This window comes from Streptomyces sp. Q2 (genome assembly GCF_056820935.1).
Map to the genome: position 1 here is coordinate 1 of NZ_JBXEJE010000014.1, position 57671 is coordinate 57671.

At 71.8% G+C, this 57671-nt stretch carries 46 protein-coding genes and 3 pseudogenes (1 of these 49 running past the window's edge); 28 read left to right on the forward strand and 21 right to left on the reverse strand.

What is annotated here, in order from left to right:
- The coding region (locus ACWBNA_RS16885; protein WP_482705158.1) for an SCO2400 family protein at positions 1-1007 on the reverse strand (1007 nt) is incomplete at its 3' end.
- A 347-nt stretch (positions 1008-1354) separates the two neighbouring features.
- Here ACWBNA_RS16885 and ACWBNA_RS16890 point away from each other — a divergent pair.
- The 8 genes from ACWBNA_RS16890 to ACWBNA_RS16925 all read left to right on the forward strand — a co-directional run bounded on the left by ACWBNA_RS16890 (position 1355) and on the right by ACWBNA_RS16925 (position 11632).
- A complete protein-coding gene (locus ACWBNA_RS16890; protein ID WP_482705159.1) occupies positions 1355-2512 on the forward strand; it encodes a mandelate racemase/muconate lactonizing enzyme family protein in 1158 nt (385 codons plus the stop codon).
- A complete protein-coding gene (locus ACWBNA_RS16895; protein ID WP_482705160.1) occupies positions 2509-3513 on the forward strand; it encodes a zinc-dependent alcohol dehydrogenase in 1005 nt (334 codons plus the stop codon). The genes ACWBNA_RS16890 and ACWBNA_RS16895 overlap by 4 nt, the downstream gene beginning before the upstream one ends.
- Positions 3514-3623: 110 nt before the next feature.
- Positions 3624-4595 (forward strand): hypothetical protein, encoded by a 972-nt coding sequence (locus tag ACWBNA_RS16900; protein WP_482705161.1) that lies wholly within the window; start codon positions 3624-3626, stop codon positions 4593-4595.
- A gap of 144 nt (positions 4596-4739) precedes the next feature.
- On the forward strand, positions 4740-5852 hold the full coding sequence (chvE, locus tag ACWBNA_RS16905) for a multiple monosaccharide ABC transporter substrate-binding protein (protein ID WP_482705162.1): 1113 nt from the start codon (positions 4740-4742) through the stop codon (positions 5850-5852).
- A 33-nt stretch (positions 5853-5885) separates the two neighbouring features.
- Entirely contained in the window at positions 5886-7436 is a 1551-nt protein-coding gene (gene mmsA, locus ACWBNA_RS16910; RefSeq protein WP_482705163.1) for a multiple monosaccharide ABC transporter ATP-binding protein, read from the forward strand.
- Positions 7433-8677, forward strand: a complete 1245-nt coding sequence (gene mmsB, locus ACWBNA_RS16915) for a multiple monosaccharide ABC transporter permease (RefSeq protein ID WP_482705164.1) — start codon at positions 7433-7435, stop codon at positions 8675-8677. The genes mmsA and mmsB overlap by 4 nt, the downstream gene beginning before the upstream one ends.
- Positions 8650-9798 carry an aldose epimerase family protein gene (locus ACWBNA_RS16920; protein ID WP_482705165.1) on the forward strand — a complete coding sequence of 383 codons (1149 nt, stop codon included), beginning with the start codon at positions 8650-8652 and terminating at the stop codon, positions 9796-9798. Before mmsB ends, ACWBNA_RS16920 begins: the two co-directional genes overlap by 28 nt.
- A gap of 163 nt (positions 9799-9961) precedes the next feature.
- On the forward strand, positions 9962-11632 hold the full coding sequence (locus ACWBNA_RS16925; RefSeq protein WP_482705166.1) for a pyridoxal phosphate-dependent aminotransferase: 1671 nt from the start codon (positions 9962-9964) through the stop codon (positions 11630-11632).
- Positions 11633-12030: 398 nt separating this feature from the next.
- On the opposite strand, the gene ACWBNA_RS16930 is transcribed toward ACWBNA_RS16925, so the two are convergent.
- The 3 genes from ACWBNA_RS16930 to ACWBNA_RS16940 all read right to left on the reverse strand — a co-directional run bounded on the left by ACWBNA_RS16930 (position 12031) and on the right by ACWBNA_RS16940 (position 14907).
- The gene (locus tag ACWBNA_RS16930; protein WP_482705167.1) at positions 12031-13467 is read right to left on the reverse strand and encodes a family 43 glycosylhydrolase; all 1437 of its coding nucleotides are present in this window, start codon (positions 13465-13467) and stop codon (positions 12031-12033) included.
- Positions 13449-14426, reverse strand: coding sequence for an arabinan endo-1,5-alpha-L-arabinosidase (locus ACWBNA_RS16935; RefSeq protein ID WP_482705168.1), 978 nt, complete (start codon positions 14424-14426; stop codon positions 13449-13451). The genes ACWBNA_RS16930 and ACWBNA_RS16935 overlap by 19 nt, the downstream gene beginning before the upstream one ends.
- Before the next feature lie 172 nt (positions 14427-14598).
- Entirely contained in the window at positions 14599-14907 is a 309-nt protein-coding gene (locus tag ACWBNA_RS16940; protein WP_482705169.1) for a hypothetical protein, read from the reverse strand.
- Between the two features lie 160 nt (positions 14908-15067).
- Here ACWBNA_RS16940 and ACWBNA_RS16945 point away from each other — a divergent pair, with 160 nt between their 5' ends.
- Entirely contained in the window at positions 15068-15859 is a 792-nt protein-coding gene (locus tag ACWBNA_RS16945) for an intradiol ring-cleavage dioxygenase (RefSeq protein WP_482705170.1), read from the forward strand.
- A gap of 49 nt (positions 15860-15908) precedes the next feature.
- On the opposite strand, the gene ACWBNA_RS16950 is transcribed toward ACWBNA_RS16945, so the two are convergent.
- The 3 genes from ACWBNA_RS16950 to ACWBNA_RS16960 form a co-directional block, all read right to left on the reverse strand.
- Positions 15909-16559 carry a DUF4360 domain-containing protein gene (locus tag ACWBNA_RS16950; protein WP_482705171.1) on the reverse strand — a complete coding sequence of 217 codons (651 nt, stop codon included), beginning with the start codon at positions 16557-16559 and terminating at the stop codon, positions 15909-15911.
- Between the two features lie 167 nt (positions 16560-16726).
- A complete protein-coding gene (locus ACWBNA_RS16955; protein WP_482705172.1) occupies positions 16727-17635 on the reverse strand; it encodes a sulfite exporter TauE/SafE family protein in 909 nt (302 codons plus the stop codon).
- A gap of 124 nt (positions 17636-17759) precedes the next feature.
- Complete coding sequence (locus ACWBNA_RS16960; RefSeq protein WP_482705173.1) at positions 17760-18218, reverse strand: RrF2 family transcriptional regulator; 459 nt, start codon at positions 18216-18218, stop codon at positions 17760-17762.
- Between the two features lie 84 nt (positions 18219-18302).
- Here ACWBNA_RS16960 and ACWBNA_RS16965 point away from each other — a divergent pair, with 84 nt between their 5' ends.
- Positions 18303-21311 (forward strand): glycoside hydrolase family 35 protein, encoded by a 3009-nt coding sequence (locus tag ACWBNA_RS16965; protein ID WP_482705174.1) that lies wholly within the window; start codon positions 18303-18305, stop codon positions 21309-21311.
- Positions 21312-21332: 21 nt separating this feature from the next.
- On the opposite strand, the gene arfA is transcribed toward ACWBNA_RS16965, so the two are convergent.
- The 5 genes from arfA to ACWBNA_RS16990 all read right to left on the reverse strand — a co-directional run bounded on the left by arfA (position 21333) and on the right by ACWBNA_RS16990 (position 27058).
- Positions 21333-22847 carry an arabinosylfuranosidase ArfA gene (arfA, locus tag ACWBNA_RS16970; protein ID WP_482705175.1) on the reverse strand — a complete coding sequence of 505 codons (1515 nt, stop codon included), beginning with the start codon at positions 22845-22847 and terminating at the stop codon, positions 21333-21335.
- A 67-nt stretch (positions 22848-22914) separates the two neighbouring features.
- Entirely contained in the window at positions 22915-23886 is a 972-nt protein-coding gene (locus ACWBNA_RS16975; protein ID WP_482705176.1) for an arabinan endo-1,5-alpha-L-arabinosidase, read from the reverse strand.
- 9 nt (positions 23887-23895) lie between these two features.
- Positions 23896-24753 (reverse strand): carbohydrate ABC transporter permease, encoded by an 858-nt coding sequence (locus ACWBNA_RS16980; RefSeq protein ID WP_482705177.1) that lies wholly within the window; start codon positions 24751-24753, stop codon positions 23896-23898.
- A complete protein-coding gene (locus ACWBNA_RS16985) occupies positions 24750-25697 on the reverse strand; it encodes a carbohydrate ABC transporter permease (RefSeq protein ID WP_482705178.1) in 948 nt (315 codons plus the stop codon). Before ACWBNA_RS16985 ends, ACWBNA_RS16980 begins: the two co-directional genes overlap by 4 nt.
- On the reverse strand, positions 25694-27058 hold the full coding sequence (locus tag ACWBNA_RS16990) for an extracellular solute-binding protein (protein ID WP_482705179.1): 1365 nt from the start codon (positions 27056-27058) through the stop codon (positions 25694-25696). The genes ACWBNA_RS16985 and ACWBNA_RS16990 overlap by 4 nt, the downstream gene beginning before the upstream one ends.
- Before the next feature lie 250 nt (positions 27059-27308).
- Between ACWBNA_RS16990 and ACWBNA_RS16995 the strand changes: the two genes are divergently transcribed.
- The 3 genes from ACWBNA_RS16995 to ACWBNA_RS17005 all read left to right on the forward strand — a co-directional run bounded on the left by ACWBNA_RS16995 (position 27309) and on the right by ACWBNA_RS17005 (position 30605).
- Positions 27309-27917 (forward strand): toxin-antitoxin system, toxin component family protein, encoded by a 609-nt coding sequence (locus ACWBNA_RS16995; protein WP_482705180.1) that lies wholly within the window; start codon positions 27309-27311, stop codon positions 27915-27917.
- A gap of 83 nt (positions 27918-28000) precedes the next feature.
- A complete protein-coding gene (locus tag ACWBNA_RS17000) occupies positions 28001-29203 on the forward strand; it encodes an MAB_1171c family putative transporter (protein WP_482705315.1) in 1203 nt (400 codons plus the stop codon).
- Positions 29196-30605: an NAD(P)/FAD-dependent oxidoreductase gene (locus tag ACWBNA_RS17005; RefSeq protein WP_482705181.1), complete on the forward strand. Its 1410-nt coding sequence runs from the start codon at positions 29196-29198 to the stop codon at positions 30603-30605. The genes ACWBNA_RS17000 and ACWBNA_RS17005 overlap by 8 nt, the downstream gene beginning before the upstream one ends.
- Positions 30606-31700: 1095 nt before the next feature.
- Here the strand turns inward: ACWBNA_RS17005 and ACWBNA_RS17010 are convergent.
- Both ACWBNA_RS17010 and ACWBNA_RS17015 read right to left on the reverse strand, forming a co-directional pair.
- The gene (locus tag ACWBNA_RS17010; protein WP_482705182.1) at positions 31701-32549 is read right to left on the reverse strand and encodes an SMP-30/gluconolactonase/LRE family protein; all 849 of its coding nucleotides are present in this window, start codon (positions 32547-32549) and stop codon (positions 31701-31703) included.
- Entirely contained in the window at positions 32546-33319 is a 774-nt protein-coding gene (locus ACWBNA_RS17015; RefSeq protein ID WP_482705183.1) for an IclR family transcriptional regulator, read from the reverse strand. Before ACWBNA_RS17015 ends, ACWBNA_RS17010 begins: the two co-directional genes overlap by 4 nt.
- A 210-nt stretch (positions 33320-33529) precedes the next feature.
- Here ACWBNA_RS17015 and ACWBNA_RS17020 point away from each other — a divergent pair, with 210 nt between their 5' ends.
- A complete protein-coding gene (locus ACWBNA_RS17020) occupies positions 33530-35416 on the forward strand; it encodes a glycine-rich protein (protein WP_482705184.1) in 1887 nt (628 codons plus the stop codon).
- Positions 35417-35497: 81 nt separating this feature from the next.
- On the opposite strand, the gene ACWBNA_RS17025 is transcribed toward ACWBNA_RS17020, so the two are convergent.
- The 3 genes from ACWBNA_RS17025 to ACWBNA_RS17035 form a co-directional block, all read right to left on the reverse strand.
- Positions 35498-35716: a dehydrogenase gene (locus ACWBNA_RS17025; RefSeq protein WP_482705185.1), complete on the reverse strand. Its 219-nt coding sequence runs from the start codon at positions 35714-35716 to the stop codon at positions 35498-35500.
- A gap of 64 nt (positions 35717-35780) precedes the next feature.
- Complete coding sequence (locus tag ACWBNA_RS17030; protein ID WP_482705186.1) at positions 35781-37028, reverse strand: PucR family transcriptional regulator; 1248 nt, start codon at positions 37026-37028, stop codon at positions 35781-35783.
- A 3-nt stretch (positions 37029-37031) separates the two neighbouring features.
- A complete protein-coding gene (locus ACWBNA_RS17035) occupies positions 37032-37184 on the reverse strand; it encodes a hypothetical protein (protein WP_482705187.1) in 153 nt (50 codons plus the stop codon).
- Positions 37185-37553: 369 nt separating this feature from the next.
- On the opposite strand from ACWBNA_RS17035, the gene pgfA reads away from it, so the two are divergent.
- The 10 genes from pgfA to ACWBNA_RS17085 all read left to right on the forward strand — a co-directional run bounded on the left by pgfA (position 37554) and on the right by ACWBNA_RS17085 (position 49750).
- A complete protein-coding gene (pgfA, locus tag ACWBNA_RS17040) occupies positions 37554-38540 on the forward strand; it encodes a cell envelope lipid trafficking protein PgfA (RefSeq protein WP_482705188.1) in 987 nt (328 codons plus the stop codon).
- Between the two features lie 197 nt (positions 38541-38737).
- Positions 38738-39889, forward strand: a complete 1152-nt coding sequence (locus ACWBNA_RS17045; RefSeq protein WP_482705189.1) for a glycosyltransferase family 4 protein — start codon at positions 38738-38740, stop codon at positions 39887-39889.
- An 80-nt stretch (positions 39890-39969) separates the two neighbouring features.
- Positions 39970-40695, forward strand: coding sequence for a class I SAM-dependent methyltransferase (locus ACWBNA_RS17050; RefSeq protein WP_482705190.1), 726 nt, complete (start codon positions 39970-39972; stop codon positions 40693-40695).
- Positions 40692-44897, forward strand: a complete 4206-nt coding sequence (locus ACWBNA_RS17055) for a DUF3367 domain-containing protein (RefSeq protein WP_482705316.1) — start codon at positions 40692-40694, stop codon at positions 44895-44897. The genes ACWBNA_RS17050 and ACWBNA_RS17055 overlap by 4 nt, the downstream gene beginning before the upstream one ends.
- The gene (locus ACWBNA_RS17060; protein ID WP_482705191.1) at positions 44894-46303 is read left to right on the forward strand and encodes a condensation protein; all 1410 of its coding nucleotides are present in this window, start codon (positions 44894-44896) and stop codon (positions 46301-46303) included. Before ACWBNA_RS17055 ends, ACWBNA_RS17060 begins: the two co-directional genes overlap by 4 nt.
- A complete protein-coding gene (locus tag ACWBNA_RS17065; RefSeq protein ID WP_482705192.1) occupies positions 46300-47031 on the forward strand; it encodes a class I SAM-dependent methyltransferase in 732 nt (243 codons plus the stop codon). Before ACWBNA_RS17060 ends, ACWBNA_RS17065 begins: the two co-directional genes overlap by 4 nt.
- 23 nt (positions 47032-47054) lie before the next feature.
- Positions 47055-47960: a hypothetical protein gene (locus ACWBNA_RS17070; RefSeq protein ID WP_482705318.1), complete on the forward strand. Its 906-nt coding sequence runs from the start codon at positions 47055-47057 to the stop codon at positions 47958-47960.
- On the forward strand, positions 47957-48181 hold the full coding sequence (locus ACWBNA_RS17075) for a Trm112 family protein (RefSeq protein WP_482705193.1): 225 nt from the start codon (positions 47957-47959) through the stop codon (positions 48179-48181). Before ACWBNA_RS17070 ends, ACWBNA_RS17075 begins: the two co-directional genes overlap by 4 nt.
- Positions 48178-49062, forward strand: a complete 885-nt coding sequence (locus ACWBNA_RS17080) for an FkbM family methyltransferase (protein ID WP_482705194.1) — start codon at positions 48178-48180, stop codon at positions 49060-49062. The genes ACWBNA_RS17075 and ACWBNA_RS17080 overlap by 4 nt, the downstream gene beginning before the upstream one ends.
- Positions 49063-49141: 79 nt before the next feature.
- On the forward strand, positions 49142-49750 hold the full coding sequence (locus tag ACWBNA_RS17085; RefSeq protein ID WP_482705195.1) for a hypothetical protein: 609 nt from the start codon (positions 49142-49144) through the stop codon (positions 49748-49750).
- Positions 49751-49819: 69 nt separating this feature from the next.
- Here the strand turns inward: ACWBNA_RS17085 and ACWBNA_RS17090 are convergent.
- The 3 pseudogenes from ACWBNA_RS17090 to ACWBNA_RS17100 form a co-directional block, all read right to left on the reverse strand.
- A pseudogene (locus ACWBNA_RS17090) lies at positions 49820-50368 on the reverse strand (ATP-grasp domain-containing protein); the annotation flags it as partial.
- Between the two features lie 80 nt (positions 50369-50448).
- Positions 50449-51309: pseudogene (locus ACWBNA_RS17095) on the reverse strand (hypothetical protein); the annotation flags it as partial.
- Positions 51290-51643: pseudogene (locus tag ACWBNA_RS17100) on the reverse strand (ATP-grasp domain-containing protein); the annotation flags it as partial. The pseudogenes ACWBNA_RS17100 and ACWBNA_RS17095, both read right to left, overlap by 20 nt.
- 132 nt (positions 51644-51775) lie before the next feature.
- On the opposite strand from ACWBNA_RS17100, the gene ACWBNA_RS17105 reads away from it, so the two are divergent.
- The gene (locus tag ACWBNA_RS17105) at positions 51776-52852 is read left to right on the forward strand and encodes a MerR family transcriptional regulator (protein WP_482705196.1); all 1077 of its coding nucleotides are present in this window, start codon (positions 51776-51778) and stop codon (positions 52850-52852) included.
- Between the two features lie 57 nt (positions 52853-52909).
- Here the strand turns inward: ACWBNA_RS17105 and ACWBNA_RS17110 are convergent, their stop codons facing one another.
- On the reverse strand, positions 52910-53617 hold the full coding sequence (locus tag ACWBNA_RS17110) for a FadR/GntR family transcriptional regulator (protein ID WP_482705319.1): 708 nt from the start codon (positions 53615-53617) through the stop codon (positions 52910-52912).
- Between the two features lie 262 nt (positions 53618-53879).
- On the opposite strand from ACWBNA_RS17110, the gene ACWBNA_RS17115 reads away from it, so the two are divergent.
- The 3 genes in view from ACWBNA_RS17115 to ACWBNA_RS17125 are tightly spaced (at most 52 nt apart) and all read left to right on the forward strand, a layout consistent with a single transcriptional unit that may run on beyond the window.
- Positions 53880-55256: an SLC13 family permease gene (locus tag ACWBNA_RS17115; protein ID WP_482705197.1), complete on the forward strand. Its 1377-nt coding sequence runs from the start codon at positions 53880-53882 to the stop codon at positions 55254-55256.
- A gap of 52 nt (positions 55257-55308) precedes the next feature.
- The gene (locus tag ACWBNA_RS17120) at positions 55309-56754 is read left to right on the forward strand and encodes an acyl-CoA synthetase (protein WP_482705198.1); all 1446 of its coding nucleotides are present in this window, start codon (positions 55309-55311) and stop codon (positions 56752-56754) included.
- On the forward strand, positions 56747-57671 hold the 5' portion of the coding sequence (locus ACWBNA_RS17125) for a carboxyl transferase domain-containing protein (RefSeq protein ID WP_482705199.1). Its footprint extends 425 nt past the window's final position; the window shows 925 of its 1350 coding nt (coding positions 1-925); it begins with the start codon at positions 56747-56749; its stop codon lies beyond the right edge, outside the window. The genes ACWBNA_RS17120 and ACWBNA_RS17125 overlap by 8 nt, the downstream gene beginning before the upstream one ends.

Consider the following 57671-nt stretch of genomic DNA (forward strand, 5'->3'; position numbering starts at 1 on the left):
GACGCCCCGCCCTCCGCCGACTCTCCGCCGGCCGTCGCGGGCCTGGGGCCGGAGCCCGGCGCGTCCAGGCCGAGTTCCGCGAGGCTCAGCCCGCCGGCCGCCAGCACGAAGCCCGCGGCGATCAGCAGGGTCCGGCGCCGGCGACGCCGGTGCGCGGCGGCTTTGCGGTCGCGGCGACTCGCCCCGCCCGTGGGACCGTCATCCGCCTCGTCGTCGTCTTCCGGGCCACCCTCGGGGCTGTCGAGGTCCTCGGCCTCGTCGGGAGCTTCGGCACCCCGGCCACGACCACGCCCCTGCGCGCGCCGACGCGCCGCCCGGCCACCGGACGGCTCCGCCGCGGTCTCGGCGCGACGTGCGGCCGACGTGGCCGCCGTCGCGCCGGTGTCACCGTCGCCGCCATCGGGGCCGTCGACGTCTGCGCCGCTCCCGCGCTCGTCGCGATAGGCGTAGCCGCCGCCGTGGTCGTCTCCGCGGAGGTCAGCCGGATGACCGCTTCCGTGCGACATGGCCTCGCGGCCGTCCTCGTAGGCCGTGCCCGCGTGGCCGCCCTCGTGCGACATGGCCTCGCGGCCGCTCCCGTACCGCGTGGTCTCAGGGCCGCCGTCTCCGTACGTCGCAGCCTCATGCCCGTCCCCGTACGACGTGGCCTCAGAACCGCCCGTGTACGCAGCGGCCCCAGGACCGCCCCCGTACGCCGGAGAGGCATGTCCGCCGCCGTACGCCGCCACGGAGGCCTCTCCGCCCCCGTACGCCGCCGCGGAGACCTGTCCCTCCCCGTACGCCGCGCCCGCGTGCCCGTCCCCGTACGCCGCGGACCCGTCCCCGTAGCCTCCGCCGTACGTTCCGCCCGTCGGGTGGCCCTGGTACGGCCCGCCTGGCGCCACACCGGCCTGGGCGGGCGCGGGCGACTGGGGCGCGTGCGGGGGGAAGGGCTCGGCCGGAGTGCCGCATCCGGGGCAGGCGAGGGCGCCGTTGAGGTGCCGTCGGCACGGGAGGCAGTAGTCCATGTCGCGGGAAGGTTAAGTTCCTCTCAGGTGACGTTCATAGTCACAGCTGTGAAAGTTGTGTAGGGAACCACACGTTCCGGTGTGAGAATTCACGCCAGGACCCACCTTTTCCAGCCAACCTGCGGCTTCCGGGCAACGCGGCGCCTTCCCTTCCCATAGCGCCGAAACCGCCGCCGAAAGCCCTGTCGAAAGCAGTGTCGAAACCGTTACCCGCTCGACCCATTGACACTGCCCTCGCACCATCCTTACTGTCACGCCAGCATTTCGAACGTGTGACGAAATTTCGAACACACGCCAAGTGAGCCGACGAAGCAGACAGACACAAAACGCAGCAAGGGGCAACTGCCGTGCGCATCACCGGAATCAGCACACACGTGGTCGGGACGCCGTGGCGCAACCTGACATACGTCCTGGTCCACACCGACGAGGGCATCACGGGAGTCGGCGAGACCCGGATGCTGGGGCACACCGACGCGCTGATCGGCTATCTGCGCGAAGCCGAGGCCAACCACATTCTGGGCTCCGACCCGTTCGCCACGGAAGACCTGGTCCGCCGCATGAAGTTCGGCGACTACGGTCGGGCCGGCGAGATCGTGATGTCCGGTATCGCCGTCATCGAGATGGCCTGCTGGGACATCAAGGGCAAGGCCCTCGGCGTGCCGGTGTGGCAGCTGCTGGGCGGCAAGGTGACCGACAAGGTCAAGGCGTACGCCAACGGCTGGTACACCACCGAGCGGACGCCGGAGGCCTACCACAAGGCCGCCAAGGGAGTCATGGAGCGCGGCTACAAGGCGCTCAAGATCGACCCCTTCGGCACCGGGCACTTCGAGCTCGACCACCAGCAGAGCCTGTACGCCGTCTCCCTCATCGAGGCCGTGCGCGACGCCATCGGGCCGGACGCCGAGCTGATGCTGGAGATGCACGGCCGCTTCTCCCCCGCAACGGCCATCCGACTGGCGAAGGACCTCGCGCCGTTCAAGCCCGCGTGGCTGGAAGAGCCCGTGCCGCCGGAGAACCTCAAGGCCCTGGAGAAGGTCGCCGCCAAGGTGGACATCCCGGTGGCCACGGGTGAGCGGATTCACGATCGCATCGAGTTCCGGGAGCTCTTCGAGAGCCAGGCCGTCGACATCATCCAGCCGGACGTCGGTCACATCGGCGGCATCTGGGAGACCAGGAAGCTGGCCGCGACCGCCGAGACCCACTACATGCTGGTCGCCCCGCACAACGTGGGCGGCCCGGTCCTGACCGCCGCCTCCCTCCAGGTCGGCTTCACGTCCCCGAACTTCAAGATCCTCGAGCACTTCAACGACTTCGCGGACGCGGAGATCAAGAAGGTCGTCAAGGGCGCGCCCGAGGTGATCGACGGTTACTTCCACCTCTCCGACGCTCCCGGTCTGGGTGTCGAGCTGGACGTCGACGCCGCCGCCGAGTTCCCGCAGCAGCAGGCTCGCTTCGACCTGTGGGCCGAGGGCTGGGAGCAGCGCAAGCCGAAGGGCGCCAAGTGAGCACGGCCGTCGTCGTCGAGGCACCCGGCGAGCACCGGCTCGCCGGGCACTCGCCCCGCGAGCCCGGCGCCGACGAGGCGCTGGTGCGGGTGCACGCCGTCGGCATCTGCGGCAGCGACCGCGAGGTGTACCAGGGCAACCGGCCCGAGGGGTACGTCCGCTACCCGCTGACCCCCGGCCACGAGTGGTCCGGGACGGTCGAGCAGGTGGGCGCGGGCGTGCCCGAGTCCCTCGTCGGCCGGAAGGTCGTGGGAGAGGGCTTCCGCAACTGCCAGGTCTGCGACCGCTGTCACGCGGGCGAGACCACGCTGTGCTCGGCGGGCTACGAGGAGACCGGGTTCACGCAGCCCGGGGCGATGGCCACCACCCTCACCCTGCCCGCCCGGCTGCTGCACGTGCTGCCGGACGATGCCGACCTGACGGCGGCGGCCCTGCTGGAGCCGGCCGCGTGCATCGCGGCCGCCGCGATCAAGGCGAACGCGCTGCCCGGGGAGCGGGTGGCCGTCGTCGGCACCGGTACCCTCGGCATGTTCGCCGTCCAGTTCCTGAAGGCGGGCTCCCCGGCGGAGCTGCTGGTCGTCGGCACGCGCAACGACCGCGAGGCGCTGTCCCGGCAGTTCGGGGCCACCGACTTCCGCACGAAGGGCCAGGAACTCCCCGACGACTTCGACGTCGTCATCGAGACGGCCGGGTCCGCGTCCGCCGCGGGCACCGCCGCCTCCCTGCTCAGGCGCGGCGGGCGACTGGTCCTGACGGGCATCCCGGCGCCGGGCGCCGAGGGCCTGGACCCGACCGACCTGGTCGTACGGCAGCTGGAGGTGCACACCGTCTTCGGGGCACCGCCGGACGCCTGGGCGCACACGGTGCGGGTGTTCGGGGCGGGACTGCTCGATCCGCTGCCGCTGGTCACGCACGAGCTGCCGCTCGACGGGTTCGCCGAGGCCATCGAGCTGGTGGGATCCGGCGACCCGAAGGTGGGCAAGGTGCTGCTCCGCCCATAGACGTACGCCGGTACGCGGGCAACCTGACGGCCTCCGTACCGGCGTACACCCAATCCCGCACGACTTGAGCCGCGAACCTTGTCCGCAATATCGAACACGAAGGACAGCTTGTGACGACCGACGCTTCCGCCACGGCAGCCCGCCGGCCCGGTGAGCAGGCGCTCACCGCACTCGGCCTGGCCGCGCCCGCCCTCGACCCCGCCGACGCATCGCCGCACACCTTCCCCGGCGGCGGCCGCTGGCGCACCGAGATCCCCTCGTGCGAGGGACCGGAAGCGCTGGCCGTCGTCCTGAAGGAGGCCTCGCGCCTCGACGTGCCGATCCACCGGATCAGCCAGGGCAGCGGCGTGTGGATGCTGACCGACGACGAGATCACCGAGATGGTCGACGCGACGGGCGACAACGACATCGAGCTCTGCCTGTTCACCGGCCCGCGCGGCACCTGGGACATCGGCGGCTCGACCCGGACCGACTCGCGCGGCGGCGGCCTGCGGGCCCGCGGCCACGACGCGGTCGCCGGCTGTGTCGAGGACGCCGTGCGGGCCACGGAGCTGGGTGTCAAGTGCCTCCTCGTCGCCGACGAGGGTGTGCTGTGGACGCTGCACCGGGCGCGCCGCGCCGGGATCATCCCGGCCGACACCACGCTCAAGGTGAGCGCCCTGATCGGGCCCGTCAACCCGGCCGCGTACGCCGTGTACGAGAACCTGGGCGGCGACTCGATCAACGTGCCCAGCGATCTGACGCTGGACCACCTCACCGAGATCCGGCGGATCTCCGCCGCCCCCATGGACATGTACATCGAGGCCCCCGACGATCTCGGCGGCTACGTGCGGATGTACGAGGTCGCCGAGCTGATCCGGCGCGGTGCGCCGCTGTACCTGAAGTTCGGTCTGTCCAAGGCCCCGGGGATCTACCCGTACGGGCACCACATGCGCGACCTGGCCCTGAACACCGCCCGGGAGAGAGTGCGCCGCGGCCGGCTCGCCCTGGACCTTCTGGCGCGGCACGGAGCGGGCGACGACATGGCGCCGCTCGGCTCCCGGCTGCCCGGCGATCTGCGTCGATTCGAGACGCCCTCATAACGTTCCGGACAACGCCCCTTCACAAAAGACGACGCAGCCGCACACAATCCCACACACCCTCTTCTCGGTCTCACCTCGCACTCGTGCCACGCAGCGGCCCGCAACGCCAGACCGAGCCCGCCTCACACATCAAGGATGATGATCATGCGTACTCGTCGAGCCGCACTCGCCGCCGTAGCCGGAGCCGCCTCCCTCGCCCTGACCCTGTCCGCCTGCGGCCAGAGCAGTGAGGGTGGCAGCGAGGAGAGCTCGGACAGCTCCAAGGGCGCCACCATCGGTATCGCCATGCCCACCAAGTCCTCCGAGCGCTGGATCGCCGACGGCAAGAACGTCGTCGCCGACCTGGAGTCGAAGGGCTACAAGACCAAGCTGGTCTACGGCGAGGACGACCCGGACCAGCAGGTCTCGCAGATCGAGAACCTGATCACGCAGGGCGTCAAGGCCCTGATCATCGCGGCCATCGACAACAAGTCGATGAACAACGTGCTCCAGCAGGCCAAGGACGCCGACATCCCGGTGATCTCCTACGACCGCCTGATCCTCGGCACCGAGAACGTCGACTACTACGCCTCCTTCGACAACGAGAAGGTCGGCGAGCTCCAGGGCAACTACATCGTCGAGAAGCTCGGCCTGAAGGACGGCAGCAAGAAGGGCCCGTTCAACATCGAGCTCTTCGCCGGCTCGAACGACGACAACAACACCCGCTACTTCTTCCAGGGCGCGATGAACGTCCTGCAGCCCTACATCGACAAGAAGCAGCTCGTCGTCCAGTCCAAGCAGACCAAGCTGACCCAGGTCACCACCCTGCGCTGGGACGGCGGCACCGCCCAGAAGCGCATGGACGACATCCTGACCTCGGCCTACAAGAGCGAGCGGGTCGACGCGGTCCTCTCGCCCTACGACGGCATCTCCATCGGCATCCTCTCCGCGCTGAAGTCGGACGACTACGGCTCCAAGAGCAAGCCGCTGCCGATCGTCACCGGCCAGGACGCCGAGGTCGCCTCGGTGAAGTCGATCATCGCGGGCCAGCAGTCGATGACCGTCTACAAGGACACCCGCGAGCTCGCCAAGGTGTCCTCGAACATGGTCGACGCGCTGCTCAACGACAAGAAGCCCGAGACGAACGACACCAAGACGTACGACAACGGCTCGAAGGTCGTCCCGGCGTACCTGCTGGAGCCGGTCGCCGTCGACAAGGCCAACTACCAGACGGTCGTCGTCGACTCCGGCTACATCAAGGAAAGCGACCTGAAGTAACCGCCACCCCCCTAGTGATTGGAAGGCACGACCATGGCGGGACCCGTCCTGGAAATGCGCTCGATCGTCAAGACCTTTCCCGGCGTAAAAGCGCTGTCGGACGTCACACTGACCGTCCAGCAGGGCGAGGTCCATGCCATCTGCGGGGAGAACGGCGCCGGCAAGTCGACCTTGATGAAGGTCCTCTCCGGCGTCCACCCGCACGGCACGTACGAGGGCGAGATCCTCTTCGAGGGTGACGTCTGCGAGTTCAAGGACATCAGGGCCAGTGAGCATCACGGCATCGTGATCATTCACCAGGAGCTGGCCCTGGTGCCCTACCTCTCCCTCGCGGAGAACATCTTCCTCGGCAACGAGCACGCCACGCGCGGGCTCATCAACTGGAACGACACCCTCAAGCACGCCAGCGAACTGCTGCGCCGGGTCGGTCTCGCCGACCACCCGGAGACCCGCGTCGCCGACATCGGCGTGGGCAAGCAGCAGCTCGTGGAGATCGCCAAGGCGCTGTCCAAGAAGGTGAAGCTGCTCATCCTCGACGAGCCGACCGCGGCTCTGAACGACGAGGACAGCAGCAAACTCCTGGATCTCATCCTGGAGTTGAAGACGCAGGGCATCACCTCGATCATCATCTCGCACAAGCTGAACGAGATCCGCAAGGTCGCCGACTCGGTGACGATCCTCCGCGACGGGCGCACCATCGAGACGCTCGACGTGAAGGCTGCGGAGACGACCGAGGACCGGATCATCAGCGGGATGGTCGGCCGCGACCTGGAGCACCGCTTCCCGGAGCGCTCCCCGCACGAGCCGGAGGAGGGCCAGGCGCCCGCCCTGGAGGTCCGCAACTGGACCGTGCACCACCCGATCGACCAGCAGCGCAAGGTGGTCGACGACGTCTCCCTGGCCGTGCGGCGGGGCGAGATCGTCGGTATCGCGGGCCTGATGGGCGCCGGCCGCACCGAACTCGCGATGAGCGTCTTCGGGCGGACGTACGGCCGGTACACGGGCGGCCAGGTCTTCAAGGACGGCACGGAGATCCGTACGAAGACCGTCCCCGAGGCGGTCAAGCACGGCATCGCGTACGTCACCGAGGACCGCAAGCACTACGGCCTCAACCTCATCGACACCATCAACCGCAACATCTCGCTCAGCGCGCTGGGCAAGGTCTCCAAGCGCGGTGTGGTCGACGAGCACGAGGAGCGGCAGGTCGCCGAGGGCTTCCGGAAGTCCATGAACATCAAGGCGCCGACCGTCTTCGAGCCGGTGGGCAAGCTGTCCGGCGGCAACCAGCAGAAGGTCGTCCTCAGCAAGTGGATCTTCGCGGGTCCCGACGTGCTGATCCTGGACGAGCCGACGCGCGGCATCGACGTCGGTGCCAAGTACGAGATCTACACGGTCATCGACCAGCTGGCCGCCCAGGGCAAGGCGGTCGTCTTCATCTCCTCGGAGCTGCCGGAGCTGCTGGGAATGTGTGACCGCATCTACACGATGGCCGCGGGGCGGCTGACCGGTGAGTTCTCGCGGGCCGAGGCCTCGCAGGAATCACTGATGCGTCAGATGACAAAGGACAAAGAGGTAACCCGATGAGCACGGACGTGACCGCCAAGACGCCGGCCCCCGCGCCGCCCGGCAAGGGCGGTTCGGCAACCGGTGACAGCCTCCTGCAGTTGATGCTGGACGGCATGCGCCGCAACATGCGGCAGTACGGCATGCTGTTCGCCCTCGGTCTGATCGTGGTGCTGTTCGCCGTGTGGACCAACGGTGACCTGCTGCTGCCGCGCAACGTCTCCAACCTGGTACTGCAGAACAGCTACATCCTGATCCTCGCGATCGGCATGATGCTCGTCATCATCGCGGGCCACATCGACCTGTCGGTCGGCTCGCTGACGGCGTTCGTGGGCGCGGTCGGAGCCGTGCTGATGGTCAACCACGACATCGCCTGGCCGCTGGCCCTGGTGCTGTGCCTGGCCATCGGCGGCGCCGCGGGCGCCGCGCAAGGGTTCCTCATCGCGTATCTGGGCATCCCGTCGTTCATCGTGACCCTGGCGGGCATGCTGACCTTCCGCGGCCTGACCGAGATCTTCCTGGAGGGCCAGACCATCGGCCCGTTCCCCGAGGGTCTGCAGAAGGTCGCCAACAGCTTCATGCCCGAGGTCGGCCCGAACACCAACTACCACAACCTCACCCTGCTGCTCGGCATCGCCGTGATCGTGTTCGTGGTGTTCCAGGAGTTCCGCGACCGCAAGCGGCAGCAGGAGTTCGCCCTCGACGTCCCGCCCACCAAGCTCTTCCTGCTCAAGCTGGTGGCGCTGGTCGCCGCGGTGCTCACCGTCACGATGCTGCTCGCCAGCTACAAGGGCGCGCCGATCGTGCTGCTCATCCTCGGTGTGCTGGTGGTCGGTTACGGCTACGTCATGCGCAACGCCGTCTTCGGCCGGCACATCTACGCGATCGGCGGCAACCTGCCGGCGGCCAAGCTGTCGGGCGTCAAGGACAAGAAGGTCACCTTCCTCGTCTTCCTCAACATGGGCATGCTCGCGGCCCTGGCGGGTCTGGTCTTCGCCGCCCGCTTCAACGCCGCCTCGCCCAAGGCCGGTCTCAACTTCGAGCTGGAGGCCATCGCGGCGTCCTTCATCGGCGGCGCGTCGATGAGCGGCGGTGTCGGTACCGTCCTCGGCGCGATCATCGGTGGCGTGGTGCTGGGCGTGCTGAACAACGGCATGAACCTGGTCGGCATCGGCACCGACTGGCAGCAGGTCATCAAGGGCCTGGTGCTGCTGGCGGCGGTCGGATTCGACGTGTGGAACAAGCGCAAGGTCGGTTCGTAGACGACCGGGCCACGGCCCGAGGGGCCCCGCCGACAGGCGGGGCCCTTTCCACTTCCACGGAAGGAAGGAAGCCGGTGAAGTCGCTCTTCGGCAAGCTCGCCGACGGCACGGAAGTCCACAGCTGGGCGCTGGAGAACGGCGGTACCCGCCTGAAGGTCCTGTCCTGGGGCGGTGTCGTCCAGTCCCTGGAGATCCCGGACCGCGAGGGCCGGTACGCGAACGTCTCCCTCGGCTTCGGCACCATCGAGGACTACGTCGCCAAGAGCCCGTACTTCGGCGCGCTGATCGGCCGCTTCGGCAACCGCATCGCCGAGGGCCGGTTCACTCTGGACGGCACGAGCCACCAGGTGGACGTCAACGACGGCGCCAACAGCCTGCACGGCGGCGCCCAGGGCTTCGACAAACAGGTGTGGGACGTCGAGCCGTTCGCCAAGGGCTCCGACGTCGGCCTGTACCTGTCCCGCACGAGCGTCGACGGCGAGATGGGCTATCCCGGCACGCTCGAGACGAAGGTGACGTACACCCTCACCGGGCAGGGCGACTGGCGCATCGACTACGAGGCCACCACCGACAGGGCCACCGTCGTCAACCTCACCAGCCACGTCTACTGGAACCTGGCCGGCGAGAACAGCGGCACGATCCACCACCACGAGCTGGAGATCGCGGCCTCCCGCTACACGCCCGTCGACTCCGGGCTGATCCCCACCGGCGAGCCGGCGGACGTCGCGGGCACGCCCTTCGACTTCCGCCGCCCCAAGCCGGTCGGCGAGGACCTCCGGGTCGCCCACGAGCAACTGCTGCACAGCAAGGGCATCGACCACAACTACGTCCTCGACAAGGGGATCACGGACGAGCCGGAGCACGTCGCGACGCTGAGGGACCCGTCCTCCGGGCGGACCATGAAGATCGCCACGACCGAGCCGGGCCTGCAGTTCTACTCGGGCAACTTCCTCGACGGCACCCTCGTCGGCACGGGCGGCGGCATCTACCGCCAGGGGGACGCGCTCTGCCTGGAGACACAGCACTTCCCGGACTCGCCGAACCAGCCGTCGTTCCCCTCGACACTGCTGCGACCTGGGCAGACGTACCGGACGACGACCGTGCACTCGTTCCACGCGTAACCGTCTTCACAGATGGCGCACAGGTTCTTACCCGTTTCTCAGCGGTTGAACAGCGCCACCCCAGCCTCCGTATGTAAGGGCGGCCCGTGCTCCCCCGCGCGGGCCACCCAAGACGACGGGCCCGGGTCGTCCCCACCGGTGCCCGCCCCATACGGAGGCTCCCTTGGCTGACAACGTCACCTCGCTGTTCCGCAGCACCGCGGCGCACAGCCCGTCGATGGCGGCGCTGACCCGTGAGGGCGGCGAAGGGGCCGGTCCGGTGGACTTCTGTATCCCCTGCAACCCGTACTTCCCCACGCCGGCCATGTTCGAGGAGATGGCCGGCCGGTTGCGGGACATCATCACGTACTACCCGAGCAGCGCCGACACCATCACGGCCGAGCTGTGCAGCCTGCTCCAACTCCCCCCGCAGTGCGTGGCGATGGGCAACGGCTCGACCGAGCTCATCACCTGGATCGACCACCTGCTGGTGCGGGAGTCCCTCGCCATCCCCGTCCCCACCTTCGGCCGCTGGACCGACCAGCCGATGGAGACCGGCAAGCGCGTCGACATGTTCCCGCTCCAGGAGTCCAGCGGCTTCGCCCTGGACCTCGCGCAGTACGCCGAGTTCATCCGGGCGCGCGGCACCCGCGTGGCCGTGATCTGCAACCCGAACAACCCCGACGGCGGCTTCCTGCACAAGCACGCCATCGTGCAGTTCATGGACGCGATGGCCGACCTGGATCTGGTCGTCATCGACGAGTCGTTCCTGGAGTTCGCGGACGCGGAGGTCGAGCCGAGCGTCGTCCAGGAGGCCATGCTGCGGCCGAACGTGATCGTGCTGCGCAGCCTCGGCAAGAACTTCGGCCTGCACGGCATACGGTTCGGCTACCTGGTCGCCAACCCGTCCCTGGCCGGCCGCATCCGCTCGATGCTGCCCAAGTGGAACCTCAACTCCTTCGCCGAGCACGTGGTGTTCATCCTCAAGCAGCACGGCGCCGAGTACGCCCAGAGCCTCCAGCAGGTCCGCCGCGACCGGCTGGACATGGCCGGCCAGCTCGCGTCCCTGCCCGGGCTGACGGTCTACCCGTCCCAGGGCAACTTCCTCTTCGTCCGCCTGCCCGTGGGCGCCGAAGGCACCGTGGTCCGGGACCGGATGCTCACCGAGCACCGGATCCTCGTCCGCGAGTGCGGCAACAAGATCGGCTCCTCAAGCCGCTTCCTGAGACTCGTGGTGCGCCCCCAGGTGGACGTGCGTCGCCTGGTGTCCGGCCTGGAACAGGTGCTCTACGGGACCAGGAGGGGAGCCGCCGTGCCCGAGCTGGCTACAGGGACCAGCTACAGCTCGGGTACGGCGGCAGTTGACCGGTTGGTCGGCGCCACCAACGGCTCCGGCATGCAGGGCCTTGCCGCTCAGGCCATGGCCGCCGCGCCGGGACCCCAGGCGGCCCCGTCCATCGGCGCCGGCATGCCGATGCCCGCCGCGGCGCAGACCGCACAGCCGGGTCAGCCGTTCGGGTCCGGGATGCCGATGCCGGCGGTGGCCCAGGCAGCGCCACAGCCGGTCGGCTACCCGGCCCCGACTCCGGTGCCGTCGCAGGCCCCGAACCCGATGCAGGCCCCGAACCCGATGCAGGCACCGGCCCCGGCCCCCATGGCCGCTCCGATGCCCGCCGCCGCCGCGATGACCGGCCAGACCCCGCCGGGCGTCCCCGCCCGCGGCGGCCTCACCGCGGCCCAGGTCCGCGGCATGACCGGCCCGGCCGGCGTGCAGGACCTGTCGACGGCTCCGGCGACCGGCTGGCCGGGCGCCCAGAGCTGGCCGAACGCGGCGGGCATGGGCCAGGCCGGCTGAGACGCCTGGACGCCGCAGGTTTGTGACTGGTCACGCCCCCGCCGCCCCTTCCCGTTCCCGTCCTTCTGGGGCTCCGCCCCAGACCCCGCTCCTCAAACGCCGGAGGGGCTGGATTTCAGCCCGTCCGGCGTTTGAGGACGAGGCCCTTCGGGCCGAAAGCGGGGGTCTGGGGGCGCAGCCCCCAGGGACGGGACGGGAAGGGGCGGCGGGGGCGAAACTCCCTGGAGGGGCAGGGATCACCCGTCCCCGAACCGCTGTCCCTTCTCCGCCTTCCGCACCAGCAGCGCGGGCGGCGCGAACCGCTCCCCGTAGCGTTCGGCCAGCTCACGCGCGCGTGCGACGAAGCCGGGCAGCCCGCCCTCGTAGCCGTTGATGTNGAAACCGCCCCTGGGGGTGCCTTAGACCGGGTTCAGCCTCCACTGCTGGCAGGCGTTGTTCAGCCACGTCCACTGCCGTACGTCGGCCGAGTCGGCGGTGGAGCAGTTCGCGACGTCGGCGACCTTGCCGGTGGCCTGGTTCACGATGCGGACGTAGCCGCTGTCGGTGGCCAGGAACCGGAACCGCTGGCAGGTGTTGTTCAGCCAGGACCACTGGCGCAGGTCGGCACCGTCGGCGGCCGAGCAGTCGGCGGTGTCGAGCACCTTGCCGGTGGCCACGTTGACGAGCCGGCTGGTGTCGTCGCCCTGGTCCTCGATCCGCCACTTCTGGTTGTTGCCGCCGCTGCACGTGTACTGCTGGACGTTGGCGCCGTCGGCCGTCGAACTCCCGGCGACGTCGAGGCACTTGCCGCTGTTGCGGTTGCTGATGGTGTACGTCGTCGAGGCGGCGGACGGCTCACCGGACGGGCCGGTCATGCTCGCCCCGAGCGCGACCGGCGTACCGAGGTTCGGCGTGCCGTCCGCGTTCCAGGTGAACTTCTGCGCGCGGGTCGTACGCCCGTTGTCGCAGCCGTCGGAGGCGGAGTCGTTGGCGTGGTAGACGATCCAGTTCTCGGTGCCGTCGGGCGAGGTGAAGAAGCCGTTGTGGCCCGGCCCGTAGACCCCGGCGGCGTCGTTGCGCTGGAACACGGGTGTCGACTTCTTCGTCCAGGAGGACGCGGAGAGCGGGTCGGAGCCGGTGAGGGTGAGCTGGCCGAGCTTGTAGTCGGGGGTCCAGCAGCCGCTCGCCGAGTAGATCAGGAACGTCTTCCCGCCGCGCTGGAGGATCTCCGGCCCTTCGTTGACCGTACCGCCGGACCTCTCCCAGGAGTTGGTCGGCGTGGAGATGGTGGAGAAGCCGGTGGCGAGGGTGTACGGGTTGGACATCCGCGCCGCGACGAGGTTCTGTGTGCCGCCTCCGTTCGCGCTGCCGAACAGGTACAGCTGCCCGTTGACGGTGGCGACCGTCGGGTCCAGCATCCAGGCGGAATTGAGCTGGTTCCTGTAGGTGTACGGGCCCATCGGATCCGAGCCCGCGCTTTCCAGGACGTGGGTGCGCTGGGTCGGGTTGTAGTCGGAGACGTTCTGTCCGGCGACGTAGTACAGGTACCAGCGGCCGTTGAGGAAGTGGATCTCAGGTGCCCAGGTGTTGTAGCCCGGGGAGGCGGCGTCGCCCTTCCACACCTGGACGCTGGGCGCGGTGGCCAGGCCGGCCAGGGTGGCGGACTTGCGCATGGTGATGACGTCGGTCCAACTGGTCGTCACCATGTAGTAGTTGCCGTTGTAGAACGAGATCCAGGGGTCGGCGCCCTTCTGCGTCTTGATCGCGTTGGTGAACGAGGCCGCGCTCGCGGACGACTGCCCGAGCGAAAGGGCCAGCAGCAGCGCTGCCAGCAGGGTCAGTATGCGACGGGCCATCCGGTGCTCCAGTTCAGTAGGTTGACGCCCAGCTTGGGCGTGCCGTTGTCGTTGCCGTCGTAGTAGTGGTAGACGATCAGGTCCCCGTCGGAGTCGTTCATGACCGACTGGCCGCCGGGGCCGATGACGCTGCCGTGGGACTCCAGCACGGCCGTCCCGCCGTTGTTCATCATCGAGACGCCGTTCTTGTCGTAGTACGGCCCGGTGACGCTGGTGGCCCGGCCGACCTTGACCTTGTACGTCGAGCTCGTGCCGGCGCAGCAGGTGTCGTACGAGGCGAAGAGGTAGTAGTAGCCGCCTCGCTTGACGATGGAGGGGGCCTCCACGGCCTTGGTCCCGGTGGGGCGGGAGGCGAGGGAGTACCGGGTGGTGTTGGAGGAGAGCTGCTTGCCGGTGGCGGGGTTGATCTGGATCATCTTGATCCCCGTCCACCAACTGCCGAAGGACAGCCACCACTTGCCGTCGCCGTCCACGAAGAGGTTCGGGTCGATGGCGTTGTAGTCGCTGGAGGTGGTGGAGGTGTAGACGGTGCCCTGGTCGGCCCAGGAGCCGGGCAGGCCGGTCGTCGAGGTCGCCAGCCCGATGGCGGACCTGTTCGAACCGAAGGTCGAGACGGCGTAGTACAGGAGGTACTTGCCGCCCTGGTAGGAGATGTCGGGGGCCCAGGCCTCGGTGGCGTACGAGGACCACCAACCCGGCTTGCTCGCGAAGGCGTCGGCGCCCGCGGTGAAGGCGGTCCGGTCGGTGGAGGTCCGGTACCCGAGGCCGCCGCCGGTGCCGTACAGCAGGTAGCGGCCCGAGGTGTTGCGGATCATCGTCGGGTCGTGGATGACGACGTCGCCGGTGACCCGGCCGGGGTTGGGGTAGGCGGACGCGCTGCTCGGTATGAGGGCGAGCAGGACGGCGGCGGGGACGGCGAGGAGCGCGGTCCTGCGGGACGTACGGGAGGTGCGGCTCACGCGGGGCCTCCTTGTGGGGGAATACGGTCCGTTCGTTCGGTATTTCGATCACCGATCAGAACCTCGGACGGACCGTAGAATCGAACCCCTTGCGCGTCAATGGTCCGCGCAGCCCCAGTAGTCGCTCGCCGGCTACAGCACCTCCTCGGTCATGTCCGCGGCGAGGCCGTCCTCACACTCCCGGCCCGAAGTCCGCCTCCAGCCGCTCCCGCCAGCCCGCGTCCGCCAGCCCCGCCCCCACGAGCACATCGCGCCAGTCCTCCTTGGCCAGCTGCAGGGCGTCGAGGAGGCGGTCCATGCGGCCGTGGCTGCACAGGAGGGTCGCGGCGGCGATGCGCTCCTTGTCCTCGCTGTCGCCGCGCTCGGCGAGGTGGTGGACGAGTTCGGCGAGGAGTTCCTCCACGACCCGGCCGTCGCGGCCGGGGAAGTCCTTGGCGATGCGTTGCTCGACGCGCCCGGTCAGCCTCATTCGTACTCCCATGCGAAACCCTTCGAAGCCTTTGACCCGCTATATCCCTTTAGGTCGCCACGCTACCTCGCCCCGCCCCTCCCGACGGGCTGTCTCGCAAGGGACTTGACGGATTGTCGCTTTACCCGACTGACAGCAGACCGACAGGATCCGCTTCTACGGTGCCGTGTCCATGACAGACACCTCTCCGAACAGCAGAGCAGAAGCAGCCCACCCCGTCCGGCGTCGCACCGTACTGATCGCCACCGGCGCGACCGCCGCGACCCTCGCCGTCGGCGCCGTGGGCGCCGCGACCCCCGAGGCCCCCGCCACCGACACGGCCGAGACGGCACCCGTGGCCGCCGCGGCGGTCTGCACCCTCACCAAGGAGATGACCGAAGGCCCCTACTACCTCGACGGACAGTACGTCCGCTCCGACATCAGCGAGGACAAGACCGGTTTCCCGCTCCGGCTGACCCTCACCGTCGTCGACGACGACACCTGCGTCCCGCTGAGCGACGCCCTCGTCGAGATCTGGCACTGCGACGCACTCGGCGAGTACTCCGGCTTCGTCGGCAACAACGGCCACGACGAGCCCGACAACGGCACCTTCCTGCGCGGCGGCGTGCTGACGGACTCCGGCGGCGTCGCGCGCATCACGACCGTCTACCCGGGCTGGTACCGCGGCCGCTGCGTGCACATCCACGTCAAGGTGCACACGGACGTCACCCTGACCTCGGACGGCTCGTTCACCGGCGGCCAGGAACTGCACACCGGGCAGCTCTTCTTCGACGAGACGGTCACGGCCCGGGTCGGCGCCCTCGCGCCGTACTCGGCCAACACGGTCCACCGCACCACCCTCGCCCAGGACTCCATCTACGACGAGGGAGGCGCCGCGTCCGGGCTCCTCACCCTCACCGCCCTGGGCGGCTCACCGTCCGCCGGCTACTCCGGCACGCTCACCCTGGGGGTCGAGCGGAACTGACGACCGACCGCGGTGGCCCCGCCGCTCGCGAGGCCACCGCGGCACCTCGTCACGACTCCGGGCACTCCTTCCACGCCAGGTGGTACACCGTGCTGATGTCGCCGTCCGTCGAGTCCATCGTCATGAAGCTGACCTTGCCCGGCGCCTGACTGCCGGCCGTCACGCGGAGCTCGGTGTTGATGTTGAAGTTGCGCTGGACTCCGCAGGGCGCCCAGACCAGTTGGGCCCAGTCCGTGGTGTCGGTGGCCTGCCAGTTGTCGTTGAGGGGGCCGGTGAAGGGGTGGTTCTTGTACACCGTGCTCGACGAGCCCTGGAAGTAGTACGAGGCCCTCTGGACGGCGCTCGCGCCGGACTGGAGTGCCGCGAAGCCGCGGTAGTCCGCGCTGGCGACGGCGTAGGTGAAGCCCTGCGGGACGTGGACGATCAGGTTGAGCTGGCAGTTCTTGCGGAAGGCCGTGGGGTCCGAGTTGCCGCCGGCCTGGGCGAGGTAGTCGCTGTAGGTCACGGTGAAGGCGGTGTTGTCCTCGGAGACGGCCACCGCGGCCGTGCCCTGCGGGCAGCCGGAGCCGTTCACCGTGGCGACCTTGATCACGATCTTGTCCGGGGGCGGGTCCTCGAACCCGGAGGTCGGGCTTTGCGCGGGCAGTGCGGCGGTGAGGAGCGCGGTGATCGCGCCACCCAGGAGCAGGCCAGTAGCCACTGTCTCTCCCTTTCGGTGGGATCGGTGGGGGGTGGATGCGCCCCGGCTCCGGACTCCAACTCCGTGAAGACTTTGTGCAGTTGCTGTGGAGACGCGGGGCGATCGCATCGTAGGGAGCCCCGACATGTCATGGACAGGTCGAACTCAGGCCATTCACCCCGACCCGTTCACACCACCACGGACTGCCGTTCCGCCGCCGCCTCCTGTGCCGCGCTCTCCCTGCGGTACGCCCGGATCGAGTACGCGAGCGCCGCCGCCCACACGGCGTACAGGAAGACGTACACGGGCGTGCTCAGCCGGCTCGACGCGCCGATCCAGTCGCTCCCCAGCAGCGTCCGCGCGTTCGTGACGAGGATGACTCCCCCCACCGCCGACCCGAGCACGCGCGGCGGCATCAGCCGGACCAGCCACGCGGCGAGCGGCGCGGCGACCAGGCCGCCGAGGAGGAACGCGGCCACCCAGAGGAAGTCGATGCCCTGGGAGCCGAGGGAGAACAGGAAGCCGAGGCTCGCGGCGACCGCGACCAGGAACTCGCTGGTGTCGACGGAACCGATCACCTTGCGCGGCTCCATGCGGCCGCCGGCCAGCAGCGCGGGCGTGCCGACCGGGCCCCAGCCGCCTCCGCCGGTCGCGTCCAGGAAGCCGGCGACCAGGCCGAGCGGGGTGAGGAAGCGGCGGCCCAGGGGCTTGCCGAGCTTGCCCTGGGGCAGGCCGCGGAAGGTGAAGCGGGACAGGACGTAGAGGCCGAGGCCGAACAGGATCAGGGACATCACCGGCGCGGCGACCGCGGTCGAGAGCTTCGACAGGACCGTCGCGCCGAGGAAGGCGCCCACCGCTCCCGGCACACCGATCCTCGCGACGACCTTCCAGTCGACGTTCCCGAACCGCCAGTGCGACGCGCCCGACATCAACGTGGTGCCGATCTCGGCGAGGTGGACCGTGGCCGAGGCGGCGGCCGGGTTGGTGCCCAGCGCCAGCAGCAGGGTGGTGGAGGTGACGCCGTAGGCCATGCCGAGGCTGCCGTCCACGAGCTGGGCGCCGAGGCCCGCGAGGGCGAGCAGTATCAGCGTGCGCATGGGTCGTCCCGTCGTCTCTGGGTTTCCTGGGTTTCCTACCGGATGAGTAGGGATGGACGGGACGTGATCCTAGGTCGTCATTCTGAGTGGAACCTGAGACGGGGTGCGGAGCACTGCCGGGGGCTCAGGGGTTCTCCCAGGCGGCCGGTTCCGCCGCCAACTGCTGTACCGGCTCGGGCAGGGCGCCCGCCGCGATGTCGGCGATGGTGACGCCCTCCAGGATCTTGCGGACGTTGGCGCGCAGCGCGATCCACAACGGCAGCAGGGGCTGGGCCGATCCGGTGTACGCGAGGCCGGTGGGCCTCTCGCCGCGCACCGACACGATGGGCCCGTCGACTGCGCGGATGACGTCGGCGACCGTGATCGCGGTGGCCTCGCGGGCCAGCCGGTAGCCGCCGCCCCCGCCGCGCCGGCTGTCGACGATGCCGCCGCGCCGCAGGTCGCCGAGGATGCCCTCCAGGAACTTGTGCGGAATGCCCTGGACGGCCGCGACGGTCTCCGCCTTCACCGGCCCGCCGTCCTGTCGTACGGCGAGCTCCAGCACCGCCCGTACCGCGTAGTCCGCCCGCGCAGAGATCCTCATACGACAATTGTGCGGCGTCCGACCGTACACAATGACCCAGCACCCTCGGTCGCGGACCGCACAGGCACAACAGGAGGCGCTCCCTTGGGGCTCAGCAGACGTACTTTCAACGCCCTCGCCGGCACCACGGCGCTCGGCCTCGCGCTGAGCGGCAGCGGCGGCTTCGCCTCGAACGCCCCCGTGTCCCGCAGCGTGCCCACGGGACCCGCGCCGGGCCCGCCCGCCGCCGACCGCCGCCGGCACTCGGTCGGCTTCGACCGGTACTCACTGCTCGTCGACGGCAGGCGGCTGGTGTTGTGGTCGGGCGAGATGCACCCGTTCCGGCTGCCGAGCCCGTCGCTGTGGCGGGACGTCCTGCAGAAGATGCGCGCGCACGGCCACAACGCCGTCAGCGCGTACGTCGCCTGGAACTACCACTCCCCCGCGCCCGGCGAGTACGACTTCACGGGCGTCCGCGACCTCGACCTGTTCCTGCGCACGGCCGCGGAGAGCGGCCTGTACGTCGTCCTGCGCCCGGGCCCGTACATCAACGCGGAAATCGACGGCGGCGGCTTCCCCGGCTGGCTCACGGCGACCGAGGGCCGGGCCCGCACCTTCGACCCGGCCTACCTGAAGTACGCCGACGAGTGGCTGACCGAGGTCAACGCGATCGTCGCCCGGCACCAGTTCACCCGGGGCACGGGCACGGTCCTGCTCTACCAGATCGAGAACGAGTACGACGGCTTCGCCGGCGACCCGATGGGGCGGGACTACATGTCCCACCTGTACAAGAAGGTGCGGGCCGACGGGATCGACGTACCCCTGTTCCACAACGACAGGGGACGTGGCGGTCGTTGGCTGCCCGGGTCGTTCGACACCGGAGGTGAGAGAGGGCGCTGGCTGTACGGCTTCGACGAGCATCCCGATCCTGCCCAGGTGCCGCCGGACCAGGGGCATTTCGCTGCCGGCGGCGGCAAGGGCGGGGCCACGGCCGGCCCCGGGACGCCCGGCTTCCTTTCCGAGTCCGGCGGGGGTGGGTCCGACGCGTGGGGCGGTGCCACCTTCCAGGGCAAGGGGTACGCCGAGGCGCGCCGCACCCGGGACGCCGCCTACGAGCGGCGCTTCCACCTCACCAACCTCGCCAACGGCATCACGCTGAACAACGTCTACATGACCTTCGGCGGCACCTCCTGGGGCTGGCTGCCCGCGCCGGCCGTCTACACGTCGTACGACTACGGGGCGGCCATCGACGAGGGGCGCAGGGCCACCGCCAAGCTGGCCCCGATGCACCAGCTGGGGCATCTGCTGCAACGCGTGCCGGACTTCGCGAAGCTGGACCGGGCGGCGCAGGTGAGGGCGACGGACGACCGGCTGAAGGTGTACCACCTCACCAATCCCGACACCGGCTCCCACGTCTACGTGGTGCGCAACGACACCGACGAGGACATCTCCTCGACCATGCCGGACGCCGGGTTCGCGGTGCCGTTCACCGTCCCGGCCCGGGACGCGCTGCTGCTGACCGCCGACCTGGCCCTGGGGCGGCGGAAGTTGAAGTACGCCACCGTGCCGCCCATGTTCTGTCTCACCGCGGGGCGGCTGGACATCGCCGTCTTCGCGGGACGGTACGGCGACATGGCGCAGATCGCGCTGGAGAGCCCACAGGACGTGGAGGCGACCCGGCTGGACCCCGAGGGCGCGTGGATCTACGACCGCGGTCTGCTGCGCGTGACCGTGCCGCTCGGCGTCGGTGGGCTGACCCGGGTCAGGGTCGAGGCCGCCGGGTCCGAGCGGCCGATGCTGCTGCTCTTCGCCGACGACGCGAACGCCCGGCGGCTGTGGCCGTTCGACACCCCGTCGGGCACGGTGCTGGTGTACGGCCCGCCGCTGGTGCGCGAGGTGACCGTGCGCGGCGACACGGTGCACCTGACCGGCGACACGCACGGCGCGACCGGTCTCGAGGTGTGGGCCCCGCGGGGTGTCGGTCACGTCACCTGGAACCAGCGGTCGCTGCGTACCAGGATCAGCGCCACCGGCAGTCTGCTGGCCGAGCCGCTGCTGCCCGGCGTGGGCCCCGTGACGCTGCCCGCGCTGGACTCGGGCTGGCGACGGCGGACGGAGGACCCGGAATCCGAGCCGGACTTCGACGACTCCGCGTGGACCGTCGCCGACAAGAAGACGTCGTTCAGCATCACGCCCGTGCCCGAGGGGCAGCCCGTTCTCTTCGCGGACGACTACGGCTTCCACTACGGCGACGTCTGGTACCGGGGGCGCTTCACCGAGGCGGCGGACGCTGAATCGGTCTCCCTCTCCTACAGCACGGGCACCCAGGGCCTGCTGATGGCCTGGCTCGACGGGACGCCGCTGGGCACGCACCGCATGCCGGTGCCGGACGAGGACACGGTGGGGAAGGGCAGTTGGGCGGAGACGGCGACCTTCGCCCTGCCCGGGAGACTCCGCGAGAAGCTCCGCTACGGGGGCGGTGAGGGGAGCGGTGGCACCCACGTCCTGTCCGTCCTCGTCCGCCGCATGCAGCACGACCAGGACGGCGCGGCGGACGACGCGCACAAGGTGGCACGCGGTCTCACCGCGGTCACCTTCAAGGGGGTCTCGCCGCCACCGAAGGTGAGCTGGCGGCTGCAGGGCACGGCCGAAGCCGACCCCGTGCGCGGGCCGATGAACACCGGCGGGCTGTTCGGGGAGCGGGAGGGCTGGCACCTGCCCGGGTTCGCGGACGGCGAGTGGCGGACCGTGGACCTCCCGCACGCCGACCACGGCCAGGGCGTCACCTGGTACCGGAAGACCTTCCGGCTGGCCGTCGACGCCGGGACCGACGCCTCGGTCGGGCTCACCCTCGACGACGACCCGAAGCGCGCCTACCGCGTCCAGATCTTCCTGAACGGCTGGAACATGGGCCAGTACATCAACGACGTGGGTCCGCAGCACACCTTCGCCCTGCCGAACGGGATCCTGCGCACACGTGGCACCAACACACTGGCGCTGGCGGTCCTGTCCGACGGGACCACACCGTCGGGCCTGCGGGACGTGCGGCTGACCCTGATGGGTGTGGCGGCCGGAGGAGTGCCGGTGGCACCGGTGGACTCCCCCGGCCGCTGATCCCTGACTGCTGCGCCGCTGCTACGCCAGCCGGATCACGTTCCAGGACAGCGGCTCCAGTACGGCGGTCAGGGTGCCGTCCGTCAGGGCCGTGCCCTCGACCGGGTGCGGGGCGACCCGCTCGGGGTCGTCGAGGGTGTTGCGGGCGTCCGGGTCGGCGTCCGCGAGGGCGCTGTGCTCGACGACCGAGGTCAGGTCGAGGCCGCTGAGGGCGACTTCGAGCGGCAGCGCGTCGGACTGGCTGCGGTTGACCGCGAAGACGGTGACCGTGCCGTCCTCGGCGCGTACCGCGGTGGCGTGCAGCAGGTCGGCCTCGCCGTACTTCTTCGTCTCGTACGTCGGCGAGTCCACCCGCACGTCCAGGACCTGGCCCCGGCCGTACTTCGCGGCCTGCGCGAACGGGAAGAACGTCGTCTGGCGCCAGGCCGGGCCGCCCGGCTCGGTCATGATCGGGGCGATGACGTTGACGAGCTGCGCGAGGCAGGCGACGGTGACGCGGTCGGCGTGCCGGAGCAGGGCGATGAGCAGCGAGCCGAAGACGACCGCGTCCGTGACGCTGTAGTTGTCCTCCAGCAGGCGCGGGGCCTCGGGCCAGTCGTCCTGCTGGAACGTCTTCGCGTGCTCCTCCCACTCGGGCAGGTACCAGACGTTCCACTCGTCGAAGGAGAGGTTGATCTTCTTCTTCGACTTGAGCTTCGCGCCCACGTGGTCGGCGGTCGCGACCACGTTGTCGATGAAGGACTCCATGTCGACGGCGGAGGCGAGGAAGGAGCCGATGTCGCCGTTCTCCGGCCAGTAGTAGGCGTGCAGGGAGATGTAGTCGACGAGGTCGTACGCCTCCCCGAGGACCGTCGCCTCCCACTCGGCGAAGGTCGGCATGCTCTGGCTGGAGGAGCCGCAGGCGACCAGTTCCACGCCCGGGTCGATCTGGCGCATCGCGCGGGCCGTCTCGGCGGCGATCCGGCCGTACTCCTCGGCCGTCTTGTGGCCGGTCTGCCAGGGGCCGTCCATCTCGTTGCCCAGGCACCACAGCCTGATGCCGAAGGGGTCCTTGTCGCCGTGGGCGATGCGCTGCTCGGCGAGGGCGGTGCCGGAGGTGTGGTTGGCGTACTCCTGGAGTTCCAGGGCCTCGGCGACGCCACGGGTGCCGAGGTTGACGGCCATCATGGGTTCGGCCTGGGGGCCGAGCTTGCGGAGGAAGGCGATGTACTCGGACAGGCCGAAGCGGTTCGTCTCGGTGGAGTGCCAGGCCAGGTCCAGGCGGCGGGGGCGGTCCTCGGCTGGGCCGACGGAGTCCTCCCACTTGTAGCCGGAGACGAAGTTGCCGCCGGGGTAGCGGATGGCTGTCGCGCCGAGTTCGCGGACCAGGTCCAGGACGTCGGTGCGGATGCCGTCCTCGTCGGCGGCGGGGTGGCCCGGTTCGAAGATGCCGGTGTAGACGCAGCGGCCGAGGTGTTCGACGAAGGAGCCGAAGAGGCGGGGGTTTACTTCGCCGATGGTGAAGGCGGGGTCGAGGGTGAAGCGGGCGGTGCTCATGCATTCCTTTCGGGGTTCACTTTTGTCTGCGGGTCGGTGGGGGCTGGTCGCGCAGTTCCCCGCGCCCCTAAACGACGTGTGGCCAGCCGCTCTTTGTCCAGTTCAGCTTGTTGAGCCCTAGCTTCGGCGTGCCCTCGTCGTCCGCGTCGTAGTAGTGGTACGCCAGCCAGTCCTGGCCTCGGTCGTCGAACACCGACTGGCCTCCTGTGCCGATGAATCTGCCGTGGCCGGCGAGGAGCAGGTCGCCGCCGCCCTCCAGCATGGGCTTGCCCGTGCTGTCGGTATACGGGCCGGTGATCGTCGTAGATCTGCCGACCTTGATCTTGTACGTGGAGTTCACTCCGGCACAACAGGCGTCGTAGGAAGCGAACAGGTAGTAGTGGCGGCCGTGCTTCACGATGTACGGGCCTTCGACGGCGTACGGCGCGTCGGGGCGGGTCGCCAGGTGGTGGACCGTGGTGTCCGGTGCCGCCTTGCCCGTCCTCGGGTTCAGCTCGACCATCCGGATGCCGGTCCAGTACGAGCCGAACGACATCCACAGCCGGCCGTCCGCCCGGATGATCGCCGGGTCGATGGCGTTCCAGGTGTCGGTCGTCTCGGAGGTGAGGACCTTGCCGTGGTCCGTCCAGGTGCCGGGCAGGCCGGTCGGGGAGGTGGCGACGCCGATCGCGGAGTGGTTGGTGCCCCAGGAGGAGACCGCGTAGTAGAGCCAGTACCGGCCCGCCCGGTAGGAGATGTCGGGGGCCCACGGGTCGCCGGTGGCGTTGTACTCGTACCACCAGCTCGGCGGCTCGGCGAAGGCGTTGCCCGCGTCGGCCCAGTGGACCCGGTCCGCGGAGACGCGGGCGCCGATCACACCGCCGGTCGAATAGGCGACGTAGCCGCCGGACCCGAGGCGGATGACGGTCGGGTCGTGGATGATCCGCTGGCCGGTCACGGGCTGCGGGTCGGGGTACGTCACGTCGGCGCGGGCCGTGTTCGGCAACAGGGCGACCACGGCCGCGGCGAGCAGGGCCGCGAGTCGGAAGCGCTTGGGCACCGGGGCTCCTTACTGACCCGCCAGACCCGTGTGGGCCACGCCCCGCACGATCTGGCTCTGGAAGAAGACGAACACGGCGATCAGCGGCAAACCCGCGAGCAGGCCGCCGGCCATGAGCTGGGGCCAGACGATGCCGAAGGCGTTCTGCACGGTGGCGATGCCGTTCGGCATGGTCATCAGGTCGGGGTTGTTGGTCACCATGTAGGGCCAGATGAAGTTGTTCCAGGAGGCGATGAAGGTGAAGATCCCCACCGCCGAGAGGGACGGCTTCGACAGGGGCAGGACGATGGTGAAGAAGATCCGCCAGCGGCCGGCGCCGTCGATGAAGGCGGCCTCCTCCAGTTCGCGCGGCAGCGACTGGAAGAACTTGTAGAGGATGTAGACCATCGCGGCCGGCGCGCACTGCGGGAGGATCATGCCCCAGTAGGTGTCGACCATCCCGAGCGCCTGCACGGTGGTGAAGAGCGGTACGCCGAGGATCGCCGGGGAGAACATCAGGCCCGCCATCGTGACGGCCATCAACGCAGGCTTGCCGCGGAACTCGGTGCGCGCGAAGCCGTATGCCGCGAGCGAGGCGGTGAGCAGCACGACGAACGTGACACAGACGGAGACGACGACGGAGTTCACGAACCAGTTGGGGATGTTGCCCGCGTCGAGGACGCCCTTCCAGGCCTCGAAGGTGAGGTCGTCCGGGATCCAGTGCGGGGACGTCACCGACTCGGTGGGGGTCTTCAGCGACGTCGACAGGGCCCAGACGAGCGGGGCGACCCAGATCGCGGACAGGGCCAGGGCGACGATCGTCAGGGCGATCTGTGCCGGCGTCCAGGTGCTTCGGGGCTTGCGTACGACAGGAGTCGGCGTCGTCATCGGGAGGTTCCCTCCTCGCGGTCGCGCAGCAGCCACATCCGGCCGAGGGCGACCACGGCGATGATGAGGAACAGGATGAAGGAGATCGCGGAGGCGTAGCCCACGCGGTAGCTGGTGAAGCCCTGTTCGAGGGTGTACTGGACGAAGGTGCGGGTCGACTCCTCGGGGCCCGGGCCGAACTGGTACATCACGACGGCCTGGTCGAAGACCTGGAGCGAGGCGAGGATCTGCAGGGCGAGGACCAGGCCGGTGATGTTGCGCAGGTTGGGCACGGTGATGTGGGTCAGCCGCTGGAAGGCGCCCGCTCCGTCCAGTTCGGCGGCCTCGTAGAGGTGGTGGGGGATGGCCTGGAGGGCCGCCAGGTAGAGGAGGAACGAGAAGCCGACCGTCCACCACAGGGTCGCGACGACCACGGCGAGCATGGCGGTGGACTTCTGGGTGAGCCAGGGGGTTTCGAGGCCGAGGACGTGGTTGACCATGCCGTTGACCGGCTGGAACAGCCACCACCACAGGTTGCCGACGACGGCCGACGGCAGCAGGAACGGCGCGAAGAAGCAGAGCCGCCACAACCACCTGAAGTGGACGGTGTGGTGGGCGATCAACGCCATCAGCAGGGCCACGACGACGATCGCCGGGACCACGTACAGGGTGAACTGGACGCTGTGCCACAGCGACGACCAGACGAGGTCGTCCTGCAGTGCCTCGCGGTAGTTGTCGAGGCCGATGAAGCTGGTGTGGTCGCCGGAGATGTTGGCGTCGGTGAAGCTGAGGTAGAGGCCGCGGGCGACCGGCACGATGACGAAGAGGCCGTACAGGATCAGGAACGGGGCGACGAACCAGCCACCGTGCTGCAGGCGGCGGCCCCAGCGCACCCGGGCGGACTCGGCGGCGGTGGCCGTGCGCGGGCGGAGCGTGGACGCGAGGGTGGTCGTGGTGCTGCTCATGCGGCGCCTCCCGTGACCGTGAGCTCCTCGGCGGCGGTGCGGCCGTCCATCGGGTTCTTCATGGCGAGCAGGCGCTCCAGGGCCGACTTCATCCGGCGGGCCGCGGTGTCCGGTCTGGCGGAGCCGAGGTTGGAGGCGGCGATGATCGGGCCGACGCGCTGGGCGAGGATGCCGGTGGAGCCGGCGAACCAGACACGGGGCTCGGTGGCCGGGTGGTCCATGGCGGGCCTGGAGTACTCGTTCTGCGGGGCGAGTTCGAGGTACGCCCGGTCCTTGAAGGTGGGGAGGTAGGCGGGGACGTGCCCGCCCGCCGCCCAGGCGGTGGCGTGGGTGACCATGTAGGCGGCGAGCAGGTGCGCGGCCTCGTTGGCGGCGCCGCCGCGGTCGGACTGGTGGGGCAGTACGAAGGAGTGCGACTCGGCGTGGGTGGCCGGGGTGCCGAAGACCGGGGGCAGCGGCTGAGCGCCGTACTGAAGCTTCTCGCCGTTGAAGTACGGCACCGACCAGTTGCCCTCCCAGGTGAAGGGCGATCCCCCGATGAACGCCTCGCCGTCTGCCTCACCGGGGTTCACATAGCCGTCGGTGACGTGCTTGCGGAAGAACTCCAGGACCTCGGTGGCCTTGTCGGTGTCGAAGGTGACGGCGGTGCGGTCGTCGTCGAAGTAGGTTCCGGCGAGCTGCTGGTAGAAGGCGACGAAGAACCACCAGGCGAAGTTCTGGTCGTTGGCGTGCAGGCCGAGGGTCTGCTGACCGTTCCTCAGCCGTCCCTTGGCCGCCTTGAGGATCTCGAACCACTCGTCGGGGGAGCCGGCGGCGGGCAGCCGGCCGTCGGCGTCGAGGAGGCCGGCCTTCTCGCACACGTCCTTGCGGTAGAAGTTCAGCTGGACGTGGATGTCGAGGGGCAGGGCGTACAACTTGCCGTCGATGATGCCGCGTTGCCACAGCACCGGGTTGAAGTCGGACTCGCGGACGCCGTACTTGGCGAGCAGGTCCATGTCCCAGGGGTCCAGGAGGCGGCCGGGCGCGAAGCCGGGCACGCGGCCCTGGTGCATGACGGCGAGTTCCGGTGCCCGGTTGCCGGCGGCGGCCATGGCGAGCTTGGTGTAGTAGGGGCCGCCCCAGGTGAGCGTGGAGGCCTTGACGGCGATGTCCGGGTTCGCCGCGCGGAAGGCGTCGACCATGGTGACCTGGTTGGCGCCGTCGCCGCCGCTGAAGAGGTTCCAGTAGCGCACGCGGGTGCGGGCGCTGGAGGCGAGTGCGTCCGCGCCGGTGCCGAGGGCCGCGAAACCGAGGCTGCCCGCGACCGTCAGGCCGCCCGCCGCGGCCATGAGTTGCCTGCGATTCAGGCCAGGTTGTCCCATACCCTGCCTTCACTGTGTTCGGTATGCCGAATAGTGCCCGTAACTTCGAACGGGACCGTAGGTTCGAAGCGCTTGCGCGTCAATGGTTCGGGCAGAAAAGGGAGGGTCGAAAACCGTCCGAAAGGAGGCGGTAGGGCTTTCGGAAAGTGATCGTTCCTTGTTGAACAACGGTCGCGGGATCACATGACGCGGACAGTTCCAGGCGCGTAATCTCGGACGGGCCGCCGAACGGCGGTCAGAAGGGGGAACGATGGACATCGCGGGCGCGCGGAGGACTGCGTCCCGGATCGCCGCGGCGCTGCGGAGTTCGCGGCGCGGCGCCACGATGCGGGGCCTCGCGGCCGATCTCGCCACCGCCCTGCGCGCCAGACCCCGTCCCCCGTCCGACGTCCGCGAGTTGTGCGCCGCACTGTGCGAGGAGATGAGCGCCCGCCGCGGCGGACGCCCCCTCGAACTGCGCTTCGAGCGGTTCCCCGACGAGATCGAAGTGACCGGCCTGTGGGTGGAGTTCCAGGACTTCGACCTCGTCATCGTCGAGGAGCGGGCCGAGGCCATGCAGCAACTGGTCATCCTCGGGCACGAGTTGTGGCACATGAACGCCGCGCACACCCACCACCACGTGGCCGGTACGGCGGCGGCGCACGCCCTGGCCGAGCAGCCCGGCTGGAAGGACGCGGCGTTGACCGTGGCCGCCCGTGACGGCTCCCGGCAGCGGGACGAGTCCGAGGCCGACGACTTCGGCCACCGCCTGGCCGCCGCCTTCAGGCCCCTGCTCTCCTTCGACGGGGATCCGGGCGCGCCCCTCGACCCCGTGCAGCGGTCCATGGGCTACCGCGGACGCGGAGGTACGGCGCGGTGATCGCCGCCTTCGCACCGGTGTCCCCGCACGTGGTGGCCGCCCCGGCCTCCCTTGCCCTGGACCCGTCCCGGCTCCTCGGCGGGATGCACATCTCCTTCTGGCTCCCGACCGCGGTCCTGACCGCCGCCCTGGCGATCAAGCTGCCCAGCATCGTCAAGATGTGGCGGGACCCGCTGCTGCGCGCCGTCGGCGGCCTGCTGCTGTTCGCCTGCGCGGTGTTCGTGTTCGCCGCCCCCGGCACCATCGCCTGGACCAACCGGGTCACCGGCGTCCCGAACATCTCGTCGCCCTGGGTGTACTCCCTGCTCACCACGCTCTGCGCGTCCTGGCTGCTGCTGATCATCGCCTGGCGCAACGGTCTCGCCGACCGCGCGCACCGCACCCGCCGCGCCACCCGGTGGGTCGTCTCCGTCTACGCGGGAGTGATCGTCGCCCTGTGGGTGCTCTTCGCGCTCGCGGACACTCCCGTGGAGCGGCTGCGGGACCTGGACACCTACTACGCCAACACACCGTTCATGCGCGAGCAGATCGTGCTCTACCTGACCGCGCACACGGTCGCCTCCACGGTCACGGCCCGGCTCGTCTGGAACTGGATCCGCACCGACGGCCTCGACGCCTGGCTGCGCTGGGGGCTGCGACTGCTGGGTGTCGGCTTCACGACGAACCTGTTCTTCGCCGCGGCCAAGCTCACCGCCGTGATCGCCCGCTGGACCGGCCACGACCTGGACTGGCTGTCCACCAACGTGGCGCCGTCGGCCGCCTGCGTCGCCGCCACCCTGGTCGCGGTCGGCTTCATCGTCCCGCACGCCGGCCAGTACCTCCAAGAGCGCTGGCGCCTACGGGACCGTCACCGGCGCCTGCGGCCCCTCTACCTGCTGATGCGGACCACGACGGGCGGCCGCGAGCCCTTCACGTTGCGCGCCACCGCCGAACTGCGCCTGATCCGCCGCGAGACCTTCATCCGCGACGGGCTGCTCCACCTGGCCCGGCACCTCGACGAGGACCTGCGCGCCCGGTCCTACGACGCCGCCGTCGCCCTCGGCTTCGAGCGCGGCCGGGCACAGGCCCTCGCCGCCGCCGTGACGATCGTGGACGCCGCCACGGGTGAGCGGCCCCCGGAAGGGGCGTCGGAGGCCGCCTGCGAAGGGCAGCCCTCCGAACCGGACACCACCTATCTGCTGCGGGAGATCCAGGCCGTCTCCGATGCCCTCCGCAGCCCCGACGACCTCGTGGCGGTGCGCACCCGCGCCGCCACCCCGGCAGAGAGCGTGTCCACGCATGACTGAACCACCCACCCCCGCCAGAACCGCCGTCGTGCTGGGGGGCTCCCACACGGGCATGCTCGCGGCACGCGCACTGGCGGAGTTCGCCGACCGGGTCGTCGTCGTCGAACGCGACGTCCTGCCCGAAGGTCCCGAGCCCCGCAAGGGTCTGCCGCAGGCGCGGCACGCCCACCTGCTGTGGTCGGGCGGCGTGCGGGCGGTGGAGGAGCTGCTGCCGGGTGCCACCGAGGCGCTCCGGGCGGCCGGGGCGCGCCGGGCGCCGGTCACCACGGACATGGTCGTCCTCGGCTCACAGGGCTGGTTCCGGCGCTGGCCCGAGTCCCACCACGTGATCCTGGCCGGCCGGGACCTGCTGGACGCGACGATCCGCGCACGGGTCCTCGCGGACGAGCGGATCCAACTCGTCGACGGGACGGAGGTGTCGGGGCTCGAAGGCACGGCGGCCGCGGTCACCGGGGTGCGGGTGCGCGGGCGCGGGCGCGGCCAGAGTGAACGGGTCATCGAGGCCGGCCTGGTCGTCGACGCCACCGGCCGCGGCTCCGGGGCCTCCCGATGGCTCACGCGCCTCGGACTGCCCGAAGCCGAGCGGCGCGAGGTCGACTCCGGGCTGGTGTACGCCAGCCGCCTCTACCTCGCGCCGGAGCCGGCCCGGGACGGCTACCCGGTCGTCAACGTGCAGCCCGACCTCCGGGACGGGGTCCCCGGCCGGGCGGGCTTCCTGCTGCCCATCGAGAACGGCCGGTGGATCGTCACCCTGAACGGCACCCGCGGCGGCGAACCCTCCGCCACGGCCGACGACTTCGTGCGGTTCGCCCGCGAGGAGCTGCGGCACCCGGTGATCGGCGAACTGCTGGAGCAAGCCGAGCCGCTGACCGACGTGTCGGTCACCCGCACGACCCTCAACCGCCGCCACTTCTTCGAGCGGATGCCGGTCTGGCCCGAGAACTTCACCGTCCTCGGCGACGCCCTCGCCGCGTTCAACCCGCTCTACGGTCACGGCCTGGCGGTCGGCGCCCAGAGCGCGCTGATCCTGCGGAACGTGATACGGCGGCAGGGATGGGGCGCGCCGAAACTGTCCCGGCGGATCCAGAAGGCGGTGACCCGGCCCGTCGGCGCGGCCTGGGACCTCGCCATAGGCCAGGACGTGTTCTATCCGGGAGCCACGGAGAACGGCCCCACGCTCAGGGACCGGCTCCTGGCCGGCTACGTCGACCGCCTCATGTACACGGCCACGGGCAACGGCCGTATCGCCCGCCGGGTGACCGACGTGACGTCACTCGAGCGGGGGGCGGCGGTACTGCTGACTCCGTCGGTCCTGCTGGCCGCGGCGGTGGGCCCGCTCAAACCTGCACTGAACGACCCACCCCTGACAGAGGTGGAGCGAAAGGCAGCCGGCCTGGCATGACACCCGGCGAGCCACACCGCAGTCCGCTCGGCCGCCGGTGAGGCCCCAGCACCGGGTGGGGCCGGCGTGACGACCGTCGAGCCGCATGCCATCTGCCACTGCGGCGGCGGACGGTGCATGCCATCAAGCCGCGCGTGGTTGGCGACGGGCCGGCGCGGCGCCCGCCCAGCCGCAGGCCATCCACCACCGGCCTGGCGGACGGCCCATGCCGTCAAAACCGCGCACCGCTCAGCCGCCGGGGCGCCCCGCACCGCAGAGGCCACCCGCGGGCCAGCCTGGCGAGACGCCGGCCAAACCGCAGGCCGCTCGGCCGCCGGTGAGGCCCCAGCACCGGGTGGGGCCGGCGTGACGACCGTCGAGCCGCATGCCATCTGCCACTGCGGCGGCGGACGGTGCATGCCATCAAGCCGCGCGTGGTTGGCGACGGGCCGGCGCGGCGCCCGCCCAGCCGCAGGCCATCCACCACCGGCCTGGCGGACGGCCCATGCCGTCAAAACCGCGCACCGCTCAGCCGCCGGGGCGCCCCGCACCGCAGAGGCCACCCGCGGGCCAGCCTGGCGAGACGCCGGCCAAACCGCAGGCCGCTCGGCCGCCGGTGAGGCCCCAGCACCGGGTGGGGCCGGCGTGACGACCGTCGAGCCGCATGCCATCTGCCACTGCGGCGGCGGACGGTGCATGCCATCAAGCCGCGCGTGGTTGGCGACGGGCCGGCGCGGCGCCCGCCCAGCCGCAGGCCATCCACCACCGGCCTGGCGGACGGCCCATGCCGTCAAAACCGCGCACCGCTCAGCCGCCGGGGCGCCCCGCACCGCAGAGGCCACCCGCGGGCCAGCCTGGCGAGACGCCGGCCAAACCGCAGGCCGCTCGGCCGCCGGTGAGGCCCCAGCACCGGGTGGGGCCGGCGTGACGACCGTCGAGCCGCATGCCATCTGCCACTGCGGCGGCGGACGGCCCATGCCATCAAGCCGCGCGCGTGGCGGGCGGGACACCCGTCGAACCGCGTGCCGTTCAGGCGTGGGGGCGCCTGCCGCCCCAGCCGGGGTGGCACCCCTCAGCGCCGGGCTGTGTGGGTCGGCCGCCGGCGCGTGCGGGGTGTCAGCCCTCGAAGGCCGGTTGTGGCAGGCCCTTCCCCGCGCCGGGGACCACCAGCAGGGAGCCTGCCGTCGGGTGCGGTGTGGACAGGCCCACGCGGGCTGTCGTGATGTACAGGTCGGTCAGGTCGGCGCCGCCGAAGGCGCAGGCCGTCACGCGGGGCGTGGGCAGGTCGATGACGTGGTCCAGTTCGCCGCCCGGCGTGTAGCGGCGTACCGCCCCGCCGTCCCACAGCGCCACCCACACGCAGCCGTCGGCGTCGACCGTGAGGCCGTCGGGGAAGCCGGCGCCCTCCTCGATCTCCACCAGCGGGCGCCGGTTCAGGGGGCGTCCGTCGGCGAAGTCGAAGACGTCGACGCGGCGGGTCGGTGAGTCGATGTAGTACATCAGCCGGCCGTCGGGGCTCCAGCCCGTGCCGTTGCTCACCGCCACGTCGTCGAGGACGACGTCTGCCGTGCCGTCGCCGGTGATCCGGGACAGCGTGCCGCCGCCGGGCGCCTCGTCGTAGCGCATGGTGCCGGCCCACAGGGAGCCGTCGGACGCGACGGCGGCGTCGTTGGCGCGGCGGCCGGGGACGGGCTCGTGGCGCAGCCAGCGGAAGGTGTCGTCGGGGTCCAGGAGGCCGACGCCGTCCCGGAGGTTGAGGACGAACCCGCCGCCCGCGCGCGGCTTGGCCGCGCCCACGTGCTGTTCGGTGGTGCGGGAGGTACGGCGGCCGGAGACCGGGTCGTAGGTGTTGACCCGCGAGCCCAGTATGTCGATCCAGAGGAGCCGGCCGGCCGCGGCGTCCCACGTCGGGCCCTCGCCGAGGGTCGCCTCCGCCCGGACGGCCACCTCGTACGCGTAGGTCACGGCATCCTCCGGTGGCCGAGCCGCTCGGACAGTTCGGCGGCGCCCTTCGCGGCGAGCTGCTCCAGCTCGACACGGCGCTCGTCGCTCCAGCGGATCATCGGCACCGAGATGGACAGCGCGGCGACGACCCGGCCGGTGCGGTCCTGCACCGGCGCCGCCACACAGGAGACGTCCGGGTTGGACTCGCGGCGCTCCACGGCGATCCCGCGCTGCCGGATCTCGGCAAGGGCCTCGCGCAGGGCGTCCGGCCGGGTGATGCTGTTGGGCGTCATCGCGACCAGATCGGCGTCTTCCGGGACGCGCGCCGAGAGCTCGTGCTCGGGGAGGGAGGCCAGCAGCATCTTCCCGACGGAGGTGCAGTGGGCGGGCAGCCGCCGGCCCGCCGCGGAGACCATGCGCACGGCGTGCGTGGAGTCCACCTTGGCGATGTAGATGACGTCGGTGCCCTCCAGGATGGCCACGTGCACGGTCTCGTCGCAGGTCTCGGCGACCGTCCGGGCCACCTGCTGGCCCTCGGCGGCCAGGTCGAGCTGCTCGGCGTACCGGCTGCCCAGCTGGTACGGCCGTACGCCGAGCCGGTAGCGTCCCGGCTGTCCCGGCACCTGGACGATGTACGACCGGGCGGCGAGCGTGGTGACCAGCTCGTGGACGGTGGTGCGCGGCAGCTGCAGTCGGCGCACTATGTCGGGGGCGGAGAGTGTTCCGTCCCCGTCGAGAAAGAGCTCGAGAATGTCGAGAGCTCGGGTCACCGCAGGTACCAGGCGTCCCACGACCGGCCCCCTCCCTTGTTACTCAGGCGTCTGTGTTCGAGATTTCAACAGACGATCGGCATGACGAACACAGGCTAGTCATAGAGGTATGCCCGGGCAATGGGCGCGCCAGGTCACTTCCGCCTCATCCGTACAACCATTCCTCCACCGAACGGTCATACCTGTGGAACTCCCGTGGGGGGAGCCAGTTCCCGAGCTTTGGAGTGGTTGATGATTCGCGATTCCGCCGGCCCGCGCCGTGTCCGACTCAGACGCGGCGCCGCTGTCCTGGCCTTAGTCACACTGAGCGCGGGCGGCTGGGCCTCGGCGCCCACCGCGACCGCCGCCTCAGCGGTGGCCGGCTCGGCGTGCGTGCCGACGGCGGGCTTCACGGGCTGCCGACTGTACGACTTCACCGGCGACAAGGAGAGCTTCCAGGTCCCGTCCGGCGTGAACTCGCTGGACGTGCGGGCCTGGGGGCAGGGCGGCTGGGGCAGCAACATGGCGACCGGCGGCGCGGGCGGATACGCCGCGGGCTCGCTGAAGGTCACGCCCGGCGAGACGCTGTCCGTCGCGGTCGGCGGGTACTACGTCGGCAAGGCGTTCGGCGACGCGCGGGGCGGCGCCGGCGGGGGCGGCTGGGCCGAGCCCGGCGGCAACAGCAGCGCCATCCGCACCAGCGGCGGCGACGCGCTGGTGATCGCCGGCGGCGGAGGCGGCGCCGGCGGCATCTCGATGGGCTACGGTTCCGGCGGCGCCGCGGGCGGCGAGAAGGGCCAGGACGGCTCCGAGTCGTCCTTCGGCGGCAAGGGCGCCGACAAGAACACCGGTGGCGCGGCGACCGGCAACGGCGCCGCGGGGGCCGACGCCACCGCGGGAGGCCGCGGCGGTGCCGGCGGCAAGGGCAGCTCCGGCGGTGGCGGCGGCGGTGCCGGTTACGCGGGCGGCGGCGGTGGCGCGGGCACGGACGACCCGAGGGGCGACGGCAGCGGCAGCGGCGGAGGCGGCACCAGCTACGCGAACCCGGACCGGGTGACCGACGCGCGGGTGTTGGGCGGTGTTCGCAACGCGGCGCCCGCGAAGGACGACCCGTTCTGGTCGGGACCGTCGGAGCCGGAGACCGAGGGGGTCGCCGAGGGTGGCGCCAACCTCATCGGCGGCAACGGCCGCGTGGTGATCCAGTGGAAGGGTGCCGTCGCGCCCGCCGAGCTGAGCCCGGCCACCCCCGCGGAGCAGTCCGTCGAGCCGTATTACGAGGTCCCGCCGATGGCCGCGGTGGTCCGGGACAAGGACGGCAAGCCGGTCGAGGGCGTCTCGGTGAAGTTCGCGATCGACGACCCCCAGAAGCTGGGCCTGATCTTCGGCGTGCGTGACAACGCCACGTCCATCGTGCTGGCGAGCGACGCCCAGGGCCGCGTGGAGACGCCGACCATCTACGCCGGCGGCAAGAAGGGCGACTTCACCGTCCGGGCGACGGCGCCGGGCGGCCTCTCCACGACGTTCACCGTGCACATCAAGGACCTGGCCAACGAGGTGAAGGTCGCCGCCGGTGACAAGCAGCAGGCCGAGCCCGGCGAGCCCTTCGCCGAGGCGCTCCAGGTCCTGGTGACCGACGACGGCAAGCCGGCCGTCGGCGCGAAGGTGAACTACCTCGTCCAGGGCACCAGCTGGAACGGCCCCAAGTTCGAGGGCAAGGCCGACGGCGTCCAGGCGACGGCCGACGCCGAGGGCAAGGCCACGTCGCGCGAGCTGGTCGCCGGCACGGAACTCGGCACGTACACGGTCACCGCGACGGTCGGCAGCGGCGGCGCGTCCGCGACCTTCACCGTCGAGGTCGTCGAGAAGGCCGAGACCGACCCGTCGGCCTCGGCCTCGCCGTCGCCCAGCCCGTCCGGCTCCGCCGACGGCGTCACGGGCGGCACCGGTGACGACGACGGCTCGACCGCGGGTTCCGGCAACGACAACTCGACGCAGACCACCGGCGGCGGTGGTCTGGCCAGCACCGGTGCGGGCGGCATCGGCCTGATCGCGGGCGTCGCCGCTCTCCTCGCCGCCCTGGGCGTGGCGGCGGTGCGCTTCTCGCCGCGGCTGCGCACCCGGTTCCAGAACCGGGCGTGACCGGCCGACGAGGGTGATCCCCTGACCGGGGTGCGGGGCGTACGACACGCCCCGCGCCCCGGGCGTCGTTTCGGTAGGGCTTCAGAACAGCTGCGGATACGGGCAGCGCTCCAGCCCGGCGTCCGGTCGGTCTGTCCACTGCCACCAGGTGTGCCGCGCGGCACAGCGAAGGACCGTCCGGCAGACCCGGCGGCCGTCGTCCGCACGTCGAACCAGAACCAGGGCACCGGCGGCCAGTGCCCGACCGCAGTCGAGGCAGGCGGGTGTGGCGGCATCGGTGAGGCCGAGCTCGGCGACCATGCGGCGCAGCGTATCCGGGCCACCGCACCCGCCGCCGACCGCACGTCCCTCCGGCCCCGTCCCCTCACCCCCGCCGCCGCGCCTCCCCCAACGTCCCCCGCAACCGCTGGGCCCGCAGGACCAGTTCCAGTTCGAAGCGGCGGTCGGGGTCGTCGATCTCGGCGCCCCACAGCTCGCGGATCTGCCGGAGCCGGTACCGCACCGTCTGCGGATGGACCCCGAGCCGCGCCGCCACTTCCGGCGCCCCGCCCCTCGTCTCCAGCCACGCCAGTAACGTCTCGGCGAGTCGTCGGCCGTGGGTCGGCCCGCAGTGGGTCAGCGGGGCGAGGCAGCGCAGGGCGAGGTCGTCGATGAGTTCCTCGGGCTGGAGCAGGACGAGGGCCTCGGTGTGCTCGGTGCAGTACAGGACCTCGCCGACCGGCAGCAGACCGCGTTCCATCAGGCTCACCGCCGCCTCGGCCCAGCGCAGCGACTTCGCCGCGTCGGCGAGGGGGACCGGCGGGCCGATCGCGCCCGCCCATCCGGTCAGGGCCCGGTGCAGGAGTTCCGGGCGGCCGGCGGCGTCGGGCTCCGGGACGACCATGCGGGGCTGCTCGTACTCCATGTCGAGCAGCACGCCCTGACCGACCGCGGGCGCGACCGCCTCCCGCGCCGGGCGCAGCAGGACCCCCACGGCGACCTTCTCGGGCAGCGGCCAGCCGATGCGGGCGGCGCGTTCGGTGAGGGCGTCGGCGGGGTCGCCGCGGTGGTATTCGGCCAGGAGCAGTTCCATCAGCCGGCGCTGCAGGCGCAGCCGCTCGCCGGCCTGGCGGGCGGCCGCCTCCGCGTAGCCGCGTACGGACTGGTCGACGAGGCCGTCGAGGTACTGATAGCCCGCGTCCACCAACTCGTACATCGCCGGCGGCGGGATCTCCACCCGCTGGCCGATGTCGGCGAAACGGCGCCAGGCCAGCCGTACGCCCATGCGGTAGATCGCCTGGAGCGAGTCGAGGCTGCGCCCGCCGAGGCCCTCGCCGCGGCCGAACTCCTGGAAGACGCCGGGCGGTACGGTCGGGCGGCCCTCCTGGTCGGAGTGCTCCAGGTGCTGGACGAAGACCTCGATGGCGCGGCGGATGCCGATGAGGGCCATCGGTTCGCCGGACTCGTCGAGGACCTCGGGCAGGTGCGGGTACTCGCTGCGGATCTCGCGCAGGATCTCCTCGGCTAGTTCGGGCGCCTCCGCCATGGCGATGGCGGCGAACCGGCGGACCTGGAGGCGCGGCACGTCGTGCCAGGCCGAGCGGGTGGTGACGCTTGCCGGGCGAGGCGTCACGAGTCAACTCCCCTGACCCGCTTGCTCGTACGTGATCATGGGAGTGTTGGGCTGGTCGGGCGTCGCTTCGAGCAGTGCGACGACGCCGAGTGCCGCGCCCACGGCAAGGGCGGCGCCGAGCGCCACGGTGAGTGCGGCGGCAAGCAGTCTGGACATCGCAGGGTCAGCCTCTCTGTCCGGCTCGATCCGGAGGTCCCACCCCGGTGTCCCACCCTGTCTGTCAGGCCCCAGTGTCGACAAGACATTGACACTCCGTCAAGGGGCGCCTACGGTTCCCGGCCCAAGGGCCCTGTTGTCACGCTCCCGTCTGCCCCACGGCGCCTGGCACGCGCAGCTGCGGCGTTGTCGTCGGTCGCCGACGCTCCGCGCCGCCCGCCGCGGCAGCGGCTGACGTATCAGCCTCCTCCGCCTTGCAGCTGCACGCACCAGACCCCGCGGGGCCCGCCCTCCGGCGGACGACGGGAGCGTGACGACAGGGCCCAGAGCGGCCCGAACTCCGTCATCCCACGCCCCAGGAGTGCCCGGATGCGCCGTACAGCCTCACCCTTCTCTTTGATTCTGCTGGGAATTGGCACGTTTCTGCTGGTACTGGCGCCCTTGTTGGCCTGGTACGTGGAGCCGCGGGCCGCCGTCAATCCCATCGACATCGACACCACCGCCGTCTACCGCGGTACGGGCAGCGTCTTCGACACCGAGCGTGTCGAGACCGTCCCCGACCAGCGGATCACCGTGACCCAGCGGGTGCGCGCCAACGTCGCGGACAGCGAACGCAGCGGCAACGCCGTCTGGGACGTGACGACCACGGTCGACACGGACAAATCGCTGCCGGCCGCCGATCCGCACGACGCGCTGGAGTTCATCCCGCACCGCTGGGTGATGGACCGCAAGACCACGAAGCCGGTGCACTGCTGCCGGGAGACCCCGTACATCGAGGGCGAGGCCTATCTGAAGTTCCCGTTCGACGTGCAGAAGCGCTCTTATCGCTGGTGGGACAACTCCCTGGGCTCGACGGTCACGTTGCACTACCGGGGTACCGAGAAGGTCCAGGGGTACACGGGTTACCGGTTCACCGGCACGGTCCCGCCGTCCAAGGTCGGCTCCCGGCTGGTGCCGGGCGGCATCGTCGACCAGCCCCAGCGGCCGCAGGTGCTGGCCGAGGAGTGGTACTCCAACCACGGCGTCGAGCTGGTCGTCGACCAGGCCACCGGCCGGGTGATCTACGCGCGGACGGGCCCGAAGCGCACACTGCGGGCACCCGGCGCGGACAAGGACGCGGTGGTGCTGCTGGACAGCCGGAACATCGCGTTCACCACCGCGACGCAGAAGGAGGCGGTGCGGCAGGCCGAGCGGGACAGCGGCCAACTGCACGCGGTGGGCACGACGTTGCCGGTCGGGGCGGCTGTGGCCGGATTCGTCTTGGCGGCCGTGGGGGGCGTTTTGGTGGTACGCGGACGCAGGCGTCCCGAATCCACCGACACACCCGATACGTCCAGGGTTCCGGTCACGATGTGACGTGACGTCAGCTCTAATAAAGCCGGAAATTGTCACTTGCGTGAGTAGCCGTGTCGAACGGCGGGGCGAAAACTGTCCACCCCACCCGAACACAGGCCGTCCACACCCACCTCGCAAGAAGCACCCAGTTCCCCCACAGACCGAAAACCCTCTTCCCCCACGCTGAGTTCCGCACCCTGAGACGAGTTGGAGCACCCATGCCCCAGCACGTGCCATCCTCCCTGCGCGCCCCGGTCCCCCGGGCGTCGCAGCACCCTTCGGCGCTCCCCCCACCTCCGCGCCGAATCGTGTTCCTCGCCCATCGAGATCTGGACAACCCGGCCGCCGGCGGCTCCGAGCTGCTGGTCGACCGACTCGCCGACGGCCTGACCCGGCTCGGCCACCAGGTGACCCTGCTGTGCGGAGGGCCCGCCTCGTACCGTGACTACCGGGTCGTGTCGGCCGGCGGCGAGTTCGGCCACTACCTGCGCGCCCGCTCTGCCTTCACCCGTCAGATCGGCGACTGCGACCTGCTGGTCGAGGTCTGCAACGGCATGCCGTACCTGGCACCCCTCTGGCACCAGGGCCCCACCCTGTGCCTGGTCAACCACGTCCACACCGACCTGTGGAAGATGCGGTTCGGGGGGCCGCTGGCCCCGGCCGCGCGCCTCGGCCGAAGACTCGAACACTGGGCGCTGGCCGGCGCGCAGCAGCGGAACCTGCTGGTCGCCGTCTCCCCGTCGACGGCCCACGCCCTGCGCGCGATCGGCGTGGAACGCGACCGCATCCGGGTCGTGCACAACGGTGTGGAGGAACCAGGCCCACGGGCCGGCCGTTCCCCCGAGCCGCTGTTCGTCGCGGTGGGCCGGCTCGTCGAGTACAAACGGATCGATCTGTTGCTGCGGCTGTGGGAGCGGGTGCGGCCGGTCACCGGCGGCCGGCTCCTGATCGTCGGCGACGGGCCCGAGCGGGAGCGTCTGGAGCAACTCGCCGGTCCCGGTGTGGAGTTCACCGGGCATGTCTCCGAAGCCGAGAAGCACCGGCTGCTGTGCGAGGCGTGGCTGCTGCTGCACCCCTCCGCGGTGGAGGGGTGGGGCCTGGTGGTCACCGAGGCCGCCGCCCGGCAGACCCCGTCGATCGCCTTCGACGTGCCCGGCCTGCGTGACTCGGTCGTGGACGGCGAGACGGGCGTCCTCGCCCACGGCGAGTCGTCCTTCGCGGCGGCCTGGTGCACGTTGGCGCTGTCGGGTCACCGCCGGGAGCTGATGGGAAAGGCGGCACGCGACAGGGCGGCACAGTACCGCTGGGACCGGACGGTGAGGCAGTTCCGGGCCGTGGCCGCCGAGGCGGTGCGGGGTTGGGTGCCGTGACGCCTATTCGCCGTGGCGGAAAGGCCGTCTCGCGGGTGTCCGCCTTGCGTGGCCGGTCTCGCAGTTCCCCGCGCCGGAACATGAAGGACCCCTCCTTCCGGCGCTCCCTCGCCCTCTTCCGGGCCTTCCTGCGCGAGCAGGACGACCCGGAAGCCTGCTACTCGCTGCTCGCCCGGGACGCCGTCGACCAGGTGGAGGCATACGACGGGCCGGTCGCCGGGCGCACGGTCGTGGACGTCGGCGGTGGCAGCGGCCACTTCACCGCCGAGTTCCGGCGCCGCGGCGCCCAGGCCCACCTCTTCGAGCCGGACGTACGGGAGCTGGGCGAGAAGCCGCCCGAGGGCACCGTGATCGCCGACGGGTATCTGCTGCCGCTGTCCGACGGGGCCGCGGACGTCACTTTTTCCTCCAACGTCCTCGAGCACGTGGCCGATCCGCAGACCTTCATCAGTGAGCTGGTGCGGGTGACCCGGCCCGACGGGCTGATCTACGTGTCGTTCACCAACTGGCTGTCCCCGTGGGGCGGTCACGAGTGGGCGCCCTGGCACTACCTGGGTGCCGAGCGGGCCCGCGCCCGCTACCGGCGCCGTACCGGAAAGGCCGCCAAGCACACCCTCGGCGAGAACCTGTTCGCCGTGCACATCGGCCCGACCCTGCGGCAGGTGCGCGCCCGCGACGACGTCACGGTCGTCTCGGCGCGCTCCCGCTACTGGCCCTTCCTCGCGAAGACCGTGGTCAAAGTGCCCGGGATCCGCGAGGTCGCCACCTGGAACCTCCTCCTCATCCTCCGGCGGTGTCCACCATGACGACGTCCACGGTCCAGGCCCCTCCTCCGGCAGCGGTCCCCACCACCGCGATCATGTCGGGCCCCCCGGAGGGCCCGAGGTCACGGCGCTGGCTGCTGGGGTTCTGGGCCGTGGTGTTCGTGTTGTTCCTGGCGGTCCGTCCGGGCCGCCAGACCTTCGACACCAAGCTCGGCGTCACCACCGACCCGGGCCGGTTCCTCGCGGACCTCGGCCAGTTGTGGCACGACCAGGGCTCCTTCGGCGGGATAGCGGACCAGTACGTCGGCTATGTGTGGCCGATGCTGCCGTTCTACTGGCTGGGCCACGCCGTGCAGCTGCCGGTGTGGCTGATCGAACGGCTGTGGCTGTCGCTGGTCGTGTCGGTGGCCTTCTGGGGTGCGCTGCGGCTGGCCGAGCGGCTGCGCGTCGGCAACGGAACGTCCCGCCTGCTGGCGGCGGTGGCGTACGCGCTGTGGCCGGTGTTCACGATCGTCGTCGGCTCCACGTCGGCCGCCGCGCTGCCCGGCGCGTTCCTGCCCTGGGTCCTGCTGCCGCTCGCCGACGAGCGCTACACCGCTCGCGTCGCCGCCCTGCGCTCGGCGCTGATCGTCCCGTTCATGGGCGGCGTCAACGCGGCCTCGACCCTGGCCGCCCTGCTCCCGGCCGGTCTCTACCTGCTCTCCCGCCCGCCGGGGCCGAGGCAGCGCAAGCTGATCGCCTGGTGGGTGCCGGGTGTGATCCTGGCGACGGCCTGGTGGTGGATCCCGCTCCTCCTGCTCGGTACCTACGGCGAGAACTTCCTTCCGTACGTGGAGAGTTCGCAGACCACGACGGACACCATGTCGGCGACCGAGGCGCTGCGCGGCGCCGGCAACTGGGTCGCCTATCTGCACCTGGTGGAGTCCTGGCTGCCGGCCGGCTGGACGGTGGCGTCCTCGGTGGTCGTGATCCTGTGTTCGGCGTTCGCCGCCGGACTGGGTCTCGCGGGACTGGCCCGCCGGGACATGCCGGAGCGGCGCTGGCTGGTCCTGACCGTGCTGACGGCCGCACTGGTGCTGCTCGCCGGATACGGCGGCGCGTTCGGCGCGCCCTTCCACGGCGCCGTGCAGGACTGGCTGAACAGCGGCCTCGCGCCCTTCCGCAACATCTACAAGTTCCAGGTGGGCCTGGCCCTCGCCCTGGTGCTGGGCCTCGCCCACCTGGTGGGCGTCGCCACCGAGCAGCGCGGCGCCCGCGAGGTGCGGGGCCGCCGGTTCGCCCCGCTGATCGCGGCGGTGCTGATCCTGCCCGGGCTGATGTGGCCGTATCTCAACGGCTCGATCCTGAACCCGGGTTCCTTCCAGGAGCTCCCCAAGTACTGGCAGTCCACGGCCGACTGGCTGGAGAAGTACTCCCCCGACTCGCGCGCCCTGGTCGTCCCGGCCACCGCGCACGGCATCTACACCTGGGGCTCCCCCATCGACCAGCCCCTCGACGTGCTCGCCGAGTCCCGCTGGGCGCAGCGCGACTACGTCCCCTTCGGCACCCCCGGCAACCGGCGCGCCATGGACGCGGTGGAGGAGGCGCTGCTGACAGGGGGTGAAGTGCCGGGACTGGCCGACTACTTGAGCCGTGCCGGGGTCTACTACGTCGTCGTCCGCAACGACCTCGATCCCGACCAGATCGGCAACGTGCCGACCTCGACGGTGAAGCGGACCCTGGAGCAGTCCGGCTACGAGCGGGTGACGGGTCTCGGCCCGCTCATGACGGGCGGCGAGATCCAGCCCGACACCCCGCTCCAGATCGAAGGGCTGTACCCGAGGCAGCGGGCGGTGGAGATCTACCGTCCCGCGAGCGAGGACGTGCGGCGGCCCGGGCAGGCCGGGCTGGCTCCGGTCGCCGACACGGCGGTGGTCTCCGGCGGACCCGAGGCGCTGCTGCCGCTGGCGGCCGGGCTGCGGGGCAGGGCGACCGTCCTGACCGGCGACAACCACCCCGGGCTCGGCACCCCGCCGCTCCAGGTGGTCGGCGACGGGCTGCGCCGCGCGGACACGCGCTTCGGACTGGTCAACGCGAACACCTCGTACACGTACACCCGCGACGAGCACAACGCGTCCGGCGCCGCCCAGGACGCCGGCGAGAAGCCGCACCAGATCCTGCCGGTCACCGGCCAGGACCACCAGACGGTGGCCGAACTGCGCGGCGCCCGCGCGGTCACGGCCTCCTCCTACGGCAACTGGCTCTTCCACCTGCCGCAGTTCGACCCGGTGAACGCCTTCGACGGCAACCCGGACACCGCGTGGACGGAGGGTGTGGCGGGCTCCCCGAACGGCCAGTGGCTGCGGATCGCCTTCTCTGAGAACGAGTTCGACATGCCGTCCTCCTTCAAGGTCACGCCGTTGCCGCAGGAGAGCGTGCGCTCGGCGCCGACGCGGGTGCGGGTGGAGACGGAGAAGGGCTCGGTGAGCAGCTTCCTGCGGCCGGACGGCTCGACGCAGCGCGTCAAGGCGCCCGCGGGCGCGACGGGTTGGATGAAACTGACGATCACCGAATCGGTGGCCCGGCGGGCCGGGCTCGCGGGCGCGGGCTTCGCCGAGATCGACCTGCCGGACGTCCAGGTGACCCGAATGCTCCGGCTGCCCACCGACGCCGGGAACGCCGAGACCGCGGCCGCCTCCGCCGAGGTCGTCTCCCTGCACCGCACCGCCGACCCGGCCGGGTTCTCCCCGACGGGCACGGAGGCGGGCCTGCACCGGCGCTTCTCCACGAAGACGGCGGGGACGTACGAGGTGAAGGCGAGCGCGGTCCCGGTCACCGGTGAGGCACTCGACCGGATGCTGTACGAGATCGCGCCCGACCAGGCCGGCCGCATCACCGCGACCGCCGACTCCACGGCCGCTCTCGGCGCGGGCCTGTCGGCCCGGAACCTCACCGACGGCGACCTGACGACGGCGTGGATCGCGGGCGACCGGCCCACCATCCATCTGCGCTGGCCCGACAAGCAGCCGGTCGGAGAGATCGTCCTGCCCGCCGCGGGCGGCCTGTCCACCCGGCCCACCGAGGTCGACATCAGTTCCCCCGACGGCGCGGTGATCGCCGGGGTCGACGACAACGGCTGGGTCCGCTTCCCGGCGATCACCACGGACCGTCTCGACATCACCATCACCAAGACGGCCCCGATGACCCTGCACAACCCGGTCGCCGACGAGGACCTGCAACTGCCGGTCGGCCTCACCGAGGCGTACATCCCGGCCCTCGACCGCTACCGCACCCCCCAGCCGAAGGCCACCCGCGGCTTCTCGCTGCCGTGCGGGTCGGGGCCGGTGCTGGCGGTGGACGGGAAGCTGTACCCGACGAGCGTGAAGGGAGCGGTACGGGACCTGACCGAGCGGCGGGCCGTCGACGTGACGCTCTGCCAGTCGGGGCGCGGCGACAGCGAGTTGGAGCTGACAGCTGGCTCCCACCGGGTCGAGGCCGGTGACGCCGGACCGCTCACCCTGACCGACGTGACACTGACCCGCGGCACGGTCACGGAGCCCACCTCGATCGCACGTGATCTGCGGATACGGGACTGGCTGGGCGACCAGCGCGCGGTCACCGTCGGCTCGGGCGCGGCCTCCTACCTCACGACGTACGAGAACTACAACGACGGCTGGAAGGCCACCCTGAACGGCAAGGAACTGTCGACGGTGCGGCTGGACGGCTGGCAGCAGGGATGGCGGATCCCGGCGGGAGCCGGCGGCACGGTGAAGCTGTCGTACGAGCCCTCGACGACCTACGACGCCGGGCTGATCGGCAGCGGGGTGGCACTGGTCGCCCTGCTGGGCCTGGTGCTGTGGCGGCGGAACGCCCCCAACCCGGACGCCCCGCAGCCGCTCCCGCCGGCGCCCGGCCTGTGGCTCGGCACGGTGGCGCTCACACTGGTGGGCGCGGTGATCGCCGGGTGGTTCGCCCTGCTGGTCCCGGCCCTGGCACTCCTCGCGTACCGACGGCACTCGCTCCTCGTACCGATCGCCTTCGTAGCCCTCGCGGGTGCGGGGATCGCGGCGGCGGTGGGCTCCGGGCAGCCGGTCGGCGCGCAGGAGGGGGCGTTCGGGCACGCGGCCCAACTGCTGGCGTTGATCGGACTGTTCGCGGGCCTGGTGAGCGTCCGGGAGCGGACCGGGACACCTGTGGCGTCCGAGGCACCGACGCGGCCTCTGCCGCCGGTCGAGGCGGACAAGGGGAGGGACGAACCCGCATGACCAGCACACCGCTGCGCATCCCGTTCCCGGTGGTGGACGAGGTGGCCCGGCACTGTCTCCAGGAGGAGGAGCCTGAGACGGTCCACATCGAGGTGCACCTGCCGGGGCATCTGGACCCGGCGCGCCTGCGCAAGGCCTTCACGGAGGCGCTGCACCGGCATCCGCGCATCCTCATGCGGGAGGCGGCGGGGCGGTGGTACCGACGCCGCTACGAGTGGGAACTGACCGCCGAGCCGGACGTGGAGGTGGTGAGCTTTCCGGCGCCGGGAAGGGACGCGTTGCGGGACGCGCGGACGCGGGCGCTGGTGGAGGCCCCGCCGCTGTCGGCGTCGCCGCCGGTGCGGTTGGAGGTGGTGGAGGGGGCGGGGCCCGTCGAGGGGAGCGAGGCTACGGATGGAGTTGGCGCAGCTGCGGGCAGTCGTGCCGCTGCGGCGGCTCCCGACCCACGGAGAGCGGCACCCCGCCCGCGCGGGCAAGCAGCCCAAACCGCCCACAGCGGCTGGGGGCCCTCGAAAGGCACCGTCCTGTTCCTCACCATCAACCACACCGCCCTCGACGGCCCCGCCTGTCTTCGCGTACTCGCCACCGCCGCGGAGCTGTACGGCGGCAAGGACAACGCGCCCGCGGCCCCGCCCCAACGTGCCCCCGAGTCCCCGCTGCCCCCCGAAGCCACCCCCTCCAACTGGGCCAAACCCGCCCGCGTGGCCCCCGGCGCCCCCGAACCCTCCCCCGGCAACGGCCTTCTGGTCACCGAGCTGGCCCTGCCGCACCGCCCCAAGGGCTCCCCGTACACCGTGAACGACCAGCTGATGGTCACCACGGCGCTCACCATCGCCCACTGGAACAGGGAACACGGTGTCCGGCCCCGCCCGCTGCGCATCACCATGCCCGTGGACGACCGCCCCCGCGACACGACCATGCCCATCGGCAACGGCACCCGACTCGTCGAAGTGCCCTTCGCGCCGGAGGAGTTGGACCATCCCCCGATGCCCGACCTGCTGCGCCGCACGGCCACCCGTACCCGTGCCCTCAAGTCCCTCCCCCGCCCCCAGCTGGGCCACGGCGCCTCCCTCCTGACCGCCCCGGTCACCCCGGTGGCGTGGCGGGCCGCGCTCACCCGGGGCCTGCGCAGGGCCGCCGCGCCCTGGACGTCGACGACGCTCCTCAGCAACATCGGACGGATCCCCTACCCGCTGGACTTCGGCGAGGAGGCCGGCCGGGCGCACGCCGTGTGGTTCTCCGCGCCGGCCCGGATGCCCCGCGGGCTCACCGTCACCACCGCGTCCACCGCGGGCCGTCTCCATCTCGCCCTGCGCTGGTCGCGGTCCCTGCTCGGGCACGGCGACGGAGCCCACCTGCGGGACCTGTTCGAGCACTACCTGCACACCACGGAGGCCGGCACATGACCTCTACCGCGCAACTCCCCAAAGACCTGCGGGACTTCTACGAGGATCCGGCCGTCCCGGTCGCCTCCGGAACCCCTCGTTCGCTGCGCCAGGCCCGCATGCTGGCATCCGCCCTCGGCACCGGGAGGACGGCCCGGACGATCCTCGACATCGGCTGCGGCGACGGCACCGCGGCCGCCACCGCCGCCCCCCTCCTCCCGGGCCACCGCATCGTCGGCGTCGACTGGTCCCAGGACGCCCTGAAACGCGCCCGTGCGCACCTGACGTACGCCGTCCGCGGCGAACTCAGCGGCAGCGGGCTTCCGTTCGGTACCGGCTCGGCCGACGCCGTGCTGTTCAGCGAGGTGATCGAGCACCTCGTCGACCCGGACGCCGCGCTCGACGAGATCCGCCGCGTCCTGCGCCCGGGGGGCCACCTCATGCTGTCCACGCCGAACCTGGCGGCCTGGTACAACCGCGCCCTGCTGCTGGCCGGCGTCCAGCCCGTGTTCTCCGAGGTGAGCCTGCGGGGCATTCACGGCCGGCCCGGCCGGGAGGTCGTCGGACACCTGCGGCTGTACACGGCCCGCGCGCTGCGGGAGTTCGTCGGCGCGTCCGGTTTCGAGGTCGTACGGCTCGAAGGCGCCCCCTTCCACGGCGTACCGCGCCCGCTGCGGCCGCTGGACCGGCTGGCCTGTGCCAGACCGTCCCTCGCGTCGATCCTGCTGCTGCACGCGCGAAAGACGTAGGGGGGCCGGCGATGTGGTGGGGAGTGGCCGCGGCGCTGCTGGCGAACGTCCTCTACAGCACCGGATTCGTCCTGGAGAAAAGGGCGTTGGCCGCCCTGCCCGAGATCAGCATCCGGCAGCCGGCCCGGCTGCTCGCCCTCGTGCTGCGCAGCCCGCTGTGGATCGGGGGGTCGCTGTCGCTCGCCGCCGGATTCGGCGCGCAGCTCGCCGTGTACCGCACCCTGCCGATCGCCGCCGCCCAGGGCATCTTCGTCTCCGGCCTGGTGCTGCTCGTGCTGCTGTCCGCCCGGCTCCTCGGCGAGGAGACCACCGGCCGCGAACGGTACGCGCTGGGCGCGATCCTCGCCGCGCTGCTGATGGTCGTCCTGTCGCTGAACGAGAGCTCCGACACGGTGAGCCAGGAGGCGCCCTACCCGCTGATCCTGCTGGTGTGCGTGCCGTCGCTGGCGGCGGGCGTGTGGCTGTACAACTCCGCCGAGCGCCGCACCCGGCACCGCCACCGCGCACCGACGACGGGCGTGGAGTACGGGGTGGCGGTGGGCCTGCTGTACGGCGTCAGCTCGCTCGCGATCAAGGGCATGTCGAGCTACCTCACGGCGAGCGGTCTGGGCGGGGCCGTGCTCGGCGTGCTCCGGTCCCCGTATCCGTATCTCCTGCTCTTCACCGGCGCGTTCGGTCTCGTCATGTCGCAGGCGGCGCTGCAACGCTGCCGGGCCTCGCTGATCGTTCCCGTGTGCACGACCGTGACCTGCCTGTTCACGGCGGTGCTCGGCACGCTCTCGTTCGGCGAGGCGCTGCCGCACGACCCGGTCAGGCTCGCGCTGCGCCTTTCGGGCATCGTGCTCGCCGTCGGCGTCCTGCTGAGCATGCCGAAGCACGACCAGGCGTCCCAACCCTCCCTCGGTGCCAAGGAGTTGACACCCCCGTGAATCCCGACGACCCCCTGCTGAAGATCCTCGCGTGCCCGCTCGACAAGGGGCCGCTGCACCTCGTCCCGCCGGACGGACCGGACCAGAGCGAGCTCCTCTACAACCCGCGCCTGCAGCGGCGGTATCCGATCGTCGACGGCATCCCCCAACTGCTGCCGTCCTCCGGGGAACAGGTCTCGGACGACGAGCACGACGGCCTACTGAAACGGATGGCTCCATGACGGGCCCCGCACGCACCTGGGCGGCCCGCGTGGCCCCCCACCTCCCCACCCGCCTGGTCGCCGCCGCCGCCAGAGCCGTCTACCCCCGGTTCGAACCGGAGTTGGCGCGGCTGCCCGACCTGTGCCCGCAGGACTGCGGCACGGCCGTGGACGTCGGCGGCTGGTACGGCCCCTGGACGCGACGCCTGTCCACCCGGGCGCGCCGGGTGGTGACCGTCGAGCCGGTCCCGCATCTGGCGCGGCTGCTGACCTCGGCGGCCCCGGCGAACGTCCGGGTGATCCAGGCCGCCGCCGCGGACCGCCCGGGCACGGCCCGGCTGTGGCTGCCGCCGGACGACGCGGGCGACCGGGGGGTGTCGTCGCTGGTCCGCCGGGACATCCACGGCCGGGCGCTGGACGTTCCCTGCATCACGCTCGACGAGCTGGCGCTGCGCGACGTCGGCTTCATCAAGGTCGACGTGGACGGGAGCGAGCTGGCCGTGCTGCGCGGGGCGACGGGCCTGCTGGCGCGCGACCGGCCGGCCCTCTTCATCGAGCTGGAGTCCCGGATCCAGCCGATCGCGCCGGTGGTGACGTATCTGTCCATGCTCGGCTACGAGGGCTGGGTGCTGCCCCGCGACAACTGGGTGCCGCTGGCCGGCTTCCCGCTGGAGGCCCACCAGTCGGTGGCCTCGTACGTCGTCGCCCACGGCCTGCTGCGCCGCGTCCTGCCGTTCCGCAAGCGGCCGCGGTACGTGAACTCGGTGCTGTTCCTGCCGGACGGCCGGCGTCCGGGACCCCGGAGGGCGGAGCCGGAGGGCGCGTCGGTGTCGAGGGAGCATGAGGGTCCCCCCGGTCGGGCGAAGCCGGGATCGAGGGAGCGCGGAGGCCCGAAGAGCTGACCACGGTCGCCCCCTCGACACCGGCTGAGGCACCCGGAGGCGAAGGCGTCGGGGAGACGAGTGGGGGACGATGGTGCGCATGCCCTCCGGAAAGCCCCCGGCCAGTCCCTTCACCCGTCTCGACTTCCAGCTGGTGCTGCTGCGCCGCATGTCCGACCACAATCCCGACCTGGTGGAGAGTGCCCGGCACGAGCTGGGCGTCTCGATCACGGACATGCGGGAGGCCAACCGGCGCTGGCAGGCGATGGTCCGCTCGCCGCGGTCCCGGTCCGCCGCCTCCCGCTACCGCTCGGTCCTCGGCGAACCCGAGTCGGTCCTCACCCGTAGGATCGGCGACCTCGAGTGCGAGGCCCGCCTGTGGCCGCTCCCGCTCTGGCCCGACCTCCGCTTCGAGGTGCTCCTCGCCCCGAACGGCACCGTCTGGAACGAGTGGCTGATCCGCGCCCCCGGCGCCGGGGGACCTTCGCTGCGGACCCTCGATGACCTCACCCCCTGGTCCTGCACGGTCGACGAGGCGGCCCGCGCCTTCGCCCCGGCCCGCCCCCTCCAGGGAACGGCGCCGACGCGGTGGGGACTGGCCTTCACCGCTCCGGACGGTGAGGGCGTGCGGTGGGAGTGTGCCGCCGAGTTCACCTGGGGGCTGCTGCAGCGGGTGGCGGTCGACGACCGGGCCGACGACGGCGGTTAGGCCACGCCGGCCGTGCTCGACCACCGACCGGCCGCGGCCCCGGCCACCGGGGACGACGTCCCGGCCTGATCAGCGAGCCGCCGCCAGGATCGCCGCCACGACGGCGGGCACCGAGTCCGGATGCAGGAACAGGAACAGGTTCGGCTCGACCAGCTCCAGCTCCAGCTCCATCAGCCGCGGCTGCCCGTCGTCCCCGTCCACCAGGTCGACGCGGGCGTACAGCAGTTCCTCGGCGTCCGGTACGGCGGCCAGAGCCCGCTCGGCGACCGAGAGTTCGGCCGGGGTCGGGGTCCAGGGCTCCAGGCCCGGGTGGGCGACCTTGTCCGCGTCGAAGGCGGTGCCGGGAGCGAGGACGGCCCGCTTGCGGCCGGCGTGCAGGAAACGGGCGCCGTAGAACTGCAGCGCCCGTTCGCCGGCCATGTCGATGCTCCGCATGTACGGCTGCACCATCACCGTGAGCCCCTCCCCGTGCATGCGCGCGAGGTGCCGTACGGCCGTCTCGTGCTGCTCGGGCGTGTAGCGGGCGGCGTACCGGGCGCCCGCGCCGGAGGTGGGCTTGACGACGTACTCGCGGTCGTCGGGCAGGTCGCCGGGTCGCCGGGTCGCCGGGTCGCCGGGTCGCCGGGTCGCCGGGTCGCCGGGTCGCCGGGTCGCCGGGTCGCCGGGTCGCCGGGTCGCCGGGTCGCCGGGTCGCCGGGTCGCCGGGTCGCCGGGTCGCCGGGTCGCCGGGTCGCCGGGTCGCCGGGTCGCCGGGTCGCCGGGTCGCCGGGTCGCCGGGTCGCCGGGTCGCCGGGTCGCCGGGTCGCCGGGTCGCCGGGTCGCCGGGTCGCCGGGTCGCCGGGTCGCCGGGTCGCCGGGTCGCCGGGTCGCCGGGTCGCCGGGTCGCCGGGTCGCCGGGTCGCCGGGTCGCCGGGTCGCCGGGTCGCCGGGTCGCCGGGTCGCCGGGTCGCCGGGTCGCCGGGTCGCCGGGTCGCCGGGTCGCCGGGTCGCCGGGTCGCCGGGTCGCCGGGTCGCCGGGTCGCCGGGTCGCCGGGTCGCCGGGTCGCCGGGTCGCCGGGTCGCCGGGTCGCCGGGTCGCCGGGTCGCCGGGTCGCCGGGTCGCCGGGTCGCCGGGTCGCCGGGTCGCCGGGTCGCCGGGTCGCCGGGTCGCCGGGTCGCCGGGTCGCCGGGTCGCCGGGTCGCCGGGTCGCCGGGTCGCCGGGTCGCCGGGTCGCCGGGTCGCCGGGTCGCCGGGTCGCCGGGTCGCCGGGTCGCCGGGTCGCCGGGTCGCCGGGTCGCCGGGTCGCCGGGTCGCCGGGTCGCCGGGTCGCCGGGTCGCCGGGTCGCCGGGTCGCCGGGTCGCCGGGTCGCCGGGTCGCCGGGTCGCCGGGTCGCCGGGTCGCCGGGTCGCCGGGTCGCCGGGTCGCCGGGTCGCCGGGTCGCCGGGTCGCCGGGTCGCCGGGTCGCCGGGTCGCCGGGTCGCCGGGTCGCCGGGTCGCCGGGTCGCCGGGTCGCCGGGTCGCCGGGTCGCCGGGTCGCCGGGTCGCCGGGTCGCCGGGTCGCCGGGTCGCCGGGGGCAAGGTACCGGTGGGGGCGACGGGCACCCCGGCCGCCGTCAGGTCCTCCAGGTACCGCTTGTCGGTGTTCCACCGCACCACCCGAGCCGGATTCGCGAGCCTCGTCGCCTTGCCGCACCGCTCCGCCCACGCCACGACTCGGCCGCCCGCCGGCCGTAGTCCCACGTCGACCGGATGACGGCGAGGTCGTTGGCCGCCCAGTCCACCCCGGCGTCGTCCCAGAACACCGCGTCCGCCTCGGCCCCGGCCGCGCGCAGCGCCGCCGGCCGGACGGGCAGGTCACCGTCCGGCCGGCGTGCTGGCGGGGGTCATGGGTGACGAGGGCGACACGGGGCACGGCGGTCTCCACCTCATACGGCTCCGTCCGGCAGGCTGACCGCCGCTTGCGCAACCGCGACAACCCGTTTGACCTTCCCCCTCGGGGAAGCCCCAGCATCGGCGGCGGGAACGAGGAATCCGGAGGGTACGCATGGACGACGGCCTGCTGACCATCGGCACGTTCGCGAAGGCGTGCCGGCTGTCGCCCAAGGCACTGCGGCTGTACGACGAACTGGAGCTGCTGCGTCCGGCACGGGTCGACCCCGACACGGGATACCGGTACTACGCGGTCGACCAGTTGGAGCGGGCCCGGCTGGTGGCGTGGCTGCGGCGGATCGGGATGCCGCTGGCCCGGATCCGTGAGGTGTGCGCCCTCCAACCTGCCGCTGCCGCCCTGGAGATCCGCGCCTACTGGGCGCGGGTCGAGGCGGAGACGGCCGTACGGCGGGATCTCGCCGCGTTCCTCGTGGACCAACTGACGGACACACCGAGGAAGGACACCACCATGCTGGAACTGCGCTACTTCGCCCACTCGGACCGGGGGCAGGTCCGCCCCGAGAACCAGGACACCGCGTACGCGGGCACCCGGCTGCTCGCGGTCGCGGACGGCTGCGGGCCGGCGGGCGCGCACGCGAGCAACGCCGCCGTGGAGGCGCTGAAATTCCTGGACACCGAGGAGGTGCCCGCGGGCAACGTCCTCAACCTGCTGGAGGACGCGGTGCGGGGCGCGACGGAGGCGGTCAGGGACATCGCCCGGGGCGCGGACGGCATCGGCACCACCCTGACCGCCCTGCTGTGGACGGGCTCCCGTCTCGCCCTGGTCCACATCGGCGACTCGCGCGCGTATCTGCTCCGCGACGGCGGCCTCTTCCGTATCACCCACGACCACACGGTGGTCCAGTCGCTGATCGACGAGGGCCGCCTCACACCCGAGGAGGCCACGGCCCACCCCCAGCGCTCCCTGCTCCTGAAGGCCCTCCCGGCCGCCCCCGCGACTCCCGACCTCCGCCTCCACGACGCCCAGCTCGGCGACCGCTACCTCCTGTGCTCCGACGGCCTGTCCACCGTCGTCCCCGACGACCGCATCCGCACCCTCCTCGCCGCCGCCCCGGCCCCCGACGAGGCCGTACGCGCCCTGGTCGCCGAGGCGAACACGGCCGGCGGCCCGGACAACGTGAGCTGTGTGGTGGCGGACGTGGTGGAGGGGCCCTGGCCGGGGCCTGTATGAGCCCTGGTCAGGCCCCGGACGGGACCTGGGCGGGACCTGGTCAGGCCCTGGACGCGCCTAGCGTTCGTCCTCCGGCTCCCAGTCCAGCAGGCGGACCTTCGCGACCGTACGGACATGGCGGCGCATCGCGGAGGCCGCCTGTTTCGGTTGTCCGGCGGCGATGGCGTCGAGGATGGCCTGATGCTGTGCCAGGGAGCGGTGGGGCCGGTGGGGCTGGCGCAGGGACTCGGTGCGGCTCTCGGCGATCTGGTCGGCGATGGAGCGCATGAACTCGGCGAGGAGGCTGCTGTGGGCGGCCGCGGTGACCGCCGCGTGGAACAGGCGGTCGCCCTCGATCCCGTGACCGCCCGCCTCGATCTCCCCGGCCATGTGGGCGAGCGCGTCCCGCATCGCCGCGAGGTCGTCCTCCGTGCGGCGCTCGGCGGCCAGTTCGGAGAGCTTCGTCTCCAGGGCCTCGCGTGCCTCCAGGACGTCGGGGAGACGCCGGCGGCGTTCGACCATCTTCTCGACGGGCTCGGCGTCCAGGCTGTCTCGGACCAGGTACGTCCCGCCGCCGTGCCGCGCCTCCACCAGGCCCTGCACCTCCAGGACCACGATCGCCTGCTTGACCGAGGCCCTGCTGACCCCCAGCCGCTGGGCCAGGTCGCGTTCGGGCGGGAGGCGGTCGCCGGCCTTGAGGCCGCCCTCGGTGACGTACTCGCGCAGCCGGTCGAGCACCTGCTCGTACAGGCGCTGTCTGGTCATGGGGCGCAGGGCGCCGGTCACGGGCTCGGTCACGGGGTCCCCCTCTCGTCGGGAGCGTAACACCGGGCCTCGCCGTGGCCGAGTGGCTGAGCCAATTCGTGCGCGACCCCTTGACGGCGGCCCGCCGCGCGCCCACGCTAACCAGCCAACCGACTCGTAAGTGGCTCAGCCACTCGACCACTCGCCCGAAGAACCTCGATCCGCGCCGAAGTACCCCACGGCGCCCCCAAAGCGCCCCGAAGTACCCCCGCAACCACTCCGGGACCCAAAGACGGGAGCCCGTATGTCCCCCGAACTCATCTCGATCCTCGTCCTCGTCGTGGTGTTCGTCATCGCCACCACCCGTTCCGTCAACATGGGCGCGCTCGCCTTCGCCGCCGCCTTCGCGGTCGGCGAGCTCGTCGCCGACCTCGACGCGGACGGCATCTTCGCCGGTTTCCCCGGCGACCTGTTCGTCGTGCTCGTCGGCGTCACGTACCTCTTCGCCATCGCACGGGCCAACGGCACCACCGACTGGCTGGTCCACGCGTCGATCCGGCTCGTCCGGGGGCGCGTCGCGCTGATCCCCTGGGTGATGTTCTTCCTCACCGGCGCGCTCACCGCGATCGGCGCGGTCAGCCCGGCCGCGGTCGCCATCGTGGCGCCGATCGCGCTGAGCTTCGCCGCCCGCTACGGCATCAGTCCGCTGCTGATGGGCGCGATGGTGGTGCACGGCGCCCAGGGCGGCGGCTTCTCGCCGATCAGCATCTACGGCACGATCGTCAACGGCATCGTCGAGCGCGAGAAGCTGCCGGGCAACGAGATCGCCCTCTTCCTCGCCTCGCTGATCGCCAACCTGATCATCGCGGGGGTCGTCTTCGTCCTGTTCGGCGGGCTCAAGCTGTGGGCACGGGGAGCGGTCGCGCCGGACGCGGGCTCCGGCGAGGGCGACCTGCCAGACGGCGGTAGTGGCCCCCGTCCGTCCGCCAAGACCGGCGACGGCACCAGCCCTTCCGGCACCGCCACCGCCGTCGAGGCCCACCCCGACACCTCCGCCGGCCCGGGCGCCCCCGACGCCGGCCGCCTCAACCCCGCCCGGATCGCCACCCTCACCGCCCTGGTCGCGCTCGTCGTCGCCGTGCTCGCCTTCGACCTCGACGCCGGTCTGACCGCGATCACCCTCGCCGTCCTGCTGAGCGCCGCCTGGCCACAGGACAGCCGTACGGCGGTCGGGCAGATCGCCTGGTCGACGGTGCTGCTGATCTGCGGTGTCCTGACGTACGTCGGTGTCCTGGACGAGATGGGCACCATCACCTGGGCCGGCGAGGGCGTCAGCGGCATCGGCGTCCCGCTGCTGGCGGCCGTGCTGCTCTGCTACATCGGCGCGATCGTGTCCGCGTTCGCCTCCTCCGTGGGAATCATGGGCGCCCTGATCCCGCTCGCCGTGCCGTTCCTCGCGCAGGGCGAGATCGGGGCGGTCGGTATGGTCGCGGCGCTCGCGGTGTCGGCGACGGTGGTGGACGTGAGCCCGTTCTCGACGAACGGCGCGCTGGTGCTGGCCGCGGCGCCGGACGTGGACCGCGAGCGTTTCTTCAGGCAGTTGATGATCTACGGAGGGATCGTGGTGGCGGTGGTACCCGCGGTGGCGTGGCTGGTGATGGTCGTGCCGGGCTGGGGGTAGGACCGCAGACGGCAGCAGGCAACGACAGCGAACAGTTGAAGGAGTACGACGCGTGTCCTCTCTCTTCCCGGCCCTGACCGGCAGCCGGACCGACCGGCCCGCCCTGCGGTTCGGCGACCGGTCCCTGACCTACGGCGAGCTCGGCGCCGCCTGCGGCGCCCTCGCGGCGCGGATCGGCGGGGCGGGCCGGGTGGCCGTCTGGGCGACCCCGGCGCTGGAGACCGCCGTCGCGGTGGTGGCGGCGCTGGAGGCCGGTGTCGCCGCCGTGCCGCTCAACCCGAAGTCCGGGGAGAAGGAACTCGGGCACATCCTGGCGGACAGCGCCCCCTCGGTGGTATTGGCCGCTCCGGGAGACGAACTTCCGCCCCCACTGGCGGAGTTGGAGCGCATCGACGTCGACGTACGGGCCGGCGGATCCGCCCCCCGGCGCCGGGCGTCCGAGGACGACCCCGCCCTCGTCGTCTACACCTCCGGTACCACCGGCCCGCCCAAGGGTGCCGTCATCCCGCGCCGGGCGATCGCGTCCACCCTGGACGCGCTCGCCGACGCCTGGCAGTGGACCGGCGACGACGTGCTCGTGCACGGGCTGCCCCTGTTCCACGTCCACGGCCTGGTCCTGGGCATCCTCGGCCCGCTGCGACGCGGCGGATCGGTCCGCCACCTGGGCCGGTTCCGCACCGAGGGTGTGACGCGCGAGCTGACCTCCGGCGCGACCATGCTGTTCGGCGTCCCGACGATGTACCACCGCATCGCGGAGGCGCTCCCCGACGACCCCGCCCTGGCCGAGGCACTGGGCCGGGCGCGACTGCTCGTCTCCGGCTCCGCCGCGCTGCCGGTGCACGACCACGAGCGGATCACGGCCCTGACGGGGCAGCGCGTCATCGAGCGGTACGGCATGACGGAGACGCTGATGAACACGAGCGTGCGGGCGGACGGCGAGCCGCGCGCGGGCACGGTCGGCGTACCGCTGCCGGGAGTCGGGCTGCGGCTCGTGGAGGAGGACGGGACGCCGATCACCTCGTACGACGGCGAGAGCGTCGGCGAGATCCAGGTGCGCGGCCCGAACCTGTTCACCGAGTACCTCAACCGGCCGGACGCCACGGCCGCCGCGTTCACCGCCGACGGCTGGTTCCGCACCGGGGACATGGCCGTGCGCGATCCCGACGGTTACGTCCGTATCGTCGGCCGCAAGGCCACCGACCTGATCAAGAGCGGCGGTTACAAGATCGGGGCGGGGGAGATCGAGAACGCGCTGCTGGAGCATCCCGGGGTGCGGGAGGCCGCGGTCACCGGCGAGCCGGACGCCGACCTCGGCGAGCGGATCGTGGCGTGGATCGTGCCGGCGGATCCGGAATCGCCCCCGGCGGACGCCGAGTTGGCGGACCACGTGGCGAGCCGACTCGCCCCGCACAAGCGTCCCCGGGTGATCCACCACCTGGCCTCCCTCCCCCGCAACGACATGGGGAAGATCATGAAGCGGGCGCTGACCCGTGACTGACCGTCGGACCGCACGCGAGATCCTCGCCGCCGTCACCGACGACTTCACCGAGCTCCCCCACCCCGCCCGGGCCGCCAAGCCCGACGGCCCGCTCGCCTGGCAGGGCTACGACGCCTCGCGCGCCCGCGCCGCCGAACGCACCGGTGAGCAGGAGTCCGTCGTCTGCGGGACCGGGCACGTGGCGGGCACCCGGGCGGTGCTGATCGCGTTCGAGTTCGGGTTCCTGGGCGGCTCGCTCGGCGAGCGCACCGGCGACCGGCTGGAGGCGGCGTACACGTACGCCCGCGAACACCGGCTGCCGGTGGTGCCGTTGACGGCGACCGGCGGCAGCCGCATGCAGGAGGGCATGCTCGCACTCTCCCAACTCCAGCGCGTGGCCCGCCAGTCGGCGCTCACCCGGGAGGCGGGGCTGCCGCAGATCGCGGTCCTGCGGGACCCGACCACCGGCGGCGGCTGGGCCACCCTGGGCGCGGGCGCCGACGTCATCCTCGCGCTGCCCGGCGCGCAGGTCGGCTTCGCGGGCTCCCGGGTCCGGCCGCCGGACGCGGACCCGGCGGCGTACACGGCCGAGGCGCAGGTGGCGGCGGGCGCGGCCGACGCGGTCGTACGACCGGAGGACCTGCGCCCCGCGCTGGGCCGGTGGCTGGCGCTGCTGACGAGTCGGTCGACCGCCCCCGCCCCGGTCCCGCCGCCCCTCGGCGCGACGGACCTCCCGGCCACGGGCTGGGCCGCGGTCCAACGCGCCCGTTCCCCCCGACGCCCGCGCGCCGCACGCTACTTGGACGCCTACTTCACCCATCGGACGGCGATCAACGGCGACCGCTGCGGCGGCACCGACCCCGACGGCATGCTGTGCGGCTTCGGCGAGCACGAGGGCCGCACCGTCGCCTACGCCGCCCAGACCGGCACGGCGACCC

Excerpts from the sequence above, each read along its gene's own strand:
- ACWBNA_RS17055 (WP_482705316.1), top strand. The coding sequence starts at position 40,692 with ATGACGACGTCCACGGTCCAGGCCCCTCCTCCGGCAGCGGTCCCCACC.
- ACWBNA_RS17105 (WP_482705196.1), top strand. The coding sequence starts at position 51,776 with ATGGACGACGGCCTGCTGACCATCGGCACGTTCGCGAAGGCGTGCCGG.
- ACWBNA_RS17080 (WP_482705194.1), top strand. The coding sequence starts at position 48,178 with ATGACGGGCCCCGCACGCACCTGGGCGGCCCGCGTGGCCCCCCACCTC.
- ACWBNA_RS17065 (WP_482705192.1), top strand. The coding sequence starts at position 46,300 with ATGACCTCTACCGCGCAACTCCCCAAAGACCTGCGGGACTTCTACGAG.
- ACWBNA_RS16985 (WP_482705178.1), bottom strand. The coding sequence starts at position 25,697 with ATGAGCAGCACCACGACCACCCTCGCGTCCACGCTCCGCCCGCGCACG.
- ACWBNA_RS17050 (WP_482705190.1), top strand. The coding sequence starts at position 39,970 with ATGAAGGACCCCTCCTTCCGGCGCTCCCTCGCCCTCTTCCGGGCCTTC.
- ACWBNA_RS17005 (WP_482705181.1), top strand. The coding sequence starts at position 29,196 with ATGACTGAACCACCCACCCCCGCCAGAACCGCCGTCGTGCTGGGGGGC.
- ACWBNA_RS16945 (WP_482705170.1), top strand. The coding sequence starts at position 15,068 with ATGACAGACACCTCTCCGAACAGCAGAGCAGAAGCAGCCCACCCCGTC.
- ACWBNA_RS17045 (WP_482705189.1), top strand. The coding sequence starts at position 38,738 with ATGCCCCAGCACGTGCCATCCTCCCTGCGCGCCCCGGTCCCCCGGGCG.
- mmsA (WP_482705163.1), top strand. The coding sequence starts at position 5,886 with ATGGCGGGACCCGTCCTGGAAATGCGCTCGATCGTCAAGACCTTTCCC.
- ACWBNA_RS16960 (WP_482705173.1), bottom strand. The coding sequence starts at position 18,218 with ATGAGGATCTCTGCGCGGGCGGACTACGCGGTACGGGCGGTGCTGGAG.
- ACWBNA_RS16930 (WP_482705167.1), bottom strand. The coding sequence starts at position 13,467 with ATGGCCCGTCGCATACTGACCCTGCTGGCAGCGCTGCTGCTGGCCCTT.
- ACWBNA_RS16955 (WP_482705172.1), bottom strand. The coding sequence starts at position 17,635 with ATGCGCACGCTGATACTGCTCGCCCTCGCGGGCCTCGGCGCCCAGCTC.
- pgfA (WP_482705188.1), top strand. The coding sequence starts at position 37,554 with ATGCGCCGTACAGCCTCACCCTTCTCTTTGATTCTGCTGGGAATTGGC.
- mmsB (WP_482705164.1), top strand. The coding sequence starts at position 7,433 with ATGAGCACGGACGTGACCGCCAAGACGCCGGCCCCCGCGCCGCCCGGC.
- ACWBNA_RS17085 (WP_482705195.1), top strand. The coding sequence starts at position 49,142 with ATGCCCTCCGGAAAGCCCCCGGCCAGTCCCTTCACCCGTCTCGACTTC.
- ACWBNA_RS16995 (WP_482705180.1), top strand. The coding sequence starts at position 27,309 with ATGGACATCGCGGGCGCGCGGAGGACTGCGTCCCGGATCGCCGCGGCG.
- chvE (WP_482705162.1), top strand. The coding sequence starts at position 4,740 with ATGCGTACTCGTCGAGCCGCACTCGCCGCCGTAGCCGGAGCCGCCTCC.
- ACWBNA_RS17025 (WP_482705185.1), bottom strand. The coding sequence starts at position 35,716 with ATGGTCGCCGAGCTCGGCCTCACCGATGCCGCCACACCCGCCTGCCTC.
- ACWBNA_RS16980 (WP_482705177.1), bottom strand. The coding sequence starts at position 24,753 with ATGACGACGCCGACTCCTGTCGTACGCAAGCCCCGAAGCACCTGGACG.
- ACWBNA_RS16940 (WP_482705169.1), bottom strand. The coding sequence starts at position 14,907 with ATGGGAGTACGAATGAGGCTGACCGGGCGCGTCGAGCAACGCATCGCC.
- ACWBNA_RS17035 (WP_482705187.1), bottom strand. The coding sequence starts at position 37,184 with ATGTCCAGACTGCTTGCCGCCGCACTCACCGTGGCGCTCGGCGCCGCC.
- ACWBNA_RS17000 (WP_482705315.1), top strand. The coding sequence starts at position 28,001 with ATGCACATCTCCTTCTGGCTCCCGACCGCGGTCCTGACCGCCGCCCTG.
- ACWBNA_RS17060 (WP_482705191.1), top strand. The coding sequence starts at position 44,894 with ATGACCAGCACACCGCTGCGCATCCCGTTCCCGGTGGTGGACGAGGTG.
- ACWBNA_RS17115 (WP_482705197.1), top strand. The coding sequence starts at position 53,880 with ATGTCCCCCGAACTCATCTCGATCCTCGTCCTCGTCGTGGTGTTCGTC.
- arfA (WP_482705175.1), bottom strand. The coding sequence starts at position 22,847 with ATGAGCACCGCCCGCTTCACCCTCGACCCCGCCTTCACCATCGGCGAA.
- ACWBNA_RS16990 (WP_482705179.1), bottom strand. The coding sequence starts at position 27,058 with ATGGGACAACCTGGCCTGAATCGCAGGCAACTCATGGCCGCGGCGGGC.
- ACWBNA_RS17020 (WP_482705184.1), top strand. The coding sequence starts at position 33,530 with ATGATTCGCGATTCCGCCGGCCCGCGCCGTGTCCGACTCAGACGCGGC.